At 55.2% G+C, this 47,470-nt stretch carries 40 protein-coding genes and 4 pseudogenes; 29 read left to right on the top strand and 15 right to left on the bottom strand.

Features of this window, described 5'->3' with window-relative positions; genetic code table 11:
- The 12 genes and pseudogenes from OS190_RS19720 to OS190_RS20625 form a co-directional block, all read left to right on the top strand.
- Nucleotides 1-256 (top strand): annotated as a pseudogene (locus OS190_RS19720) (transketolase); the annotation flags it as partial.
- A gap of 298 nt (nucleotides 257-554) precedes the next feature.
- Entirely contained in the window at nucleotides 555-2,210 is a 1,656-nt protein-coding gene (locus tag OS190_RS19715; protein WP_267160420.1) for a helix-turn-helix transcriptional regulator, read from the top strand.
- Between the two features lie 110 nt (nucleotides 2,211-2,320).
- The gene (locus OS190_RS19710; RefSeq protein ID WP_267160419.1) at nucleotides 2,321-2,671 is read left to right on the top strand and encodes an OsmC family protein; all 351 of its coding nucleotides are present in this window, start codon (nucleotides 2,321-2,323) and stop codon (nucleotides 2,669-2,671) included.
- Entirely contained in the window at nucleotides 2,668-4,737 is a 2,070-nt protein-coding gene (locus OS190_RS19705) for a hydantoinase/oxoprolinase family protein (protein WP_267160418.1), read from the top strand. Before OS190_RS19710 ends, OS190_RS19705 begins: the two co-directional genes overlap by 4 nt.
- Nucleotides 4,734-6,119: a hydantoinase B/oxoprolinase family protein gene (locus OS190_RS19700; protein ID WP_267160417.1), complete on the top strand. Its 1,386-nt coding sequence runs from the start codon at nucleotides 4,734-4,736 to the stop codon at nucleotides 6,117-6,119. Before OS190_RS19705 ends, OS190_RS19700 begins: the two co-directional genes overlap by 4 nt.
- Nucleotides 6,119-7,861 carry a hydantoinase B/oxoprolinase family protein gene (locus OS190_RS19695; RefSeq protein ID WP_267160416.1) on the top strand — a complete coding sequence of 581 codons (1,743 nt, stop codon included), beginning with the start codon at nucleotides 6,119-6,121 and terminating at the stop codon, nucleotides 7,859-7,861. Before OS190_RS19700 ends, OS190_RS19695 begins: the two co-directional genes overlap by 1 nt.
- Nucleotides 7,862-7,896: 35 nt before the next feature.
- On the top strand, nucleotides 7,897-9,435 hold the full coding sequence (locus tag OS190_RS19690; protein ID WP_267160415.1) for an ABC transporter substrate-binding protein: 1,539 nt from the start codon (nucleotides 7,897-7,899) through the stop codon (nucleotides 9,433-9,435).
- Between the two features lie 68 nt (nucleotides 9,436-9,503).
- Nucleotides 9,504-10,304, top strand: coding sequence for an ABC transporter permease (locus OS190_RS19685; protein WP_267160414.1), 801 nt, complete (start codon nucleotides 9,504-9,506; stop codon nucleotides 10,302-10,304).
- A complete protein-coding gene (locus OS190_RS19680) occupies nucleotides 10,301-11,317 on the top strand; it encodes an ABC transporter permease (RefSeq protein WP_267160413.1) in 1,017 nt (338 codons plus the stop codon). Before OS190_RS19685 ends, OS190_RS19680 begins: the two co-directional genes overlap by 4 nt.
- Nucleotides 11,317-12,150, top strand: coding sequence for an ABC transporter ATP-binding protein (locus tag OS190_RS19675; protein ID WP_267160412.1), 834 nt, complete (start codon nucleotides 11,317-11,319; stop codon nucleotides 12,148-12,150). The genes OS190_RS19680 and OS190_RS19675 overlap by 1 nt, the downstream gene beginning before the upstream one ends.
- The gene (locus OS190_RS19670) at nucleotides 12,143-12,919 is read left to right on the top strand and encodes an ATP-binding cassette domain-containing protein (RefSeq protein WP_267160411.1); all 777 of its coding nucleotides are present in this window, start codon (nucleotides 12,143-12,145) and stop codon (nucleotides 12,917-12,919) included. The genes OS190_RS19675 and OS190_RS19670 overlap by 8 nt, the downstream gene beginning before the upstream one ends.
- 48 nt (nucleotides 12,920-12,967) lie before the next feature.
- The gene (locus tag OS190_RS20625) at nucleotides 12,968-13,237 is read left to right on the top strand and encodes a RidA family protein (protein ID WP_416237429.1); all 270 of its coding nucleotides are present in this window, start codon (nucleotides 12,968-12,970) and stop codon (nucleotides 13,235-13,237) included.
- Between the two features lie 721 nt (nucleotides 13,238-13,958).
- On the opposite strand, the gene OS190_RS20620 is transcribed toward OS190_RS20625, so the two are convergent.
- The gene (locus tag OS190_RS20620) at nucleotides 13,959-14,420 is read right to left on the bottom strand and encodes a DUF2231 domain-containing protein (RefSeq protein WP_416237428.1); all 462 of its coding nucleotides are present in this window, start codon (nucleotides 14,418-14,420) and stop codon (nucleotides 13,959-13,961) included.
- 11 nt (nucleotides 14,421-14,431) lie between these two features.
- Nucleotides 14,432-14,776: a hypothetical protein gene (locus tag OS190_RS19665; protein WP_267160410.1), complete on the bottom strand. Its 345-nt coding sequence runs from the start codon at nucleotides 14,774-14,776 to the stop codon at nucleotides 14,432-14,434.
- A gap of 234 nt (nucleotides 14,777-15,010) precedes the next feature.
- Here OS190_RS19665 and OS190_RS19660 point away from each other — a divergent pair, with 234 nt between their 5' ends.
- The 4 genes from OS190_RS19660 to OS190_RS19645 are packed head-to-tail and all read left to right on the top strand — an operon-like array spanning nucleotide 15,011 to nucleotide 19,243.
- Nucleotides 15,011-15,541 (top strand): ATP-binding cassette domain-containing protein, encoded by a 531-nt coding sequence (locus OS190_RS19660; RefSeq protein ID WP_267160409.1) that lies wholly within the window; start codon nucleotides 15,011-15,013, stop codon nucleotides 15,539-15,541.
- Nucleotides 15,538-16,689, top strand: coding sequence for an ABC transporter permease (locus tag OS190_RS19655; protein ID WP_267160408.1), 1,152 nt, complete (start codon nucleotides 15,538-15,540; stop codon nucleotides 16,687-16,689). The genes OS190_RS19660 and OS190_RS19655 overlap by 4 nt, the downstream gene beginning before the upstream one ends.
- A gap of 21 nt (nucleotides 16,690-16,710) precedes the next feature.
- Nucleotides 16,711-17,379 carry a DUF4198 domain-containing protein gene (locus OS190_RS19650; protein ID WP_267160407.1) on the top strand — a complete coding sequence of 223 codons (669 nt, stop codon included), beginning with the start codon at nucleotides 16,711-16,713 and terminating at the stop codon, nucleotides 17,377-17,379.
- Entirely contained in the window at nucleotides 17,369-19,243 is a 1,875-nt protein-coding gene (locus OS190_RS19645; RefSeq protein WP_267160406.1) for a type I restriction endonuclease subunit R, read from the top strand. Before OS190_RS19650 ends, OS190_RS19645 begins: the two co-directional genes overlap by 11 nt.
- A gap of 208 nt (nucleotides 19,244-19,451) precedes the next feature.
- Here OS190_RS19645 and OS190_RS19640 read toward each other — a convergent pair.
- The 8 genes and pseudogenes from OS190_RS19640 to OS190_RS19605 all read right to left on the bottom strand — a co-directional run.
- A pseudogene (locus tag OS190_RS19640) lies at nucleotides 19,452-20,009 on the bottom strand (ParB/RepB/Spo0J family partition protein); the annotation flags it as partial.
- A gap of 158 nt (nucleotides 20,010-20,167) precedes the next feature.
- Nucleotides 20,168-20,557, bottom strand: coding sequence for a DUF3768 domain-containing protein (locus OS190_RS19635; protein ID WP_267160405.1), 390 nt, complete (start codon nucleotides 20,555-20,557; stop codon nucleotides 20,168-20,170).
- A 99-nt stretch (nucleotides 20,558-20,656) separates the two neighbouring features.
- The gene (locus OS190_RS19630; RefSeq protein ID WP_267160404.1) at nucleotides 20,657-21,697 is read right to left on the bottom strand and encodes an alpha/beta hydrolase; all 1,041 of its coding nucleotides are present in this window, start codon (nucleotides 21,695-21,697) and stop codon (nucleotides 20,657-20,659) included.
- Between the two features lie 190 nt (nucleotides 21,698-21,887).
- A complete protein-coding gene (locus tag OS190_RS19625) occupies nucleotides 21,888-22,358 on the bottom strand; it encodes a hypothetical protein (protein ID WP_267160403.1) in 471 nt (156 codons plus the stop codon).
- A gap of 421 nt (nucleotides 22,359-22,779) precedes the next feature.
- On the bottom strand, nucleotides 22,780-23,751 hold the full coding sequence (gene repB, locus OS190_RS19620) for a plasmid partitioning protein RepB (protein ID WP_267160402.1): 972 nt from the start codon (nucleotides 23,749-23,751) through the stop codon (nucleotides 22,780-22,782).
- Nucleotides 23,751-24,935: a plasmid partitioning protein RepA gene (gene repA, locus OS190_RS19615; RefSeq protein ID WP_203199954.1), complete on the bottom strand. Its 1,185-nt coding sequence runs from the start codon at nucleotides 24,933-24,935 to the stop codon at nucleotides 23,751-23,753. The genes repB and repA overlap by 1 nt, the downstream gene beginning before the upstream one ends.
- 648 nt (nucleotides 24,936-25,583) lie before the next feature.
- Nucleotides 25,584-25,973 carry a DUF4143 domain-containing protein gene (locus tag OS190_RS19610; RefSeq protein WP_267160401.1) on the bottom strand — a complete coding sequence of 130 codons (390 nt, stop codon included), beginning with the start codon at nucleotides 25,971-25,973 and terminating at the stop codon, nucleotides 25,584-25,586.
- Nucleotides 25,974-26,003: 30 nt separating this feature from the next.
- Nucleotides 26,004-26,888: a recombinase family protein gene (locus OS190_RS19605; RefSeq protein ID WP_267160400.1), complete on the bottom strand. Its 885-nt coding sequence runs from the start codon at nucleotides 26,886-26,888 to the stop codon at nucleotides 26,004-26,006.
- 227 nt (nucleotides 26,889-27,115) lie between these two features.
- Between OS190_RS19605 and OS190_RS19600 the strand changes: the two genes are divergently transcribed.
- Together OS190_RS19600 and OS190_RS19595 are read left to right on the top strand one after the other, a co-directional pair.
- On the top strand, nucleotides 27,116-28,195 hold the full coding sequence (locus tag OS190_RS19600) for a hypothetical protein (RefSeq protein WP_267160399.1): 1,080 nt from the start codon (nucleotides 27,116-27,118) through the stop codon (nucleotides 28,193-28,195).
- Nucleotides 28,196-28,637: 442 nt separating this feature from the next.
- Nucleotides 28,638-28,934, top strand: a pseudogene (locus OS190_RS19595) (transposase); the annotation flags it as partial.
- Between the two features lie 453 nt (nucleotides 28,935-29,387).
- Here the strand turns inward: OS190_RS19595 and OS190_RS19590 are convergent.
- Nucleotides 29,388-30,575, bottom strand: coding sequence for a replication initiation protein (locus tag OS190_RS19590; protein ID WP_267160398.1), 1,188 nt, complete (start codon nucleotides 30,573-30,575; stop codon nucleotides 29,388-29,390).
- 513 nt (nucleotides 30,576-31,088) lie between these two features.
- Between OS190_RS19590 and OS190_RS19585 the strand changes: the two genes are divergently transcribed.
- From OS190_RS19585 to ggt, 4 genes are all read left to right on the top strand, one after another.
- Nucleotides 31,089-32,489, top strand: a complete 1,401-nt coding sequence (locus tag OS190_RS19585) for an AAA family ATPase (RefSeq protein WP_267160397.1) — start codon at nucleotides 31,089-31,091, stop codon at nucleotides 32,487-32,489.
- Nucleotides 32,473-33,567, top strand: a complete 1,095-nt coding sequence (locus OS190_RS19580) for a ParB/RepB/Spo0J family partition protein (protein WP_267160396.1) — start codon at nucleotides 32,473-32,475, stop codon at nucleotides 33,565-33,567. Before OS190_RS19585 ends, OS190_RS19580 begins: the two co-directional genes overlap by 17 nt.
- A 125-nt stretch (nucleotides 33,568-33,692) precedes the next feature.
- On the top strand, nucleotides 33,693-34,367 hold the full coding sequence (locus tag OS190_RS19575; protein ID WP_267160395.1) for a nitroreductase: 675 nt from the start codon (nucleotides 33,693-33,695) through the stop codon (nucleotides 34,365-34,367).
- A 106-nt stretch (nucleotides 34,368-34,473) separates the two neighbouring features.
- On the top strand, nucleotides 34,474-36,063 hold the full coding sequence (gene ggt / locus OS190_RS19570) for a gamma-glutamyltransferase (RefSeq protein ID WP_267160394.1): 1,590 nt from the start codon (nucleotides 34,474-34,476) through the stop codon (nucleotides 36,061-36,063).
- Between the two features lie 349 nt (nucleotides 36,064-36,412).
- Here the strand turns inward: ggt and OS190_RS19565 are convergent, their stop codons facing one another.
- The 4 genes from OS190_RS19565 to OS190_RS19550 all read right to left on the bottom strand — a co-directional run bounded on the left by OS190_RS19565 (nucleotide 36,413) and on the right by OS190_RS19550 (nucleotide 40,774).
- Complete coding sequence (locus OS190_RS19565; RefSeq protein WP_267160393.1) at nucleotides 36,413-37,153, bottom strand: CDP-alcohol phosphatidyltransferase family protein; 741 nt, start codon at nucleotides 37,151-37,153, stop codon at nucleotides 36,413-36,415.
- Nucleotides 37,150-37,842, bottom strand: a complete 693-nt coding sequence (locus OS190_RS19560) for a phosphatidylserine decarboxylase (protein ID WP_267160392.1) — start codon at nucleotides 37,840-37,842, stop codon at nucleotides 37,150-37,152. Before OS190_RS19560 ends, OS190_RS19565 begins: the two co-directional genes overlap by 4 nt.
- A gap of 245 nt (nucleotides 37,843-38,087) precedes the next feature.
- A complete protein-coding gene (locus OS190_RS19555; protein WP_267160391.1) occupies nucleotides 38,088-38,795 on the bottom strand; it encodes a winged helix-turn-helix domain-containing protein in 708 nt (235 codons plus the stop codon).
- Complete coding sequence (locus OS190_RS19550) at nucleotides 38,792-40,774, bottom strand: PAS-domain containing protein (RefSeq protein WP_267160390.1); 1,983 nt, start codon at nucleotides 40,772-40,774, stop codon at nucleotides 38,792-38,794. The genes OS190_RS19555 and OS190_RS19550 overlap by 4 nt, the downstream gene beginning before the upstream one ends.
- 186 nt (nucleotides 40,775-40,960) lie before the next feature.
- On the opposite strand from OS190_RS19550, the gene OS190_RS19545 reads away from it, so the two are divergent.
- The 7 genes and pseudogenes from OS190_RS19545 to OS190_RS19515 form a co-directional block, all read left to right on the top strand.
- Nucleotides 40,961-42,640, top strand: a complete 1,680-nt coding sequence (locus OS190_RS19545; protein ID WP_267160389.1) for an acyl-CoA synthetase — start codon at nucleotides 40,961-40,963, stop codon at nucleotides 42,638-42,640.
- A gap of 63 nt (nucleotides 42,641-42,703) precedes the next feature.
- The gene (locus tag OS190_RS19540; protein ID WP_267160388.1) at nucleotides 42,704-43,462 is read left to right on the top strand and encodes an ABC transporter ATP-binding protein; all 759 of its coding nucleotides are present in this window, start codon (nucleotides 42,704-42,706) and stop codon (nucleotides 43,460-43,462) included.
- A gap of 50 nt (nucleotides 43,463-43,512) precedes the next feature.
- Nucleotides 43,513-44,211, top strand: coding sequence for an ABC transporter ATP-binding protein (locus OS190_RS19535; protein WP_502212322.1), 699 nt, complete (start codon nucleotides 43,513-43,515; stop codon nucleotides 44,209-44,211).
- A gap of 24 nt (nucleotides 44,212-44,235) precedes the next feature.
- A complete protein-coding gene (locus OS190_RS19530; RefSeq protein WP_267160386.1) occupies nucleotides 44,236-45,441 on the top strand; it encodes an ABC transporter substrate-binding protein in 1,206 nt (401 codons plus the stop codon).
- A 76-nt stretch (nucleotides 45,442-45,517) separates the two neighbouring features.
- Nucleotides 45,518-46,405: a branched-chain amino acid ABC transporter permease gene (locus OS190_RS19525; RefSeq protein ID WP_502212320.1), complete on the top strand. Its 888-nt coding sequence runs from the start codon at nucleotides 45,518-45,520 to the stop codon at nucleotides 46,403-46,405.
- A gap of 12 nt (nucleotides 46,406-46,417) precedes the next feature.
- Nucleotides 46,418-47,341, top strand: a complete 924-nt coding sequence (locus OS190_RS19520; RefSeq protein WP_267160384.1) for a branched-chain amino acid ABC transporter permease — start codon at nucleotides 46,418-46,420, stop codon at nucleotides 47,339-47,341.
- Nucleotides 47,342-47,376: 35 nt separating this feature from the next.
- Nucleotides 47,377-47,470: pseudogene (locus tag OS190_RS19515) on the top strand (electron transfer flavoprotein subunit beta/FixA family protein); the annotation flags it as partial.

Here is a 47,470-nt window from a genome sequence, read left to right as displayed (position 1 = left end):
AAGCCATATCGAAAAACTATTGGCGGACGTGCCGCGCAATGCGGTGATGGTGACCGTTATCGATGGCCATCCCGTCACGCTGGCCTGGCTGGGTGGGGTACATGGCCACCGCACAGTGCCTCTGGGAGTCGAACATTTTGGTCAAACCGGCACGATTGGCGAATTGTACAGGCATTTCGGAATCGACAGCGCCGGGATAGTGGAGAAAGTAGACCAACTCATGACCGGCCGCCCGCTGCCGCTGGCGAAAGTCTAGCGCCGAGCGGTGCTGATTTTGATATGTTTGGTCAGCGTGCCTGCGCGAGAGCGCAGTCCGCTGGCTATATTCGGTATCACCGACTGCTTCAGCTGTGTATAATTCGCATTCACAACACCAGAAGTGCAAAGACTGCGTGCCACCATCGGCCGCAGAAAATATGAGTGACACATTGCCAGCACCTGTCGACAAGCTACCACCTTTAGACACTTCTTTTGCGCAAGCGTTTGTCCGGGGTCTTAATTCGCAACAACTCCAACTGCTAAACGAGGCGATTCTGCATGGTGACAATGATGCCATGAAGCGCGCAGCCGTCTTTCCGGCCTTCAGATCATTGATTGAGTCCGAACCTTACGGTCAGATGCGATTTAAGCCCGACGTTCTGGCAGTGCTGAAAGCCGTGCTTGCCGAAGGTGAAGTGGCAGGTACGGATAAATACAGTGACAGCGAAGATCTGGAAGAATGGCTTTCGATGAAAGGCGGACCATTTGTCGCAATTTCAAAGGGGTTGGATCTGGCCATCGCCATTGAACAGCAACTGCCTAACGACCTGTTGCTCAATCATTTGATCATCGGTCTTTTTCAGGTTGTGAACGCTTTAAAGTCTGGTGATCTTGCCAAAGCCGATAGTTTGGTTGCGGTTTTGGCTGATAACCACACCATACCAACCCTTGAAGAGTGCAACTCGGATACGCTGCCTGAATTGGTCTGCGTTCTGTTCATGAAGGCAATCTACGCCGACGAGGAAATCAGCTCTAAAGCCATCGAGAACCTGTTTTCATCTCTGTCCACGATCCCGAAAGATGCGTTTTGGATGCGGGCAATTTTTTATAATGCAGGGCTGGACGTTTTCATGCGACAAGGTCGTGTTGCAGAGGCAGAACAAGCCGCGCAACGGGCATTGTTTCACTATCGGGCAACTGGCGAGCCGGGAATAGAATTCTATGTCCTGCTTTATGTGGTTATCATAAAGCTTTGGCGTGGCGACGTGCGCGCCGCCGAAGACACCACCCAAGATGCACAATGTGCTCTGAATAACTTCGCAGGGGCGACTGAGAATGACGCGCTTTTGTTGCACAGTTTTCAGCTAATTGTTCAATATGAAGCTGGTGACGAAAAACCATTTATCGAACACCTAATGGCAGCAGAAGACAGCATTCCCTTTGGCGAACTTTGGCCTTCAGTGGCTGAGCCAATCATCAGCTATGGGCGCCGCGCATTGGCAAGCCACGTAACGCCTGCTGCGGCCTATTCTTGGGTTAAAAGATGGAGGGTACGCCAGTGGCGCTCTGACCGTTTTGATGAGTTGATTTCATTCCACGAAGTCCGTGCCCTTCAGGCGCTTGGCCGATGGCAAGAGGCCGACGAGATTCTGTCCTCCTTTAGGTCAGGTTTTGACCAAGAAGCAGAGCTGGCCCGCTTGAGAAGCGCACTCGACCGAGCCCCAAAATCCGAAACATTGGCAACAAAGCTTCGGGCTTGCCTTAAGTTGCCGAACTCATCGGTTCGGCGATCCGCCACGTTGAATCTTCTCGCCGCAAAAAATGCGATCAACCGCAGGTCCGAGAAAGAAGCCGCTGCTTTTGTTACACGTGCGATAACAGTTGCGAACCCAGAAAACCTTCCAAACTTCTGGCATGAACTACGCCACGAAATGGCAGATGTCGTAAATCGCCGTGATTTTCGATCCGAGATGCGCAAGCAGCCCCAGTTGTGGCGACAGCTTCGCCATGTACTTCGTGACCAAAGTTCACAAAAACCAGAAGATCTGACCCGTCAAGAATACCGGATCCTGCTTTTGCTGGCCGAAGGGCAATCAAATAAGGCCATAGGGTTAAGGCTTGGCATCTCACTTCCCACAGTCAAGTTCCATGTGGCCAACCTTTGTCGAAAAACGGATGCCTCGAATCGGAAAAGCGTCGTGAAGCACGCGCTTCAGGTTGGTTGGCTGTGACAGCGCACTAGGCTTGCAAAAAACTATACTTTTTTATCATTTTCCCATCCCTCAGGTCGATTGAGCCAGTCCCCTTGTGCCGCGATAGTCGCTTCAAAGGGAGAATAGGCATGATGCAATGGCACGTCCGAGCCGAACTTTCGGCAGATGGCGATTTGAAATTCGACGGCGCGATGCTGAATGGAACACCGGTTGATCTGCTGGTTGCCGCGGTGGCGGGATGTTTCAGTAAATCTTGCCAGATGGTGCAAGAAGCACGTGGCGAACCAAAAACAACGGTAATCGCTGAAGTGACCGGCACAAAGGGCGAAGGGTCCCCGAACCGTGTTGGTCACGTTCGTATCGCCTGGTCGCTTCCCGATTTAGATTCTGACAAAGCAGCGCGCATCGCCAAAGACGGCAAGCGTATCTGCACAGTCACAAATGCAATGTCCTGTGAATTTGAGGTTACTGAACTATGAACAAGTGGAGTCTTGGCATCGATGTGGGTGGAACGTTCACGGATATCGTGCTGACAGATGGGGCGGGGGCGTTGCATACGACCAAGACTCCTTCGACGAAAGACCAGTCAGACGGTGTTCTGAATGGCATCGGCAAAATTGCTGAACAAGTTGGCGAAACAGCAGAAAGCCTGCTGTCTGATTGCGGTATTGTTGTGCACGGCACGACTGTTGCGACCAACGCCCTTCTGGAATATCGCGGTGCCAAAGTCGGCCTGCTGACCACAGACGGTTTCCGCGACGAACTGGAATTCCGGCGCTCTTACAAAGAAAGCACATTCAACCCGCGCCTTGAAGCGCCTGAGGCAATCTGCCCGCGCCGCATGCGTGTTGGTATCCCTGAACGCGTCAGCAAAGCCGCCGAGGTTCTGATCCCGTTGGATGAAGATGCGGTTCGCAAGGCCGTGAGCTTCCTGAAGGAAGAAGGCGTACAGGCGATCGCGGTTTGTTACCTGTTCAGCTTCATTTCGCCAGAACACGAGCGCCGCACAGCGGAAATCATCAACGAGATGGCACCAGAGATTTATGTGACGCTGTCATGTGATGTGCTGCCCGAAATTCGCGAATACGAGCGTGTTTCGACAACCGTTGTGAACGCCTATGTTGGCCCACTGATCCAAAGCTACGTCAGCCATTTGGAAAAGAAATTGCGCGCCAAGGACTTTGTGGGTGAATTGTTCATCATGCAATCCAACGGCGGTATGTTGACGGCTGAAGAAACCGGTAAACAGGCGGTTGGCACCTTGCTGTCCGGTCCTGCTGGCGGTGTGACGGCAACCGGCTGGGTTGGCGAGATGGCGGGATACAACGATCTGATGATTGTCGATATGGGCGGCACGTCTTACGACATTTCGGTGATCCAGAACCTGACCCCTGTGATGACAACTGAAAGCTGGCTGGCGCGGTATCGCATTGCTCTTCCGATGTTGGACATCCACACGGTTGGCGCCGGTGGTGGATCAATCGCATGGATCGACGATGGTGGCGCATTGCGTGTCGGCCCTGAAAGTGCCGGTTCCTATCCTGGTCCTGCCTGTTATGGCCGTGGCGGCACCCGCCCGACGACAACGGATGTTAACCTGATCCTTGGTTTGTTGAACCCTGATTTCTTCCTAGGTGGTGAAATGACCCTTGATCTGGAAGCATCCCGCGAAGCGGTGCGGGTGCATGTGGCCGATCCGCTTGGTCTAAGCGTGGATGAAGCCGCGCAAGCGATCAGCGAGATTGTGAACAACAACATGGCAAACGCGTCGCATCTGGTGACAACGCGCCGTGGTCTTGATCCACGTGATTTTGCCCTTGTGGCTGCTGGCGGCGCGGGTGCATTGCATGCAGGTCGTCAGGCGGAATTGCTAGGCATATCCAGCGTGATTGTTCCGGCCACCGGCCCTGTGTTCTGTGCCCTTGGAGATACGGTTGCCCACCTTAAGGTTTCGGATGCTCGAACCTATTTCGCCTCGATGGAGGGGATTGATCTTGCCGATCTGAACGCCCGATTCGACGAAATGGAAAAGGCCGCACGGGCACGTTTGGCATCGCAAAACGTCACGCAAAACTTCGAACTGCGCCGCAGTCTTGATCTGCGCTATGAAGGCGAAGTTCACGAAGTTACCGTGCCGTTGAAAACGCGGACACGTCGTGTGACATCGCTTAATATTGACGCGACGTTGCGTGCCTTCCACGATCAACACGAAAAACTGTTTGCGCACAAAGACACGGCCCATCCGGTTGAACTGTTGACCATCCGTGTTGATGTTCTGGGTCTGCGCGAACCACCCCGTGTAAACGGTGCTGACTTTGGCGACGAAGATGCCAGCGGCGCGGTCAAGGGCACCCGTCCGATCACATTCGCAGACGGCCCACATGAATCGACCGTTTATGACGGCGCGAAACTGCAGGCGGGTCATTTCTTGTCCGGTCCAGCCGCGATTGAAAGCTGGGGCACGACCATAATCGTGTGTCCGGGCCAAGAGGCGCTGATCGATGCCTATGGCAACTGTATCATTGAAAATGGTGGCCACGGATGACCTTAGCAGCACAAATTCTGGGCAACCGCTTTGCTGCGTTGGCACATGAAGGTGCCGCTGGCTTTGCCGCGATGTCCCGATCGCCACAGGTTATCGAAGAGGGCCAATATGCCTGCGCCATTCTGGATGGCGACGGTCAGCTTATTGCACAAGATCAGGGTGAACCTTCGCATCTGGCCGCCATTCAGGCCACGGCGGAATACACGCTGGACGCCTTTGCGTTTGACCTGACCGAGGGCGACGTCATTTTGACGGGTGACCCCTATTGCGGAGGGACCTGGTCGGGGGTTCTGACGATTATTGTTCCGGTTTTCTGGGATGGCGATCTGAAGTTCCTGTCTGCCGTGCGCTTTGCGGTTGCGGATCTGGCGGGCAATGTGCCCGGCCCGTTCCAGCCTGATGCGCATGAAATCTGGCAGGAATCCCTACGTCTGACCCCGGTGAAGCTGGTCAAGGCCGGTGCCCCGCAAAAGGATGTGCGCAACTATATCACGCGTAACACCCGTGCGACCGCGCTGCTTGACAGTGACCTGACCACAGCGATGGTCACTGCCACGCGGATTGGCGAACAGATTATTGGCCTGATTGAAAACAAAGGTCTGGACCTGATCAACGCCGCAGCAACGCAACGCATCGAATATGGCGCGGCGCGGGCAAAGACGGCATTGGCAGGTTTGACATCCGGCAAGGCGTCCGTTGAAGACGCTAGTGTTTCCATCACGACAGGTGATCAGGTTCACGTCGACCTTTCCAGAATGCCGGTATCCGAAGAGAACGCCAACAACATGACGCTTGCAACGACGCGGGCGGTGGTTCTGGTGCAGCTTTTGTCTGAGGTTATCGGAGACGCGGGGATGTCACAGGGGATTCTTGATGCGGTTAAAATCACCGCCCCCGAAGGCAGCACGGTTAATGCAGCATTCCCAGCCGCTCTGTCTTGTGGCTGGCGGGTTGTGGCGCCTGCTTTGTCAGCGGCATTGGCACAGGCAACCGGCACGATTGCTGCGTTTAACCCTGCACCACCGATGGTCATATTGTTTGACGAAATTGGGTCTGGCCCAGTCACGCAACCCATCGCGCTTTCGCCCGGCTTTTCGACATTCGAAGGGTGTGCGGGTTCTGACGCGGCATCGGGTCGCCGTCGCATTATTAGCGCGGAAGAAACCGAAGCTGCAGGCCGTGTGAACCTATGGCATCGCCAAATCGGTGATAACGGGGTGACTGCCGAACTTACGGTTACAGCCGACAACCAGGAAGCTATCGTGGTTCCCGGCGGACTGGCCCCTGAAATTACCGGCGCAACAGTGCGCGAACGATCCAACGTTCTGACATTGCCTGCCGGTGCAAAAATCACATTCACTTACCCAAAGGGAGATGCGTGATGGACAGCTCTGATATGATCCGCGCGCGCATCGTTGGTGGTGCGTTTGATACCGCCGCCGAAGAAATGTCGGCCACCGTGACACGTACGGCGCGCAGCCCGATTTTCAACGAAGCGCATGATTTCACCACTGGTATCTTTGATTTCCAAGACGGCAAAGCGCGGCTTATTGCGCAGGCTCCGGGTTGCACATTGCACCTTTATGCCATCTGTTCGGCGGTTCAGGCCGCGTTGGAAGTGTTCCGCAACGACCTGCATCCCGGTGATGTGATCCTTGCCTCTGATCCGTTTCATGGCGGCACGCATATTCCCGACCACGTGGTGATTTTGCCCGTGTTCGCGGACCGGAAGCCTGTGTTTTTCCCGGTTGTTCGGGCGCATTTTGCCGACAGCGGCGGCCCTGTTGCGGGTGGTTATAACCCCGCCAGCCGCGATATTTGGCAGGATGGTGTGATTGTTCCGCCCGTCAAGCTTTATGAAAAAGGCGAACGTCGTCAGGATGTGTTTGATCTGGTTCTGGCCAACAACCGCGTTCAGGATTGGCTGGTCGGGGATCTGGACGCCATGCACGGCGCCTGTTTGACGGCCAAAAAAAACATCGACCGGATGGTTGATCGTTTTGGTCTGACCGAAACGCGTGACGCGATCGAAGACAACATTTCATACGCTGAAAAACGTGTGCGTGCTGAAATCGAAAGCTGGCCTGATGGCGATTATTACGCCGAGACCTTTATCGACCACGATTATCAGGGTGCGCATGACATCAAGGTCGCATGCACCGCGAAAGTGCGCGGATCAGATGTGACGTTTGATTTCACTGGGTCGGCACCGCAAGTGGACGGGTTCGTGAACTCGACTTTGGCGAACACAGAAAGCTTCGTGTTTGTCGCCATTGCGTCCTGTATCGACGAAGATGTTCCGGTGAACGAAGGCTATATAAACCCTGTCAGCGTGATTGCGCCTGAAGGCACTGTGGTTAATCCGCATAACCCCAAACCTGTGGGAAACTGTACCTGCATATGCGGGGCTGAAATTGCCGAAGTTGCTTTGCTGGCTTTGTCGCAATGTGCGCCCAAACGGGTTGGTGTGAACTGTCACAAACTTCCGTTGGCTTATACGTCGGGCAAGTATGAAGACGGTAAGCCTTGGATTTCGTTGAATTTCCACGGATATACTGGTGGCGCTGGTGCGGCCTATGGCACCGATGGTTGGGGGCTTTACCCGCCATTGATGACCGGGGTTATTTTGCCCAGCATCGAAATGAACGAAATGCAGTATCCAATGCGCATCGAGCAGCATGAATATGTCTGTGACAGCGCGGGTGCAGGCCGTTGGCGCGGTGCGCCGGGCGTGGCGACACGCATTCGATTCCTATCGGACAACATCACCAATGCCATGTTGGCTGGAGTACGCCACCCGACACGCGGGTTCTGTGGTGCCGATAACGGCCCACCAAATGCGCTGACACTTTCAGACGAAGATGGCAGCACAGCCGTTACCGAAGTGGTTTATAACCACCGCCTGAAGGCAGGTGCCGCAATTGAGTTTTTGCGCGGCGGCGGCGGCGGCTGGGGGGTGCCAACGGATCGCCCTGTCGATGAGGTGCTATCAGACATCCACAACAACTATATTACTGCCGAAGCAGCGGCCAAGAAGTACGGCGTTGTCGCCGACAAGAATGGTCATGCCGCCAACCAAGAGGCGACAGATCAGATGCGTGCTGAAATGCGGAAAGAGGCCTGATACCGCATTTAGCACACCAACCTAGGGAGGAAGAAATGAAATACACATTAACCTTGGCAATGTCCTTAATGGGTAGTGTTGCGATGGCTGATCCGTTTGTCGTGAATGCCAGCCAACCACCCAGCACGATGGATCCCGCCTTCGCGTGTGATATCGTGGGCAACGGTTATGTCGCGCCACTTTACTCACCGCTGGTAACCTATGCCCGCAAAACCTATGAAGGCCCTGAAGGCGTAACCGTCACAGCCGAGGATGACAGCAAGATCGTCGCGGCGCTGGCGGAAAGCTGGAGCGTCAGCGAAGATGGTCTGATCTATACTTTCAACATCCGTGAAGGCGCGAAATTTGCCAGTGGCAACGCGCTTAACGGTGCCGCTGTTGCCGCGTCACTGAACCGTGCGTTGTCCTCGGGTGCCTGTGGCACCTACTACATGGAGGCAGGCAGCTTCGGAAACACACAGTCCATTACAGCTGAAGGCAATGTTGTAACCATCACTTTGGCTGCGCCGCAGCCCTTGTTGATCCACTCATTGACGCAGCCAAACCTGTCTATTGTTGATGTTGCTGTTGCGGACACCAATGGCGGTAATGACTGGATGGCAAACCACGCCGCCCCTTCGGGCGCCTATGTGCTGGCAGAATATCAGCCGGGTGTGAAAGCTGTTTATCACGCGAACCCTAACTATTGGGGTGATGCGCCGTTGGAAAGTGAAGTGGTTGTGAACTTTATCTCTGATCCGTCAGCATTGCTGTTGCAGGCCCGTAACGGTGCAGCTGATGTCACGCTTGGCCTGCCCAAGCAGATGGTAAACCAACTGAGCAATGAACTGAACGTGGTCGAGGTTCCAAGCCCGCGTTTCATGATTGTTGGCCTGCCTAACAATGTTGCGCCGTTTGATAACGCAACATTCCGTCAGGCGCTAAGCTATGCCGTGCCTTATGAGGCGATCCAGCAATCTGTTGCCTTTGGTTATGCGGACAGCTTCTTTGGTCCGTTCCCGCCGGAATTTTCGGCTTATACCGAAGAAAACGGTGCGGCGCGTGCGTTTGATATGGACAAAGCCCAAGCACTGCTTGCCGCGTCCGGTGTGACCGGCCCTGTTGCGCTTGAGTTGACGATCATGGAAGGCAATGCCGAACAGGAACAGATCGCGACAATCCTGCAAGGTGCGTGGAAACCTTTGGGTGTGGATGCCAAGATCAGCAAGCTAAGTGCATCGGCCTATGTCGAAGTGACAACGACACCGGAAAAAACCACAGCAATTGTGCGTTTTGACGGCCCGTCGATTGCGGATCCGGCTTGGTTGCTGAGCTATGACATGTTCTGTCAGTCACCATATAACCAGTCGAACTATTGTAACGCGGATGCCGAAGCATTGTTCGGTGAAGCGGTTGCGATACCAAACATGGCGGATCGACAGGACAAGTGGAACGCGATTGCAACGATGTGGATCGAAGATGCACCGCGGATCCCTGTCTATGCAGATGTATTCACAGCTGTTTTGGACAAGGATGTGACCAGATGGGACTTTGCCCAGGACGGCCCGTTTGATCTGCAAAACTGGGGTCGTTGATCCCATGTTTCGTCGGGGCGTGTTCTGCGTCCTGACACCTTTTCATCCCCGAACTAAAGGATTACCCCTTGCGCCATCTATTCTTGCCTTTCGCTATCTTGGGCGTGCTGGCGCTGGCCGTCTTTCTGGGTCCCTTGCTGTGGCGGATTGATCCGCTTGAAATGGACTTTACCGCCTTTCTTGCGGCCCCGTCCCTGGATCACCCGATGGGAACCGATGCAACGGGTCGGGATGTGCTGGCGCGGTTTCTGGCTGGCGGACGCTTATCATTGCTTGTCGGTGCCGTCGTAATGATCGCGGGGTTGGTCCCCGGTGCGCTGATCGGTCTGATTTCTGCCCGTGTCGGGGGACTTGTTGATACCGTTTTAATGCGGGTGATGGACAGTATCGCCGCATTCCCGCCGATTTTGTTGGCGATGGCGGTCGCCATCGGGCTGGGCGGCGGGCTTTGGGCGGCAGTTTTGGGGGTTGTTGTTTCTACCGTTCCCTTCTTTGCCCGCCTGATGCGGTCCGAAGTCATGCGTATCCGGTCCTTTCCGTTTATCGAAGCCTCTGAAGCAATGGGTGGGACCCCTTGGTTCACCTTGCGCTGGCACATAGTGCCACATGCCGCGACAACAATGCTTGTGCAATGTGCGTCAGTGTTCGGCTATGCGATTATCACGCTGGCGGGTCTAGGTTTTGTCGGCCTTGGCGCCGAGGTTCCAACACCTGAATGGGGTGTGATGATTACCGAGGGGATGCAATATGCCCTGACGGGTCAGTGGTGGCTGACGATCTTTCCGGGTCTTGGCATTCTTATTGCGGTGGTTGGCACCAATCTTTTGGCGGATCGCCTTAGCAAAGTTTTGGGAGGCGGAAATTCATGACCAGCCTAATCTTATCGCGTCTTGTTTCGTCTTTCATTGCCCTTTTGGGTGCGGCTTTGGTGGCTTTTGTCGCCCTGCGACTGGCGCCTGGTGACGCCGCGCGTCTAACACTGGGGGCTTTTGCAACAGATGAGGCGGTTGCCGCTTTGCGCAGCGAAATGGGGCTGGACCAATCCATTTTGACGCAGTTCTATGTTTATATTCGTGACTTTTTCACAGGGGATTGGGGGCGCAGCTATGCGCTGGGTGAACCGGTTCGAAGCCTGCTTGGGCAGCGGTTTCCCGCGACGCTTGAACTGGGTCTGTATGCGTTCTGCATGGCTTTTGTCAGCGCGTTGGTGTTGGCCCTTTGGGGTGCACACCGAAAGGGGCCAATCAGTGATGGTGTCCCCAAAGCCCTTGGTGTGCTTGCGCTTGGTGTGCCGCAGTTCTGGTTCGGTCTGGTGTTGTTAATTGTTGGCTTTGAGATGACAGGCCTGTTCCCCGGCCCGGCCGGGCGTTTGCCGGCAACAGTCACACCTCCTGCCGGACCGACGGGTATGTATACCGTTGATGCGCTGTTGCATGGCGATCTGAAGACCTTTGCAACGGCATTGCATCATCTGTTCCTTCCTGCACTTGCGCTTGGGCTTTTGCCATTCGGTTTTTTGTACCGTCTGCTGCGTGCAAACCTTGAGGATGTTTCAGGCGCTCCATTTGCGCTTGTGGCCCGCGCGCATGGACAAAGCCGTTTGCGGGTTATGGTCGCAACACTGTTGCCGAATGCAATTATTCCGATGCTGACTGCCTCGGGGTTGATTTTCGGACAGTTGCTTGCGGGGTCGGTTCTGGTTGAACGCGTTTACAACTGGCCGGGTGCGGGCATGTTGGTGACACAAGGTGTGTTGCAACAGGATTATGCGGTTGTGCAGGTGTTCATCCTGCTGTCGGCGGTGATTTACATCGTCACCAATTTGATCGTGGATATTGTCGCCGCTTCGATTGATCCGCGACTGGCGAAAGGGGGGGCGTGATGTCAGGCTTACTGGATATCAAAAACCTCGAGGTTGGCTTTGGGGCCGTTACAGCGATTAAAGGTATTTCGCTTTCACTATACCGGGGCACTCGTATGGGGATCGTAGGCGAAAGCGGGTCTGGTAAATCCACGCTTGGGCTTGCAACTTTGGGCCTGCTGCCTGATTTTGCTCGGTGTTCGGGCGAGGTGTTGTTTGATGGCACTGCGCTTCATTGGGATAATGATATGGCGATGGCCGGTGTTCGCGGCAGCCGGATCGGCTTCGTTCACCAAGACCCGATGGGCGCATTTTCACCTGTTCACACGATCGGCACCCATCTGACTCGGGCCTATCTGTCCGCCCATCCCGGCGCGTCGAAGGCGGATGCGACCAAAGCGGCAGTGGACCGGCTGGATGAAGTTGAAATCACCGATGCAAAATCGCGTTTGCGGCATTATCCGCATGAATACAGCGGCGGCATGCGCCAACGTGTGATGATCGCGGCGGCACTGATTGGTAACCCCGAGTTATTGATCGCGGATGAACCGACCACGGCGCTGGATGTCACCACTCAAGCCGCGGTTTTGCGGGTGATGAATGATGTGATCGAAGCCCGCGGCATGGGCTTGATCCTGATCACCCATGATTTGGGCGTGGTTGCGGAAATTTGTTCAGAAGTCGCCGTCATGTATCATGGAGAGTTGATCCAGCATGTGCCCGTTGACCAGATCCATGAGAAGGCCCACCCCTATACCGAAGCGCTGCTAAAAGCGCGGCCTCGTCCGGGAATGCGTGGGGAACGCTTGCCCACCATTGCGGAGTTGTTACCCGAAGGATGGTCTGATGTTTGAGCTGCGCAATGTTTCCAAAACCTTTCACAAACGCGGAGTTTTCGGGCAGACGCTGTCGGAAACCCATGCCGTTCAGGATATTTCGCTGAACCTGGAAAAGGGTAAAACGATTGGTGTTATCGGAGAAAGCGGGTCTGGGAAATCCACGCTTGCCCGCATTGCATTGCGGATGATCGACGCCGACGCAGGGCAAGTTCTCTTTGACGGGCAGGACATTTCGGCGCTACGCGGCAAGGCGCTGAAACCGTTCCGCCAGCAAGTTCAACCGGTATTTCAAGACAGCGCTGGTGCGCTTGACCCAAGGTTGACAATCGAACAAACCCTGATCGAACCTTTGGTCCTGCGCGGGTCTATTGATGCCAGCGAATTTAGGGACCGGATCACGGCGTCGATGACATCCGTTGACTTGCCGCATGATTATCTTGAGCGTCGGCCAATGGAGCTGTCAGGTGGACAACGTCAGCGTATTGGCATCGCGCGCGCATTGTTGATGGAACCGCGTGTGCTGGTTTTGGATGAACCGGTATCGGCACTGGATGTAAGCGTCCAGGCCCAGATTCTAAACTTGCTTCTGGATCTGCAAGAACAGAAAGGGTTGAGCTTTATCTTTGTAGGTCACGATCTGTCTGTAGCAGAGTTTTTCTGCGATGATATCTTGGTTATGTATCTGGGCGAGGCCAAGGAGTTTGAGGATTCCCGGATTCTATTCCAAGACCCTAAGAGCGACTACGCAAAACAGTTGATTGCTTCGATGCCGCGTGTGCTTTGAAACGACCGTTGCTTTAGATAGGCTTAGGAGAACAGGATATTAGCTAGAATGTCACATATCATTGAGCTTTTTGAACAACCCGAACCTGGCAGCTCACGTCCTTTCAGCCGGGTCTGCAGGGCAGGGGGCATGGTTTATGTGTCTGGCCACAGCGCTCCACATGATCCGGATGCTGGCATCTTTCGCGGTGATACACCCCAGGACGAAGTGCGCAATGCATTAGGGCATATCAAATCGCTCTTAGCACTGGCAGGCAGCAGTATTGATCTTGTAGTGCAAGTGACGATGTCTACAACGGCCGCGGTGCAAAGATCCTGAAAATGCGAGAGGAGATCAAGAAAAAGACAATCAAAAAACGCCGGTTGCAGCACCAATCCGCTGCCGCCTAAACTCAAACAGAAACTGAACCAGAGCCTCCGTTACGAAATCCCCTCAGCATTCCGAAATACTCTGACGACGGACACGGGCTCCGGCTTCTTGCCGGGCTTGTTCCAAGCAGACATTGGCGAGCCTGCGGCGAATGGCTATTTTGTCCCGCAACTAATCTGTTCGTGCGCAACGCATCCATCTCGCAGTAGGCAAACGGATCATCCATTTGTGCGGGCTGATAGCGACCCCGGGCCACAACCCGTCCGTCCGGCGCCAAGACCGACCCTAATCGTTAACCACCCTCATCAAACCCGGCTGTGGCTCATCATGAGAAATGCACAAAACAGTTTGTCATCCGCATTCATGGTCTCGTATCCCTGCCGCAGAAAGTTGTTCCAAGGTAGCAAGGTATCAACTTGACATCTGAGTTAATATGTCGTGGTTGGACAAGTCGACGTTGATTAAGCATTCAAAGTCCACAAGATGAGTAGCGGGAAATCGAAGGGCCGCATCGCGAGCACAGTATTGTGCCGATCGTATTACGAAGGTCGCTCAAACCAATGTCACAATCGCCAACGCGATGAGCTGATCCCACCAGGAAAGGCAGCTTAGCCCGCCTAAAACTATAGTTGCTCATTCGACGTTTTATCTGATTGGTTTTGCGATGGGATCAAGTATTATCTGGTCGATCGGGGTTCGGTTGTATGCAGTTTGGTTTCAGGGTAACACCATGTTTGTGGACTAATTCTCCACCCTTTACGCCGCCTGCAACCAAGGTAAAGGTTCCAGCCAAGTTCAAAGTTAGAATCCAGATCGTTAACTCATTTCGGTTGGCGATATCTTGAAATCGTATAAAAAAACTAGCCAAAAATAGGAGCCAAGCGGAACACATGAGAGCGGCGTGCAGGTTTGCGATTTTCACGAACCGCTCTTCAAGCTTTAGCATGTCCACAAATCCGAGAACAACGGCAAGTGCTCCAGAGGCTGAACCTAATCCTAGGCACCATATTGCGAGCTTTGAATTAGCCACCCAATTCAACCAGAACAGAATGTCCAAAACTGATCCACTCAGCCAAAACACGATTGGGAAGTGAACCAGCATTGGGTGAATTGGGTGGCCTAGGAATCGCATTGATTTACCGTTTACAAAAGGCCAAGAGCTGACAGTAGCAGGAGTGCGACCCCGCCAACCGCTGCACTCGCGTGAACAACAACAGCAGGTGCCGGTGCCACTATTTTTCGGAGATGGAGATTGGCGAGATAAAAACCGCCGAGAGCTGCAATAGCGAGTAATGCAAAAGCTACTAAGGGTGGCCAACTGGTCTCGCCATTTAAAATGCTTCCTGCGAGAAGAATCAACCCGAGAGCGCCAAGCGCTGCATGGATCAACGATAGAGCCCAAGGGGCGAGCTGGCCTCGAAGCACGGAGGCTGCCAGAACGAGACCGCCAATAGCGGCAACGAGAAAGGTTGCGAGTGCGTATGTCATATAGATATTCCTGTTGGACCATTTTGTGAGTGGCTTAGGGTAGAGGTACCAGCCGTTGTTTGACTTAAGGGCGGGTGATGACAGGTACTATGCCAAAACGGTCAAAGTCCCCTTCATATGTGGGTGATAAACGCAGATGTAGTCATAGGTCGCGGCCTCTTTGAACTCCATCTGCGCCTGTTCCGATTTCCCCAGATTGCCGGAGTCCCAAACCTTGTTGTCTTCGGTAGCGGTGTGAGGCGCACTATCATTACCCCGCAGAAAGGCCAGATCGACGTAGCCGGCACCAAAGTGTCGGACATATCGGATCGGGCACGTCGGAGGTTCCGGGCCACCCGGATCGGCTTTGTGTTTCAGGACTTTGCGCTGCTCAATCAACTGTCCGCGCGCCAGAACATCCTCTACCCCTATCGCATCACCTCTGAGTTGAAACTGGATACCGATGTGCGTGATCGGGCCGAGGCGTTAGCACGGGCTTGTGGGATTGAAGACAAGCTGGATCGGCATCCTTCCGCGCTTAGTCAGGGCGAACAGCAGCGGGTTGCCATTTGCCTCGCACTCGTCACACAGCCGAAATTGATCCTGTCTGACGAGGCCACAGGCAATCTAGACCCGGACAGCAAACTACGCATTCTTGATCTGTTATTTGAGCAAGCCGCCAACGCCGGAGCCGCCGTGCTGGCGGTGACCCATGATCACGAGCTGCTGCCGAGATTCGAGCGGATCTTAGATTTCTCTCAGTTCCGTGAGGGAGGCAAACCATGAACATGCTTTATCTTGCTGGTGCCTATCTTCGCTATTACTGGGCCCGCAGTCTAATCCTGGTATTTGTGGTTGCGTTGATCCTGTTTGTGCCGTTCGCAACACAAACCCTGTTGGCAACTAGCGAACGCATACTGGTGTCTCGTGGTGCTTCAACGCCCCTCGTGCTAGGAAGCCGCGGCTCGCAAATCGACCTGACCATGTCTGCGCTCTATTTCTCGAAAGAGCGCCCCAAACCCCTGCCAATGGGTGAAGTTGAAGCTATCTGGGACAGCGGTCTGGCCACCCCAATCCCCATGCATAACATGTTTTCAACTGGCGGCTTTCAGATTGTCGGCACGACGCTGGACTATTTCGACTTTCGCGATCTGACTCTGACGGAAGGGAACGGGCTGTCTTTCCTGGGCGATGCCGTAATTGGCCACAACGTCGCCAATGCTCTTGGTAAACGTTTGGGCGACACGCTGGTATCCGCTCCAGAAAATCTGTTCGATCTTGATGGCGTCTACCCGCTGGAAATGCCCATCGTTGGCATCCTCGCGCCCACAAATTCGCCGGATGATGACGCCATTTTTGTGGATATCAAAACCGCCTGGGTCATTCAGGGCATAGGTCATGGACACGAGAATGTTGTAACCGCTGCTGATCTTGATGCCGAAGCTGCTGTTCTGCATTATCAGCGTATCACGCCGGAGAATATCGACAGCTTTCACTTTCACGGGGCCCAAGATGTGTACCCAGCGACTGCGGCCATTGTGGTGCCCCATGACACGCGGTCAGCCATAATCCTTCGGGGGCGCTACCTCGATAGTACGCATGGGGCACAGTTGATCGTACCGGCGAGTGTAATCCAGCGGCTTGTGGACCGTATCTTCCGGGTTCAAACCCTTCTGAACTTGGTTATCGCCATCACCACGCTGGCCGCGTTTGCCGCCATCGGGCTTGCCATTTTCCTAAGCAACCGTCTGAGGGCACAGGAAATCGCTACCGCAATAAAGCTGGGCGCACATAGTGGTATGGTTCTGCGGATTCTGGCCTCCGAAACCGTCATACTCTTGGTTCTCTCCAGCAGTATCGCTGCGGCGAGCGCCATGATTGTATCCCGAAATGCCGAAAACTGGTCGAGCTGGTTGCTCGCCGTGGGCACTTAGCCCCCTTCAAAGGAGTATTCCATGAAACATCATCTTCTCTCCTCTTCGCTTGCCAGCCTTCTGTTTGCGGCGCCTGCCTTGGCCCATTACGCTATGATCATCCCCCACGACCCGATGATCAGCCAAGAAGATGGGCGCAGCACCGAGCTGACTATGTCATTTTCGCATCCCTTCGAGATGCTGGGGATGGTGTTGGATACGCCTGTCACCTTCTCGGTCACTCACGAAGGCACCACGACTGATGTTGTGTCGGAACTGCAGGATGTCGCCGTAATGGGTCACAAAGGCTTTACGCTCGACTATCCGTTGGACCGGCCTGGTACCTATGTTTTTGCGATGGAACCGCAGCCTTATTGGGAACCTGCCGAAGATGCTTTTATCATCCACTACACCAAGACTTATGTGACCGCCTATGGCGATGACGATGGCTGGGACACTGAGCTTGGGCTCAAAACCGAAATCGTGCCGCTAACCAAGCCTTTTGGTCTGTGGGAACACAACGTTTTTCAGGGCATCGTTAAGCTTGACGGTAAACCCGTGCCCTATGCCGAGGTCGAGGTCGAGTTTTTGAACAATGACGCAGGTGCCACTGTGCCGGATGAACTGATGATCACCCAGACCATCAAGGCGGATGCCAACGGGATATTCACCTATGCGCCCCCATCGCATGCGGAACGTAGTGCTGGATGACGTACTCGCCGACCAGCTGATGCGCATCAACCGCTTCACGCATCGGGGGAGAGAATACAGCTTTGACCTTGAGGACGCGCACGAGGCGATGCGGCGGATCAAACCTACGCCCGACCGGATGAAGGGGCTCCGGGGAACGAACCAGGACATCTACGACTCGCTCGTCTTAGGAACAACGATTACGAAGTCCATCGATGGCGATTCAAAGAGCTACTCATTCCAATACATCGACTGGGAAAAACCTGAGAACAACGTCTTTCACGTGACTGCCGAATATGCGGTGGAAAGGACCGCATCCAGCCAGACCAAGCGTTGCGACATTGTCGCTTTCGTGAATGGCATTCCGATTCTGGTGATCGAGAACAAGCGACCGACTGAAAGCCTCAAGAAAGCGGACAGCCAGCTGATTGGCTACCAGAACGAAGACAACATCCCACAACTCTTCCACTTCGCCCAGCTGCTAGTCTCTATGAACCGCAACAGCGCGCGCTACGCGACGGTCGGGACCAAGTATAAATTCTGGGCCGAGTGGCATGATGAAGAAGACACCGACGAGGCCATCGCGCCTTTCGCCAACCGTGTCCTTGCGGCGGCGGAAAAAGACTCGATCTTTTCTGGCGACTTCGTCGGCGCGCGCGTCTACTTCGACTCAATGGAGGCAGAGGGAGACCGCGCGGTCACGGTTCAAGACCGGACGGTGTACGCGCTGTGCCGACCCGCGCGGCTGCTTGATCTCATCCGCCGCTTCACCGTATTCGATGGCGGCATTCGCAAGGTCGCGCGCCACCAGCAGTACTTCGGAATCCGCCGCGCGGTCGAGACGGTCAAGCAGCACGATATAAATGGCGCGCGCAAGGGCGGCGTGATCTGGCACACCCAAGGTTCAGGCAAGTCGCTGACAATGGTGATGCTGGGGAGGTCGCTCGCCCTAGAACGCAGCATCGAGAACCCGCGGATCATCATCGTCACGGACCGCGACGATCTCGACAAGCAGATCAAGGACACCTTCAAGTCCTGCGATCTGGAACCAGTCCGTGCGACGAGCGGGGCGCACCTTCTGGAGCTCGTCCAGAACAAGGCTCCTTTGGTCACCACGATCATCAACAAGTTCGACACGGCGCTGAAGAACAGCAAACTGGCGGACGACGATCCGAACATCTTCGTGCTGGTCGACGAGAGCCACAGGACGCAGACAGGGCGCTACGGCGGCCACAGCCAGTTCGCCGCCAAGATGCGACGACTCCTGCCAAAGGCTTGCTATCTCGGATTCACCGGAACGCCCCTCCTCAAGAAGGAGAAAAACACGCTCTCTACCTTTGGGCGGCTGATCCACCGATACGCCATCGACGAGGCTGTAGCTGACGGCGCAGTCGTGCCGTTGCTTTACGAAGGGCGGCTTGTCGAACAGCAGGTTTCGGGAGCCGTGATCGACCGCTGGTTCGACAAGATTAGCGAGGGGCTGACCGAAAATCAGAAGCGCGATCTGAAGCGAAAGTTCTCTCGGATGGACGCTCTGGCCAAGACCGACCAGGCCATTCGGGCCAAGGCCTTCGACATCTCCGAGCACTATCGCCAGCACTGGCAGGGAACCGGGTTCAAGGCTCAACTCGTTGCGCCATCGAAGGCGGCGGCGGTTCGCTTCAAGGAGGTCCTCGACGAGATCGGCCACGTCTCAAGTGCCATTGTCGTCTCCCCGCCGGACGAGAACGAGGGCAACGAGGAGGTCGATCAGGAATCGAAGGATCTCGTGCGGAAATTCTGGTCGAAAATGATGGCGCAGTACAAGACCGAGGACGAGTACAACCGCCAGATTATCGACGCCTTCAGGCGCGGTCTTTTTTGGAGCGACGTCGGTTTGCATTGACGTTTGGCTGCCAGCATCTTGGTGTGCGGTCTCCACAACGGCGTCAGACCCACCTGGTCCGTTCGAAGGCGGAGTCATCGGCATGGCGCGCACGCTCAACGGGAGATTGCCCTGCGATCCCCCTCCCCCCGGCTTCGGAAACGGCAACTCCCCCGTCTGTGCCGCGTGGATCGCCTTGAACAGCCGATCATCAAAATATTGGATCCGCTTGGCTCGGATGCTCCGCAAAGGCCTTCATCGTATCGAGCGTGATCACCTTGGCCCGGGCCGCCGCGCGGATGTCGGGGTGGATCAGGCCATAGCGCAACCGCCCTTTCACGGCGGCGACGGTGGTGCCGAAGGTCCTTGCGATCGTCTCGGGCGTCTGGCCGTCGACTTCCATCATCCGTGCGAAAGCCTCGAACTCGTCGATGGCATTCATCGGCGCTTGCGTGATGTTCTCGGCGAGCGACAGAGCCGTGGTGACATCGCAATCCTCGGGCACGAGGCGGCAGTCTACCTTGGTCTTAGCGGTGAACCCCTTGGCGGCCTTGTCAGCGACCAGCTCCTTCAGCGCGGCATGGCGACGCCCGCCGGCGAGCACGGCGTATTTGCTGTCGGTCTTCTGGACAAGGAGAGGCTGGAGCAGGCCCAACACCGCGATGCTGGCTTTCAGATGAGCGATGTTCTCGGGGTCATAGGTTTCCGGGGAGTTGCTGCGCACATTTGCGGGATGGGCGGCAAGGTCGCCGATGGCGACAGAAGCGGGTTTGAAACTTGCGGTCATTGGATGTCCTTTTCGGTGGATGAGGTGGGGCCCACGCGTTCACGCGCGTGACCAATCCCCGGCTTCGGGGATCACCACGACAAAAGGCCCGCTTTGCCTTTTTGGGGGCAGCGGGCCTTCATCGTCTGAGATGTCAGGGGGAGGTGTCCCCTGCCCCTCTACCAGTCGCGCGCCAACATAATGTTCAGCACGCGCATGGTGGTGGCGGGGTTGTCCGGGGTCTCGGCCCCGTAGCGGAAATCGGAATCCGCTTCATACAGATCGATTTTCCAGAACACGGTCTCGCCCCGGATCTCGACCGCCCCGAAATCATGCCATCCTTCGGGATCGTTCTCGGGCTCGAAGGTCTCGAACATGCCCGTGGCCTTCACTGCCTCGGCCATGAAGCCGTCACCGGCCTCAATAAGCGAGCGGGTCACATGCATGCGGCCCTGGATGGGCTGCGCGGGCGGCACCCCAAGGCACGCGAGCTTGCGAAACGCGTCGTTTTGCGCCGCGATCACGGTCGGATCCGGACGGTCCGGCAGGGGTTGAACGGTCATGGACATGGGGATCTCCTTTGAGAAGTTGAAACACCCTTCCCAAAGCCTGCTTTTTCTTTTCCGTGCGGCGGAAAGCCCGGTCCAAACTTGCCAGAACCAAACAGTTTACACGATAGTAATATCCTGCAGACCAGCAAGCGATCCGCCCGCCGCGATATGAGTATCGATCGCGTGTCTGATCCTGGCCAGCGCGGCTGTAGATGACGTCGTCATGCTGTCGTAGGCCTGAAAATCATGCGGCATGTCCGGCCAAAGATCGAGCGACACGTCGGCACCGTTTTCTTTCTGAACCTGCGCGAACTCAATGATCATATCCCGCAAGACCTCGCGCCCTCCGGCTTGCAGATATAGCGGAGCAAGACCGCTATAGTCATGGGAGATCGGAGACAAAGCTTCGCGCCCAAACGCCTGATCGGGATCAAGCCATTTGCCGAATTGTAGCGCCATCCAGCCTTGAACCAGATCAGTGGGATTGTTGCCCTGCAGGCTTGCGCCGCGATCCCCAATATCAGTCCATGGGCAAAGCCCGATACAAAGCGCAGGCTGCGGTTTGTCCTGAGCCTTGAGCGATTGTAGCAGCATCAATGCCATATGCCCCCCTGCGCTGTCGCCAATCACGACGATCTTTTTTGCAGTCACCTGCGCCGCCAGAAAGTTCCACGCGGCGATAGCGTCTTCGGCCTGTGCAGGTTGAGGGTGTTCCGGTGTCAAGCGGTAGTCAGGCGCAAACAATCTGGCGCCGGTATGGTGAGAAAGCATCTGCGCGAAACGGCCACTCATCCCGCCATGGAACGTATACCCGCCGCCGTGGAAATAGAGCAGAACCGCCTCGCTCTCAAGGTGCTTTGGTTCATACCAGCGCCCGTTGATCCCCTGTGCCGCCGAAGAGGTCACCTCGTAGATATCATCTGTCTGCGGCTGGACACTGTCGAACAGTTCGCGCCCCTGCGCGATATCGCGATGGCGCATTGCCGCGGTGAATTGATGACGGACAAACCGGATTCCGGTTTCCATATTGGCATCCCAATCATCGGCCATACGCCTCCCGAGCGCATGCCGTATCGACGTTGCGATTGCGATCTGACTGAGTTTTGTAAGGCTGCGCAGCCGAAGCGCGAGCGGGCCTGAATAGACGATTTTAACCACGTTGATTTCCTCGTTGCCAGTTTTGGCCTTCGTTGCCTCAGGAGGCGCGGCGAAATATAGAATGTTTGCGTCACAAGGAGTTTTTCATGTCGCCGGTCTCAAAACTGTTCCTGCCGCCGCCTGCTTTGGGGGGCTGCCTCATCGGGCCATGGCTGGCGTCCTTTCGAGTTTTGGTGAAGGGGAATGGGGATCAGATTGACCGACGGGGCCGCGGAGCGTTGGTGATGCTGGCACCGAGCTTTACGACCATGTCGATGTAGGTGGTCAGCGAGACGGACCTGCCAGGACCGCAAGGGTCAGGGTCGACAGATCCGTCCTGCGCCACCCGCGGCAGGTTCGCAAAGGCGAAGACATCGGTGACGGGTCGGAGATCGATGAAGGGCGTCCCTCGTGCGACCGCAAGAGCGGCCAAGGGAAAGCACTCGATCGGCGCGAGAGTCGAAACGGTGGTCCAGCCGAGATGCAGGAAAGTGCCACCCTCCCCGCAGATCACATGCGCGTCCGGCATTGTCGCCGCCTGCCTGAGATAGCCAAGGTCACGCTGGACGGTCTCGCTTTCGAGCCGCTTCGCCAGCCCCAGCTGACCGGTTCTGCGAAGCTCTCGATGCCGCCACTCAGAGGCAGCAGTTGCGCGCAGTACGCGCAAGACACTTGTTTCCATGGGGAAACCTTCATCCAGAACGGCAGACCGAAACCCGGCCCGGACCCGTCCGAGGCACCCCAAAGGCCCTCATCCGTCAGTCACAAAACCAGAAGTCCACTTTCACTTTCCACCAGCCAACTGGTCTGAGGTAACTGTCAATGGCTCGACACCACCGCGGACCCCAGTGGCTATTGAACATACCTCCGCCGTTCTGAGGCATGACTGTCCCAGTCGCTCCATGCGGAGCATCACTTAATTTTGTCATTTTATGTAAGCGGCAAAGAAATCCCGTTCGCTCAGAAGCGTTTTCTCTTGTGTGGTGATTCGTTGGCTGCTAGATTCTAGGTGTCCAATCTAAGAATTGCGCTCTGCGCAGCAGCCCTCGAAGCTCCGGTTTCGGGGGTTTTCTTTGTTTGCCGTTCCTCCTTTCTGCTCGTCCTCAGTTGTCATCCACTGAATTTACATCCGTAAATTCAGCATAGGATTGCTTGATTATTTCCGCGAGATTACTCTCAAGCCAGGTTGCAAACTCAGCGTTTGCGCCAGACTTCTTCACCGAAAGTGACAGTGTTGCGCGACCAGCTTTGATCGTCACTCCCTCTAAGGGTGTGATCTCCCGAGTTTCGCGCGAGTTCTTCGCGCCGCGCTTAGTCGCTTCCTTAATGAGCAATTCAAGGCGCTCGTCTGAATTCGATGTTGCCCTGATCTTAGCCAAGATATCGAGAGCCGTACGTTCAGTGAGCTTCCTAGAGAGAAAGAGCTCGGCCAACTCCGTCCACCTCGGGCGGCCGGATTTTGGCGCCGCGCCAATGAGGTCACCGATCTTGACTGGGACATTCTGCGTCACCTTCGTAAGGTGTGACTGACCTGACGCCGACAGGTTTAGAACCTGCCGAACAGTTGCTCCATCGTGGCCGGCATTTTGGATGGCCTCGGCGAACCTTGCCTTCTCGTAGAAAGACAGGTTGCGGCGCGCTGCATTCTCCAATCCTTTCGCCAGCAAGGCCGTAGCATCATCAATATCTTGGACGTTTGCACGTACCTTCATGCCGAGTTCGCGACAGGCCTTTAAGCGGCGCCTCCCGTAGATTGCTTCAAAGCGCCCGTCAGCGACTTTTGACCGCCGAACGAGTATAGGCACTTGCTGCCCCCCTTCGCGAATGCTGCTCTTTAATCGTTCGAAGCTCTCGTCGTCGTCTTCGACGTTTACAGCTGTAAACTCCTCAAGCCGGTCTACTGGCCCCCAATCGTCGATCAGATTGGGATCAATCTCACGGATAGATGCCAGAGAGCCTTGAAGAGCCCCCAAAGCCGGAGCGCTGGTCTTTGGCGGTCTCTCTGGCTGTGATCCGCCGGAACGGGCGATTGTGTTGGCAATTCCCGACATATCGCGAAGAGATTTCCTAGCCATTACTTACGCCCCCACGAATGATGGATCATCGTTTCCACTTCGAGCCCGACCGCATCCATCGAGCCCTTGGCCCGATCATATGTGGCGCGTGTCATCTCCGAACGCACCACTTCGTAAATCGACTGCTTAAGCATGGTGGCATCACTGATTGCTGTGCTCTTCAAAGCAGTTGCCGACATGACCCGGTCTTGAAACAGAGCCCGCATGAAAGAGGTCAACTGCTGAGAAGGTACGTCGGTTGGTTCGTCGCGGGTGATGAGAAACTTAAAGAAATCATACTGCAGAGATGCGCCAGCATCTTCGATCACGCCCATGTAAGCCCCAGCCAGCTCGAGAAACTGAGCTGTTGAAGAAACGTCCAACATCGATGGAGTTAGAGGAACGATAAGGGAGCTGGCGGCAGCCATCCCTGCGATGGTCAAGAAACCCAGTTGTGGCGGGCTATCCATGAGTACAATGTCAAAATCATCCTCGACCTGCGCCAAGGCATTCCGGATGCGGGTAAAGAATGGTTGGTCCGGGTTCGAATGAACGGCCGACTCCGTCTCAAATTCCGACAACATCAAGCGTGAAGGCGCAATCGAGAGCCCGGGAAAGTATGTCTGAACAACAACGTCCGCCATGCTGACCGGATCGTCGTAGCGGATCGCATCATAAACGGTCAGCCCATCAAACTCGATCTCGGGGCTAATCCCACACATTGATGTGAGCGACCCCTGTGGATCCAGGTCCAACGCCAAGACCCGGTAGCCCCGAAGAGCAAGGTAGTGAGCGAGGTGGACGCTCGTTGTGCTTTTACTTGAACCGCCTTTGAAATTCATCAACTGCCAAATCTGCAGCTTTTCCTCGCCGGAGCGGCGAGGCATATACCGCCCCTTCTTCCGAGAGGTTTTTTCCAGGATTTCGCGGGCATTCCATATCTCTTGGGCTGTGTAGTAGCGCCTGCCACCCCGGATGTCTTCGGGCTCCGGAAGTGTCCCTTCGGCGTGGACCTTTCGCATGAATTGCCCGGACACACCCAAGAGTTCAGCAGTTTCTGGGGCTGAAAAAGAACGTAGCGTTTTTGAATTGTCTGGGGCAAAAGCAGATAGTAGGTGCTCTCTGATCGCAGCGTTAAGCCGTTCGGATATCTCGGTCGCAAGTGCCGATGGGCGCTCATTTGCCAATGGTGTCACGGGAATCATCTGGTTGCCTCAATTTCCAAAATGTGGCCTTTTTCACGCCACTTGAGGATAAAAGCAGCGATTCACGCGGCTAAGTCAAGATTTTTCCTCTATTTAGTGTCTAAACATACGGCAGGGAACTATATCCACGAACGCAATCTAGGCCGAGTTTACAGCTGTAAACGTGGTGACAACGAGCATTCGTACCTTATCCTATGCTCCCTTCCTCGAGATCAGCATCGAGATGCAGACGCCAAACGTGGTGAAAACGATCTCTCCACCTTCTGTCATCGACCTGGTCGCACATCGGTTCCAGGTCGACGTTGAGCAGCCAGGTAGCTGAGTAAACATGAGCCACACCGGACACGAAGCGCCGCGGGGCAGGGGAGGGGATTCGACGACAATTGACTAGGAAGTGTCGACTGCTGCCACATGCAAATGATGCGCCCTAGCTACATCGGAAGACACACCGAAGACCAGGCTACCGTCCACGAGCGACTGCCATTCATTCGGCCATCTTGCTGAGTAGCGGAAACTCATTCAAGTGCTGAGGCTGGTACACCATAGACAAGCACCCAATGGGGAGAACCTGCGCTGCCATAAAGTCTTCTCAGCACCTCGATTCCGTGTTCGCGAGACATTGCCCGAATGCCTTCGGTTACAAGGACGTCATGCCCGCCAGCGTAGATCAGTAGCTGCGGTACGCGTTGATATCTTCCGCACCCATATGGAAGTCGCGAGTGACCTTCTGTGTCGTCGTACGTTTGATTTCGATGGCCCAGATGTCGCCATCCGGCGGGCGAAGGACCGAATCAAGTTGAGCCCGGCAGAGGAGCGATAGAAGAATTGTTCTGGATCAGAAGGCACTGTGGCAAGATGAACTTCGATGCAAAAGCCTTCCCTATTGCTGCCAAGGACCGGGTGCCCAAGTACGCCCGCCGAAGTTCCGATATTCAATCGGGCGTGCACGATCCCGCTGTCCCGGACATAGACCTCTGGGAATTTCACAAGGAGCTTCCCGACATTTTCATGCCAAGGTTTTAGTTGCCGCACTAGCATAAGGTCGACGAGCAGGCTTTGCGCCGAAATTCACCCCAACAGCCCCAGCCTTTCCGCTCGTTCAAGCAACATTTTAACCGAGGATGGCTGCCAACTGGTTCGCCCACGAGGGGTGCGCTCGCGCATTGCCTCCAATCGGTCGCAGATCGCCTGCAACGTGATGTCTGGGTCCGCTCCTTTGATGCCGGCGACGATCGCGGGGAGGCGGTCGTCCGTTTTGCGGCGTCCTGCACGGCCCAGCACATCAGCGGACAGAAAGCCGTCGCGGACGTAGGCCTTAACGGCACGCAGCAAGCGGCTTTGGGTCCAATGGCGATCTGGGGGCAGGGAGCCATTGATAATCCGCAGGACGTCTTCCCAAGCCATATCGGGGCGTAAGCGGCGCACATGGGGCACCCAGTCCTGCGCGGTCTCGTTCAGGCGCTCCATGTAGCCGTCCTGTCGCGCAAGCCGCACCTTGCGCAACGCGGACGGGTCTTTGGCCCGAAGCCCAGGGTTGCCGCCAACGCGCCCTTTGGCGCGTGCCGAGGCAAGCCCGGCCTTGGTACGCTCGCGGATCAGGGCACGTTCGAACTCGGCCGCGGCGCCCAGAACCTGCAATGTGAATTTTCCTTGAGGGGAGGCGGTGTCGATGGGGTCCTGCAGCGAGCGGAAGAAAGCCCCCTTCGCCTCCAGGCGCTCGATCACCTCCAGCAAGTGCGACAGAGATCGCGCAAGCCGATCGATCCGAACGACAACCAGCGTGTCGCCCTTGGCAACTCGCTCTAGCACGCGGGCAAGCACAGGCCGCGCACGATTTCCACCTGAGGCGTGTTCTTCGAAAATCTCGGAACATCCCACAGATTGAAGGGCCTCTGACTGGGGCAGGGGGGTCTGATCCTCTGTGGATACGCGCGCATAGCCTATCAGGGGCATGAAAACGGGGCCGTTTACAATTTGAGGTATCGCTAATAAACAACCGTTTGTAAACAAATGCAAGGACGCTCTCTGTGCTGCTGCTCATCAAAAAGCCCTTGGTTTTCATACGCTGAGCGCGATCAGAGTGATCTCGCAGACCAACGCGCGCGCGTGCTATATAAGGTGTGCAGGCGCACCCTGACAAAACCCTTGGGTAAAAGGCAAAAGTACCGTATTTTGCACGTATGAAGCCTCAAGTATCTACGAAGTATGATAGTTCTAAAGATCCTCTAGTGGATGCGGAGACGCTTGAAGAGAGGTCTGAGGACGACCTGTGGTTCCTGCCCGGTCCGATGGAAGTGGAGCCAGATTATCTGCCGCCCGGACCGAGGGCAGAGCTGCGTGAAACCGCAGTCCTCGACGATTGGCGCAAGGCAGAGGCAGGCCATGCCGCGCGTCTTGCCGGCGTGGCTGGCCGGATTGGCGCGCTGGATGACCGTCTGCGCCGTGGCCGGGAGGGCTGGCGGCACAGGCTCGCGCTGATGGAGGCGGCAGACCTCAGCTGGTTTGTGGGTGACCGAATTGCCCCGGATCGGCTGGCGCTTTGGATATCCATGCGTTTGTCCGGAGTGCAGGACGACACCGCAGCGCTCGCGCGTATCGGGTGGGCGGTGCGGCGTCTGACAGGCGGTCCCGGCCCAGAGGCGGACCTATCCGCTTTCCTCGATCGTCGTGATCCTGAAAACATGGCTAATGAAGCCGAGCCCTTTGCGGATCGTGCGGTCGGCTGGCTTGACCTGATGGCACAAGCCGGTGACCTGTACCCGATCACACGCGCCTGCATGGGGTTTCATCTCTGGAACCTTGCGGGCCTCGGGCCACAGGGCGACCGGATGGAGGCGGCGGTTACCGCGGCACGCATAGCCGCGTGTGAGGGCCCGAATTCGAATGGGGGGGCCATCTTTACGCCTCTGGCTATGCGCGGGGCAAGGGGGTTGCGCGCCAGTGGCCCACCGCTTGAGCGCTTGAAGCGTTGGCTTGAGGGAATGGAAACTGCTTGCCTGACCGCGATGCGACACCTTGACGATATCCAGGCATGGTCATCGCGGGCGGAAGCCATGATGGCCCCACTTTCCGGAAAGACACCGCCAACCCTGCGAGCCGTGCTAACCGAATGGCCTCTCGTTTCCGCCCCAATGGCCGAGACCCTGACCGGTGCCAGCCGCGCCGCCGTCCAGCGCAACCTCGCCTGGATGGAAACGCGAGGCCTGATCCGCGAGGTGACGGGCCAAGGGCGGTATCGGATGTGGTGCGCGACCAACTGAAGGCCTCAGAGAACCCCGCGGTGGCTGAAGCGTAAGAGCGCGGAGGGGTGTTGTCACATTAACGGGCCTGAGGTTGCTGGTTCATTGATCTGGGCGGTTCTGTTGCATCACTTTCTGGTAGAGCTGAAGCTGCGGTTGGATAATACAGCGCGGTTTTCGATGTCACGGCGCAGTCCTTTCAAACACCATCGTTTCCCTAATGAGATGTCGCGTAGCCCTTAATTGTGAGATAGGCAATCCAACGAAATCAACGGCTGTCCTTTGCCTCTAAATATGAGATTTTGCCTTTAATTCCGATATTATTGCCCTAAACCCTGAGACAGGGTTCACAGACTTGTGCGGCAATATCGATGGAAAATGATAGCGAAGACTTGGTTGCCGTTGGTGCTGAAGAGGCGCGTAGGGCTGCGCCCGTTTGTTCAGGCAAATCTCAAAGGCACTGGCAGTCTGTCTAGGACTGGTGCCGCGCCAACATTCGACTGGCTGAAAGCAGCGGCTCGGAGTCACGACGAAAATGGGGGAGCGCTCCCTGAGACGGCTGCTGGTTATTGGTGCGAACAGCGTCATTATTAAACGACGTACCCATCCAGATGCTCAACCGGGAACATGGCTGGGTAATCTGCTGTCCCGCAAGCCACCCATGTTGGCGCGGGTAGCGCTGGCCAACAAGATGGCGCGGATCGTCTGGGCCTTGATGGCTCGGGGCGGCGTCTACCAGTCTCCGGCCGCAGCGGCATAGGCCCACTGCCGGTCGCGAGAACGCTGGAGCGTGAGAGGGCAAGGAGCAGTTTGGCGCAAAAGTTGTGAGACAGGATCAGACATCCAGTATGCAACTTGTGCCAACGCGCACGCGGGACTGATTTGGATCTGATCTTCGAACACCATACGGGCCCGCAGCATGTAGATAGCTACATCAGAGACCGGATACATGTCAGCACCTGATGACGCGCCCAAATCAGCTCAGAAACTACCTCTTGCGCATGGGGCGATTATACATGTTGCATCAATCAGGGGGCGTGGTCCAGGGAGCCACCTGTCAAGGCTTGGATCAAGCGTCCACGGCTACATGCGATGAATCACCTGATGGCAGGTTTCGATTCCCGCGATGAGGCCAAACTGGAATTACTGGCTAAATTCGGCCCCGCGACAAAGGCTGCTATTGAAAACATCTCTAAACTTTTGCGCTAGAATTTTAGGGTCCCTCAAAGGCTTCTGGTGCCATCTCCTGCCAAAATGCCTTGATAGAGACTGCATTCAACGCGGACATCCAACCGTGACGTTCAAAATCATCGCGTGCATCTGCCCTTTCGATCATGGACATGAACAACCGCTTGTCTGCGTCCCGTTGGGTCGGAGATCTGGCCGCGGCGAGATCGCGCACCTGCCGCAAGACGCGCGCCCGTTCCGACGAAAGCGCGGGCCCATCGCTCTCTGTGGCAAAGTTGTCCTTGAGCGCCGCGGACAGATAGCCAACCGGGTTTTTGACGTCGCGCTGCTGGCGAACATAGGAGATCTTGGTTGCGACATGGTCTTCCCCATGCTCCGCAATCCACTGTCGGGCCAACCGGTCACTGACACCCAGCGCTTTGAGATGGCCATAAACATCCGATTTTCGCACCCCCTTGCCATCATCCAGATCCAGAATCGCCAGTTGCGGATTCTCGGAAATCTTGAACCGGATATCCGTGACCGCCCTGCCCCGCTTTCTGATTTCAGGTTCAAGAACAATGTTCGATGACTTGTTCACCTCAGCAACCGCTGGTTTGATGATCTTGGCATTCAAGTGTTTATAAACAGCGTAATAATCGCTGTCCTCGACCCCCATCAAGCGTCGGAACAGATCAAGCGACCACCACCCGCTGCTGCCGGTCCGCACAAACCGATAACAGTTTTCGTAAAGAGCAAGCGCGTGGCCGGAAGTAAATCGCCGCTGGATATTGAGATTGATCAAGGCAAATACCTTGGGATCATTCAGTTTCGCCGCAAGCGCCGGTGAATAGGCATATTCACATACCCCCGCTTTGAGACGTGCATAACTCAGCAGACTCGACACACCCCATTCCTGCCTGCCCTGGTCATCCAGCATGTCCCATTCCGCCACAGTCTCGGCAAGGCCGCGCAGGGACCCTTTGAGGGTTTCCATATCATTGGAGTTATAACCGATCATCAAACACAATGTGCGTGCGTCAATCATATGCACCTGATTAGTCGTCAGCGTGTCATAGGCATTCAACAACAACACATTGCTGAGCTTGCGTTGCAAAAGCGTCAGCTTGCCCGAAACATGGATCGCCGCGACGTGTTTCTTGACCGATCCTCTCCGCAACGCGCCGGTCAGGCGGTCTTGGGGAATATCACTTGTTTTCTGGTTTCTGATCATCGCTCTGCCCTGTCCGCCAAGGTTATCCTTGGTCTCTTGCATAAGATGCGGCAAAAGGCACCTGCTGACAAGAAAAACATGGGCACCTTTTGTCTCGGCCTCTGGTGATCCGTTTCGCGGTTAAAAGGTACCAATTTACGGGATCGGCATATGTCAAAGGGATACGGTTAGGGCCTACCATGGACAATTCAGACTCTAATTCGCGCTCTCCTGCTTATTGGCACACTTGGTCCTGCGAATCGGGGCTTTTGATACCGTAAGCGGGTCCCTTTGCACCTGTTACCAGGCACCCCTGACCCTGTAGACAGGCACCTAAACAGGCATAATCTATTGTTATTAAGTCTATATTTATCACCAAACATCCTAAAGAACTGAAAGAATCTACAATTTGTGTGTCTTATCCTATGTAGTCTCTTTCTATTGTTCTCGGATGTCTTCGTGATTCACAATCACACATGGATGTGCGATAAATCTACGAATACACGCAAAAAAGCCGTACATGCCCGAGGATATATGACTTCTACACCCAAAGCCCCTCCTCCGCCCTATTTCAATATTGATCCTGAAAAAGCCGCGGCGGGATTGTCAGAGCCTATAGATACTGCGCGATTCGCGAAAGCCGCAGCCTTTGCCGCAAAAGGGCGTGATGATCTGGCCAAGCGTGGATACGCGCCCGATGGCAAAAAACGCCTGCGCCGGTTCTCTACCTGGGAAATCTGTCGCTATCTCATTGATGTCGCCCCAGCCCATCTGCGTAGGGTTTTGAAATCCCACCCCGCATTACCCCAAGGTACGGGCGAAGCCGGAAGCAAATGGTTCACCCTTGAAGAGGTGCTTACCCTGCGCGAACATTTTGCAACGGAAGGCGCGTCGAACAAGCAATATAAATCCTGGCGTCCCGATGGGTTGCCAGCAAAGGTTATCTCCGTCGCCAATTTCAAGGGTGGTGTCGGTAAGACCTCTACATGCGCACATCTGGCAATGTCCGCGGCGCTGGATGGTTACCGGGTGCTGGTCATTGATCTGGATTCCCAAGGTTCCCTCACCTCCATCATGGGTGGAAGCGTCCCCGATGAATGGTCGACTGCCTTTCCCTTGATCGCCAAGGATTTCGCGCGGCATCTCCAGGCTGAGAATACCGTGCGCGCGGCGCGGGGCCTTGCCGAACTGCCCTTTGACGAAACCTTAACTGAAAGCCTGGAGGTTTCGCCGCGAAACCTGATTCAGGAAACCCATTGGCCCAATATTGATCTGATCGGTGCCCAGTTGAATTTGTATTGGGCAGAGTTTCAGGTGCCGGTCTGGCGGATGCAGGTTCGTAGTTGGCCATTGTGGGACGCGCTGACAAATGCGTTGGAGAGCGAGGGGATATTGGATGACTATGACATTATTTTGCTCGATACGCCTCCTGCTCTCGGATACCTCACCATCAATGCGTTGGCGGCTGCTGACATCTTATTGGTGCCGCTGGGCGCGTCATTTCTTGAGTTTGATTCGACAGGACGGTTCTTTGACATGTTGTATTCGACTTTCGCCAGCATCGAGGAAGGTGAGAACCGTATCAGGCGGCAAGACGGATTGCCCGAGATGAAGTTTGAATGGGACGCGGTGCGTGCGTTGATAACCCGATTTGATGCCAGCCAGCAGACTGATCTGGCCAATGTGATTCAGGCCTACTTTGGTGATTTTATGACGACCTACCGTCAGGAAGTTACCGCTATGGTGGGCCAGGCGGGTGAGCAGGTAAATGGGATTTACGAAGCGGATTACCGCGAATTCAATCGTGATACCTATGTACGCGGACGCGAAGCATTTGACCGGACATGGGCGGAAGTCAAAGAGGTGCTTTTGGGCACCTGGTGGCGAGACCAACAAGCTTTGAATGAGGAGAGCGGTGATGGCAAAGAGACGTAAATTAGAAGCACCTTCGGTTGAGGACATGGGCCGGATCGAAGAGGAGTTTCGCCGCGAAACCCCACCGCGTGCAATATCCGCACCCATAGCTCAGGTCGCCGCAGAAGCCGCCGAGCAGTTTCAGGCCGGCACGCCGGAAATGCGACGAGATGCGGCACAAGCGGCGGCTTATCGAATGGCGGCAGGGCAGGGCCGGTTGATCAAGCAGATCGCGCTCAGCGAAATCGATGCGGCCTCAATGCAGCGGGATCGAACGGTAATAGATCCAGAGGCACTGCAGGAGTTGGAGTTTTCCATTGCTGAACACGGCTTGCGCCTCCCGATCGAACTTTATGAGTTGAGTGGTTCGGTGCCGGGCAAACGCTTTGGCTTGTTGTCGGGATACCGGCGTCTGATCGCGCAGCAAAACCTGTACAAGCGCGACAATGACAAGGCTTTTGCCCTTATCAAAGCCATTGTGCGTGATCCCGCCGAAATGGGGGGTGCCTTAGTCGCGATGGTAGAGGAAAACGAAATCCGGCAAGATCTGAGCCATTTTGAACGTGGGCGCATAGCGGCTATCGCCGCACAGCAGGGCGCTTTTGCCAGTACCGAAGCCGCCGTGGCCGAAATGTTTGCCGCTGCTTCCAAAGCCAAGCGGAGCAAGATCAGATCCTTCGCATTGATTTTTGAGGAATTAGGCGATGTGTTGCATTTTGCAGAAGGTCTGCGGGAAAAGGATGGGTTGCGATTGGCGCAAGCCTTGCGGAACGGCAATGCGGCGCGGTTACGGGATGCCTTGGCCACAGGGCAGGGGGACGATGCGAGGTCAGAGTGGGCGTTGATCGATAAAGCCCTGACAATGCCGGGCGTGATTGAAACAGACCCGAAACGCGGTGGTCGACCGCCCAAAAAAACGCCTGCGCCCGGCTGGGACGGGGGCGATACATTGACTACAACAACGGGCGTGACGTTGCGCAAGGCCACTGATGATAAGGGGTTTGTCATTCGGTTAAGCGGCAAGAGCCTGTCGGATGAAATGGTCAGATCTGTCATGAAGTCTATTCAGGGCATCTTGGAAAACCCTGAAGCCGGTTAGTGGAACCAGAGGTCGCGGCCGTGCATAGGGCGGGAAGTCGTGACGGAGCGTCATTTGTTCTGTGGCGACTGGCCCTTGCTTCCTGCCGTCGTTAGCCTGACGCGCAAGAGCGAGAAGGGCAGAACATGAAACTAGACCAAGCAATGCAGGAACGCCGTTCCATTCGCGGTTTCACAGACAAACCCGTAGACCGTGCGCTGCTGGAAGAGATCATTGCATTGGCAAATCGTGCACCCTCCTCCATGAACACGCAGCCATGGCATCTGCATGTATTGACCGGAGAGCCACTTGACAGAGTGCGCGAAGGCAATTCGACCCGCATGATGCAGGGGGTGCCCCCGGTGCGCGAAATTTCGGACCATGCCGCCTATGCCGGTCCGCACCGCGACCGGCAGGTTGGCATCGCCAAACAGTTGTTTGCCGCAATGGGTATCGCCCGCGAGGACAAGGACAGGCGACAGGATTGGGTCATGCGGGGTTTTCGACAATTCGACGCGCCCGTTTCTGTTGTGGTGACGTTCGACCGCGCATTGGCGGATGACACGATCGCGCATTTTGATTTGGGTGCGGTGACTTATGGTTTGGTGCTGGCCGCTTGGGCGCAGGGATTGGGCGCAGTGATAAACGGACAGGGGATCATGCAGTCGCCCGTTGTGCGCGAACACGCGCAGATCCCCGAAGACGAAGTCATCATGACCTGCGTCGCCCTTGGTTGGCCAAATGAGACATTCGCCGCCAATGATGTTGTTTCAACACGGCGCGAAATTGGTGAAGTTGCGCGCTTTGTAGGTTTCAAGTAATCTAACTTATTGAAATTATTATGATAATGACATTATTCTATCTTGGTGGTGCCATTCCTCTTCTGACGCGATAGCTTGGCGGAAGGACAACAAAGGACCAGATGCCATGCGCGATTTTCATGACCCCAAACGCTCTCCGATCTATGCGGCGAATGGTGCCCTGGCAACCTCGCATCCCCTTGCCACGCAGGCCGGTTTCGAAGTTCTGAGGCGCGGCGGCAATGCCGTCGATGCCGCGGTGACATCGGCGGCGGTTCTCGCGGTTGTTGAGCCTGCTATGACCGCGATAGGCGGCGATGGTTTCGCATTGATTTCCAAACCCGGTCAGCCACTCTACGGATTGAACTCCTCTGGTCGCGCTGCGGCAGCTCTCTCCACAGAAATGTTGATAGGGCAGGGGTGGTCTGAGATGGATGACACCTCAGCGCATTGTGTCACCGTACCCGGTGTTGTGAAGTCCTGGGAAAGCCTGCTGGAGAGCCATGGCAGCTTCGGATTGGATCAAGCCTTGCAACCTGCCATTCAAGCGGCGGAGGATGGTTTTGTAGTCTATCCAAGGGTCTGGTCCGACTGGGTTGGCTGTGAGGCGAAACTGAAGGCGCAGGGGGCAGGGGGCCAGCATTATCTTGTGGACGGGCATGCGCCCAGAATGGGTTATGTACATCGGTTGCCCGCATTGGCCGAAACGCTCAGGATCATTGCGCGTGAAGGCGCCAAAGGGTTCTACGAAGGTGCTGTGGCAGCCGATATCGTGGCTGAGTTGCAGGCGCGGGGCGGCGTCATGACCGAAGAGGATCTCGCCGGGGTTTCAGCAGATCCCTGTACCCCCGTGACCTCGGCCTATCGAGACATTGACCTGAATGAACTGCCTCCGAATGGGACCGGCATCACAGCGCAGATTATTCTCAACCTGCTGGAACGGTTCGACCTTGCCGCCTTTGATCCTCACGGAGTTGACCGTTTGCATCTAGAGATGGAAGCGTCACGCATCGGCTATGCCATCCGGGATGCGCATATCGGCGATCCCGATACCATGGGCGTTTCCGTTGAGGCCTTGATCGAAAAGGCATGGGCCAAGGGGCTGTCCGCGAGGATTTCCCTTGCCGAACGCAATAGAGAATTGCCATCGCTTGATCCGAATTTTCAAAGCGACACGATCTATCTCAGTTGTGTTGATCGTGATGGCATGGCGGTGTCGCTGATCAATTCAGTGTTCAAAGGTTTTGGATCGGGTATCGTAACCGAAAAAACGGGCATAACCTTGCAGAATCGTGGCGCGGGGTTCCGTGTCTTGCCGGGGCATCCAAACACCATCGAAGGCGGCAAACGTCCCTTGCACACGATCATTCCCGCAATGGTCACACAGGGGGATAAACCGCGCTATTGCTTTGGTGTGATGGGGGGGCACTACCAGCCCAGCGGCCATGCGCATGTGATCACCAATATGATCGACTATGGTATGGACCCACAGGAAGCGCTGGAGAGCCCGCGGGTGTTCTGGCGCACGGATGGAGTGCTGGAGGTAGAACCCACGTTGGGGCAGGGGGTTCTGGGCGGCTTAAAGGCCAAAGGCCACGATGCGGTCTTTTCATCATCGCCGATTGGCGGAGGGCAGATAATCGAGATTGATCATGCTGCGGGTGTATTGATTGCAGGGTCGGATCCACGCAAAGATGGCTGCGCGTTGGGTTATTGACCGAAGTCGCGGTCAAGATACCTTCAACGGTGTTTGCGCCGGTCCCTTGAGGCTTTGTTCCATAGCGGTTTTCGATTGCCGCAGTTTCTGCAAACCATATCGGGCGAATTTTTGTCTTCAAATCTGATGTGAAACCCAAAAAGGCAGAGCAAACGTAACATAATGAAAATTCTTCTTAAAAATGGTTGGAAATAGAAATATTTACTATGAGGCGCAGTAATAATCGGCGCGCCTCGTCACTCACCAATACATTCATAGAACACCACTATTGGTAGACTACCAGCGCATTCAATCTGTGATTGTGGGATTATATTAGAAACTTGCGCAGATCTGGTCTGTGCAAGTCTATCTATTGTGACTTTGTGTGCCGCAGCTGTGCCATATAAGAAAACGGCAGAGAGGCCAGATAAAGGCAATTGCCGATGATCAGTGTCGGCCAAGGGTAGACCATCAAGCAGACAACAAGAACCATCGCGGCAATTACGGCAATGGGCAGATGCGCCCGCCGAATGCTGGCATGTTTGATCGAGTAGGTCGGCACCGTACTGACTGCCAACAGTCCAACACCAATGATATAGGCGGCCCGCACCAGCGGCAGATCCGTATCCTGCCAGCCGTGCAGATGCATGAAGATTGGCATCAATGCCAAACAGGCAAGTGCGGGCGCGGGAATGCCGACAAAGTACTCGTCCTTCTTAAGCGTGATTCCTGGGCTGTTCATCGACAGATTGAACCGTGCCAACCGCAAGGCGCAACAGACCGCAAGCACCAGCGCGGCAAGCCAGCCGAGATTGGCATATTCCGTTCCCAGATACAGTGTGTTGTAAAGCAAAACACCGGGCACGATGCCGAAATTGAAGAAATCTGCCAGAGTATCAAGTTCTGCACCAAAGGGGCTGGCGGTATCCAGAAACCGCGCCAGTTTACCGTCGGCAGCATCCAGAAAAACAGCCAGCAAGATCAGATAGAGCGCCAGATCAATGCGCCCTTCCAGGCTCATCCTCAGAGAGGTCATGCCAGCACAAATGGCAAAGACAGTTACCACGCTTGGAACGATGTGGCGCAGTTTGATTTTTGACGGGGTGCTCATTCGGGAATGCCAATACGCTTACGCTCGGGATCATTCAGATCCGCAAGGATTGTTTCACCTGCAACTGCGGTTTGACCAACGGCGACCAGCGGGGAAACTCCCTTGGGAAGGTAAACATCCAAACGGCTGCCAAAGCGGATCAAGCCAAAGCGGTGGCCCACCTCCAGCCGGTCGCTTTCGTGAACGAAACACAGGATGCGGCGGGCCACAAGACCCGCGATTTGTACAACCCCTATGCGCTGGCCCTGAGCGGTTTCGATGGTTATGCTGTTGCGTTCATTATGTTCACTTGCCTTGTCGAGCGAAGCGTTCAGGAACTTGCCATGTCGATACACGACATGGGTGACGGTGCCGGCAATGGGTGCGCGGTTGATGTGGCAATTAAAGACGTTCATGAACACCGACACCCGTGTCAGGGGTTCCGTGCCCAAACCCAGATCCACGGGTGGATCAACATCTTCGATCAAGGATATGATGCCGTCAGCAGGTGACAACACCAAACCAGGTTGTTGCGGTACAATGCGCACCGGATCGCGGAAAAAGTAGTAACACCAGATCGTTGCGCCAACACCGAGCCAGAACAACGGCATCCAGATAAAGGACAGCACAACAGAGATTGCGGCAAAGATCGCAACAAATTTCCGGCCTTCCCTGTGCATTGGAACGGCAACGATCTTGAGCATATTCATCAGTTATCTTTCAGGTCAAAACAAGAGGGCGCAACACAACCGCGCCTGGAAAAGGTCCGTTTGCGCCAAAAGCCATCTGGTGGCAAGTGGTCCAGAGTCTTGGTGTTGCGGATGAACTTTTCTTTTCTGGGTTCAGCATGGTTAACGATTCATTGGAACGCCGTATACAACGCACAACCGCCATGAGGCAAAGAAACAATGCAGCCGGATGGCGTATTGATCGATGATTCAGGCGGGCGCAGGGGCTAAAGCCACTCAACCGTTGTCCCGAAAACATATCCTACGCCATATACGGTTCGAATGATGTCAGGCGACTTGGGGTCATCCCCCAGTTTCTTGCGCAAGCGGCTGATCCTGGCGTCCATGCTGCGATCAAAAGGCTCCGTTGAGCGGCCCGAAGTGGCGTCAAGAAGTTGGCTGCGTGTCAGGACGCGCCCTGCCGAGTTGACAAAAGCCAGCAAGAGACTGGCCTCGGCAGAGCTTAAATCAATGCTGTGACCGTCTTTGTTACTCAAGGTGCAGGCGCTGAAATTGGCGGTCCAATTGCCAAATCGGGCGATATTTGTGTCACCTTGGGCGTTCTTTGAAGCGCTGCTGCGCCGCAAGACAGCGCGAACGCGCGCGACGAGCTCCCTGGGTTCAAACGGTTTGACGATGTAGTCATCCGCACCAATCTCCAGCCCGACGATCCGGTCGGTCAGATTGCCGCGTCCGGTGACAATAATCTTTGGCATCGTTGCCGGAAGGATCGGGCTTTTGATCAGGGAAAGACCATCGCCATCTGGCAAGCTGAGGTCGATCAGGCAGATATCCGGCAGCTGGCGGGTTACCTCGCGTTCAAAGTCCGATTGACGGGTAAAGGAAAGCACGCTGAACCCATGTTGGGAAAGGGCCCGAACGATCAACTTTGAAATGTCGAGGTCGTCTTCAAGAAGATATGCAACTGGCATCATTTCCGCTTTTCCCCCATGTCCGCGCTTTTGGTTCTTACCGTGTTCAACGCCTGTTCCAGATCCTCTATTTCAAAAGGTTTTCTGAGGAACGGTATGCTTTGATCTTCTGCACTGCTGAAGTTAGTTTGGCCGCTCATCAAGACAATCCCGATTGCGGGGAACCTTGTCTTTACATGAGAGGCAAGCGCGTTCCCATCCATGCCGCCGGGCATCCCGATATCCGAAAGGAGAATCCCGATTTCGTGAATGTGATCCAACAATCTCAGGGCCTCGGCAGCGCTTTCGGCTTCTACAAGAGGGTATCCAATCCCGGCCAGTTTGCGTCTGACAATGTGCCTTACCTGCCTGTCGTCTTCGACAAGCAATACCATAGGCATCTCCGCCTCGGAAGTGTTGATCGGCTCTGGCGGGTCGTCGGTCTTTGCGGGTTCCTCGTCACCCCCATTGGAAACAACCAATTGGACGCTGGGTAAAAGTACCGAAAATGTAGTCCCTTTTTCTGGCGTGCTATCGACGCGGATGGAACCGTTGGATTGCCTAACAAATCCGTAAACCATCGACAGACCGAGACCGGATCCGGTGCCGGCGGCCTTGGATGTATAGAATGGTTCGAATATCTGATCTACTTGATGCGTTGGCATGCCACAGCCATCATCAGAAAAGGTCAGCTTCACATATTCGCCGGCAGCGAGATGCAGGAACTCCGCCTCCTGCGGTGCCAGTTGGTAGTCGGTCGCAGTGATCGTGATGTCACCTGAACCGCCGGTGGCGTCCTGAGAATTCATCGCGAGGTTCAACAGGGCCATTTCCAACTGCGCACGGTCGACATAGGCATTGGAGACACCCTCGTTGCAAATGTGCGTGATCTTGAGCGTTTTGGGCAAGGTCGATTTGAGCAGATCCGAGATTTCGGCAATGGCCTGATTGATGTCGGTTGATTGTGGATCAAAATGCTCGCGCCGGGCCAGTTTCAACAACCGTTGGGTCAGCGCAGAGCCTCGTCGGGCGGCCGAGATGGCCGGAGCGAGGTATTCTTCAACAAGCGGACTGCCAGGAAGGCTTTCTGATAGCGGTACCAGATTGCCCAGAATGATGGTCAGCAAATTGTTGAAATCATGGGAAATACCACTGGCCATGCGGCCAAGCGCATCCATTTTCTGCGATCTCATCAACGCCGACATGGTTGCTTTGTGACGGGTGACATCCACTGACACGAAATAGAAACCGATCACTTCGCCGGACGATGGGGTTTCGGGACGTAACAAGGTGCGGATGTCTTTGGTTCGGTTCCCCGGCAGGTCAATGCGCATGTCAAAGTCCACAAGTGCCCCGCGACGGGATTGTTCGAAGAAATGCGAGGATTCCCGCAAAGTTTTGCGCGAAAGGACCTGATTAATATGCAGGCCCAAAATCTCCTCGGGGGTTTTGAGATAAGATCGGGCAAAACGCTTGTTGGCATAGAGGATGGTCATGTCCTTGTCCAAATGGACAATGCCTGCGGGCACCTCATCAGCAACGAAATTGAGGCGGTGTTCGCTAATGGTAAGTTCCCTGGTGCGGGTGCTGACCAGATCTTGCAGTTTCTTTTGCAGATGTCTGGTTTCGGTGACATCGGTATAGGTTGTCACAAACCCGCCAGAGGGTAGCGGAGTGCCCGAAATCTCGATTACCGTGCCATTCGGGCGCCTTCGTTCAAAAAGATGTTCTGCAAAGGTGAGTGCCCTGTCCACTCTCACCGAAACAAGGTGATCGACCTGGCCTTCGCCATATTCGCCATTCTCCGCGTTGTGCCGGATGAATGAGCTGAAATCTGCACCGGCAAATGCCAGATGTTTGGGGTATCCGTAGATGTCCAGGAATTTGTCGTTCCAGGCGACAAGTTTCAGGTTATGGTCAAATATCGTCACACCCTGATCCACGTGTGCCAGCCCCTCCAGAATGAGGTGGATGGCGTCTGTTTCGCTGGTTCCGAGGGGCATGGTTTGGCTCCGGTTGAGTGGGCCTGTGCGGCCTAGAATGCGTCATGCAGGCGGTTTCCCAAAGGTTAATCTTTGCTCCGTCACAATTGGGTACAATTCTCGCAAACTTGTGCAACATCAGCATGTGTTCAATCCGCTGACCAGCTTGAGGACCGGAGAGTCCCGTTGTTGGTCAGGGGAGGATGCATGACCAAAGAGACATCGATATACGAAAGCGGCTTGGCAGCGAACTCCGCCAACTATGTGGCGCTGTCACCACTAAGTTTTGCGCAGAGAACAGCAGAAATCTACCCGGACCTGACTGCCGTCGTGCACGGCGACATTCGCCGCACCTGGCGCGAGACCTACGAGCGTATGTTGCGTCTGGGAAGTGCCTTGCAAAAGCGGGGCATCGGAAAGGGCGATACCGTATCCGTAATCGCGGCCAACATCCCCGAAATGTTTGAAGCACATTTCGGTATTCCGATGGCGGGCGCGGTTCTGAATGCCGTGAATACTCGGCTGGATGCCGAAGCCATCGCATTTATCCTGACCCACGCTGAAACAAAGGTGGTGCTGGTTGACCCGGAATTCAGTGATGTTGTGGACAGGGCTATCAAGTTGAGCGGCCGCAAGAGCATGCTTGTCGTGGATATTGAGGATTCATCCTTTGAGGGCGGGCACCTTGTTGGTGATATGACCTACGCTGATTTGCTGTCAGAAGGGGATCCCGATTTCCAATTCGCTCTGCCCGAGAATGAATGGGATGCGATCAGCCTGAATTATACTTCCGGTACGACGGGTGACCCCAAAGGTGTGGTGTATCACCATCGCGGGGCGGCCCTGAATGCAATGTCAAATATTGTAACCTGGGGTATGGCGCATCATTCGCGGTATCTTTGGACTTTGCCGATGTTCCACTGTAACGGCTGGTGTTTCCCTTGGACCATTGCCGCCAATGCAGGAGTGTGCATCTGTCTTCGTGCGGTCCGGGCCGAACCGATTTACCAATTGATCCGCGATGAGAAGGTCACGCATTTCTGCGGTGCGCCGATCGTTTTGAACATGTTGGCCAATGCACCTGATGCGTTAAAGGATTTCAGTCATGAAGTGAAAGTCATGACGGCGGGGGCTTCTCCACCTGCCGCCGTGATTGCCAATATGGAATCGATGGGCATCGAAGTGACCCATGTTTATGGGCTGACCGAAACCTATGGGCCGTCGGTCGTATGCGCCTGGAAAACCGAATGGGACGACTTGGACAGCGAAAAGAAGTCAAAACTCAAGGCGCGCCAAGGGGTAAAGAACGTTGCTTTGGACGGGCTGATGGTTGCCGATCCCGACACATTGGAACCCAAACCCCATGACGGCACGTCGATCGGTGAGATCTTCATGCGCGGCAATAATGTCATGAAGGGGTACCTGAAAAATCCGACTACAACGGAAAAATCGTTCAAAGGGGGGTGGTTTGCCTCTGGTGATCTCGGGGTCATGCATCCTGATGGCTATGTCGAACTCAAGGACCGTTCCAAGGATATTATCATTTCCGGCGGGGAGAATATCAGCTCTGTCGAGGTCGAGGATGTGATTTACACCCATCCTGCGGTGATGGTGGCGGCCGTCGTGGCGCGTCCTGATGAAAAGTGGGGTGAAACACCCTGTGCCTTTGTCGAACTGAAGCCTGACAATGAAGTAAGCGAAGCCGAACTGATCGCATTTTGTCGTGAGAGGATGGCAAATTTCAAGGCACCGAAAAGGGTGGTCTTTGGAGAGTTGCCGAAAACATCCACGGGCAAGGTGCAGAAATTTGTTCTACGGGATCTCGCCCGCGCCCTTGCTGACGACAGCCTTCGGGATTTCGCGCGGGCCTTGTCCGATACCAAATAATACCTCCCTGAAACTAAGGGGAGAGTTGATAGACCACTCTCCCCGCTTTTTTGGAAATTTTTCATGAGCGACGCTGCACCATACATCCTTGAAACGCAGGGACTGACGAAAGAATTCAAGGGTTTCACGGCGGTTGATACTGTTGATCTCAAGGTGCGCAGGCACCAGATCCACGCGCTGATCGGTCCCAACGGTGCGGGCAAGACAACGGTTTTCAATCTGTTGACCAAATTCTTGATCCCGACACGCGGAAAGATTTCTTTCAACGGCCAGGACATCACCAAAACCAAATCTGCGGACATATCGCGCAAAGGTGTTGTCAGGTCCTTCCAGATTTCAGCCGTGTTTCCACAGATGACGGCGCGCGAGAATGTACGTGTCGCCTTGCAACGCAAACTGGGAACGTCGTTTCATTTTTGGCGCCCCCTCAGCAGTCTGAACCAGTTGAATGAACGTGCCGATGAATTGTTGGACATGGTTGGGTTGAACAAATTCGCGGATTCCGTTGTTGGCGACATGGCCTATGGGCGCAAACGCGCTTTGGAAATCGCGACTACGCTGGCCATGGAACCCGAACTGATGTTGCTGGATGAACCAACTCAGGGCATGGGCCGGGAAGATGTGGATCTGGTCACCCAGTTGATCAAGAAGGTCTCTGCTGACCGGACGATCCTCATGGTTGAACACAACCTCGGCGTAGTTTCCACCCTGTGTGACACGGTCACAGTTCTACAACGCGGTGCCGTTCTGACAGAAGGCGATTACGACACCGTTTCTGCCGATCCGCGGGTCAAGGAAGCCTATATGGGGAAAGCGGCATGAATACGAAGGTCAATGAAAAGGAACTGGGCGGATCGCATGTTTCGGAGCGTATTCGAGAGCTGCGTATTCAGGATCTGCACGCATTCTATGGTGAAGGCCATGCGCTGCATGGGATCGACATGACGGTTTATCGAGGGGAGTTGGTGACCTTGCTGGGCCGGAACGGGTCGGGACGAACGACGACTCTGCGGTCAATCGTCGGATTGATCGGCCGTCGCACAGGTTCAATCATGTTGAAAGGCGAAGAGATCATCAATGCCTCGCCGCATGTTATTGCCCATATGGGTGTCGGTTATTGCCCCGAAGAACGCGGTATTTTTTCCAGTCTCAATGTCGAGGAAAACTTGATGCTTCCGCCCAAGGTGGCGGATGGCGGCATGTCGGTCGAAGAGCTCTACGAAATGTTCCCCAACCTGGCCGAGCGGCGCAAAAGCCCAGGCATGCGGCTTTCTGGTGGTGAGCAGCAGATGCTGGCCATGGCACGGATTTTGCGCACCGGCGCGAATGTTCTGTTGCTGGACGAGATTACCGAAGGTTTGGCACCGGTGATTGTCGACAAGCTGGCGGAGGTACTGATCGAACTCAAGAACCGTGGTTACACGGTTGTTCTGGTCGAACAAAATTTTCGTTTCGCGGCACCGCTGGCCGACCGCCATTTCATCATGGATCACGGCGACGTGGCCGAAATCATTCACAAGGACGAGCTGGATACCAAGAAGCACGTCTTTGATGAGTATCTAAGTGTTTAACATAAAACTCACGGAGTATAACCAATGAGTATTCTAAAGAAGCTGTCCCTCAGCGTCTCTGCAGTGGCCATGATGGCCTCGGCTGCCGCTGCCGAAATCAGCGATGGCATAGTCAAGATCGGCGTGTTGACGGATATGTCCGCAACCTATTCGGACGTGGCTGGTCAGGGCACTGTTGTTGCTGCGCAGATGGCGATTGATGAATTCAATGGCACCGTCGCTGGTGCCCCGATTGAGCTGGTGACAGCGGATCACCAGAACAAGGCGGATATTGCCGCCAACAAGGCGCGGGAATGGGGCGATACGCAACAGGTTGACGCCTTTGCTGAACTGGTCACAACCTCTGTGGCGCTAGCGGTTTTCGAAGTGGCCAAACAGCAAAACAAGATCGCGCTGGTTTCAGGTGCTGCATCCTCACCCTTGACCAGCGATGCCTGCATCCCGACCGGTTTGCACTGGACCTACAACACACGCGCACTGGCGGTCGGTACAGGCTCTGCCGTTGTGAAAGAGGGTGGCGACACCTGGTTTTTCCTGACTGCCGACTATGCCTTTGGCGAGGCTCTTCAGGCTGATGTGACACGGGTTGTCGAAGCTGAAGGCGGCAAGGTGTTGGGCGCGGCGAAACATCCGTTCCCGGCCTCTGATTTCTCTTCATTTGTCCTGCAGGCACAGGCTTCGGGTGCCAAGGTTGTCGGACTGGCCAATGCCGGTGGCGACACCATCAACGCCATCAAGGCCGCCAATGAATTCGGGCTTGTTGCAGCGGGACAAAAGATTGCCGGACTGCTTGTATTCCTGTCGGATGTGCATGCGCTCGGTCTTGAAACCGCGCAGGGTCTGCAGATGACTGTCAGTTTCTATTGGGACATGAACGACGAAACCCGTGCCTGGTCGCAAAAGTTCTTTGACCAGACGGGGAAAATGCCCACTGGAGTTCAGGCAGGCACCTATTCGTCAGTTTTGCAGTATCTGAAAGCTATCGATGCAACGGGTTCGGATGATACCGATACTGTTCTCGCCAAAATGCGCGAAATGCCGGTGAATGATATGTTCGCAACAAATGGGATCCTACGCAGTGATGGCCGCATGGTTCATGACATGTTCCTAGCCGAGGTAAAGTCGCCTGCGGAATCAACCGGGCCTTGGGATTATCTCAAGATCGTGCGCACCATCCCCGGTGAAGAGGCCTATGGCCCGCTTTCCGAAAGCAACTGCCCAACCAAATAAGCCCGAACGGCCTGCCAGACGCCCTGTGTGTCTGGCGGGTTCCGTGCGCACAACCACTTAGGACATTGTTGACATGCTGACAGATCTACTGGGTATCCCACCCCAAGTCCTTTTCGGCCAGCTTATGCTGGGCCTGATCAACGGGGCTTTTTACGCTGTTCTTTCCCTCGGCCTGGCCGTCATTTTCGGGCTGTTGAACATTGTGAACTTTGCGCATGGGGCCTTCTACATGCTCGGAGCATTTGCAACTATCTTTATCACTCAGTATCTGGGGATAGGATATTGGGGTGCCTTGATCGTTGCGCCTTTGGTGGTTGGCGCATTCGGTGCGGTGATCGAGTATTTCCTGCTGCGCCGGTTGACCGGTGTAGATCACCTCTATGGTCTTCTTCTCACATTCGGTCTGGCGCTGGTGATCGAAGGCACTTTTGTCAAAATGTTCGGGGCCTCGGGAGTGCCCTATCCTGTGCCCGAGCAATTGGCGGGCGGCGTGAATCTGGGGTTCATGTTTCTGCCTTGGTATCGTGCCTGGGTTGTTGTCGCGTCGGTTGCGATCTGCATTGCCACATGGTTGCTCTTTGAACGCACAAAGATCGGTGCCTATCTGAGGGCCGGCACGGAGAATCCCAAACTTCTGCAGGCCTTTGGTGTCAATGTTCCGCTGCTGACAACACTGGCCTACGGGTATGGTGTTGCTCTGGCTGCTTTCGCCGGTGTGCTGGTAGCACCGATCACCCAGGTCAGCCCCCTGATGGGGTCCAACCTGATTATCGTGGTCTTTGCGGTGGTTGTAATCGGCGGGATGGGATCGATCATGGGCGCGGTTGTCACCGGTCTGGCTATGGGCGTGATCGAAGGCCTGACCCGCGTGTTCTGGCCCGAAGCCTCTGCGACCGTCATCTTCATGGTCATGGCGATTGTTCTGGTCCTTCGGCCAGCCGGCCTTTTTGGCAAGACAGCGTAAGGAATTAGGAAAATGAACTCCAAAATTGGATATCTTGTTGCGATTGCGCTGCTGTTGGTCCTGCCATTTGTGGTCTATCCTGTCTTTTTGATGAAATTGCTCTGTTTCGCGCTCTTTGCCAGTGCGTTCAACCTGATCCTTGGCTTCGGCGGCTTGCTCAGCTTTGGCCACGCTGCCTTTTTCGGTGGCGCGGGTTATATTACGGGGCACGCTTTGAAGGTCTGGGGCCTTCCGACCGAGCTGGGAATATTGTTCGGTGCCTTGACGGCGGGTCTTCTGGGGGTTCTGATCGGTATGTTGGCAATCCGGCGGCAGGGTATCTATTTCGCCATGATCACCCTGGCGATGGCGCAAATGGTTTACTTCATCTTTGTCAGCTCTGATTTCACTGGCGGTGAAAATGGCCTGCAAGGCGTGCCACGGGGCTATGCCCTTGGGTTCATCGACCTGCAAAATGACCTTTCGATGTATTATTTTGTGCTGACGATCTTTATCGTCGCCTTTGCCATCATCGCGCGCACGGTGCATTCACCCTTTGGCCAGGTCCTGAGTGCGATCCGCGATAATGAGGACCGGGCGACATCGCTGGGATATGACGTAGACCGCTACAAACTCCTGGCTTTTGTTCTGTCAGCGACTTTTGCTGGCCTGGCAGGGGGCACCAAAACGGTTGTTTTCCAGCTTGCCTCTCTCACGGATTCACATTGGCATATGTCTGGTGAAGTGGTCCTGATGACATTGCTCGGTGGGCTGGGTACAATTGTCGGCCCCTCGGTGGGTGCCGCCATCATCATCACGCTGCAAAATTACCTTGCCTCCGGCCCACTTGGTGCCTGGGTACCTGTCGTGCTGGGCCTGATCTTTGTTGTTTGTGTGCTGGCATTCCGTCGCGGCGTCATCGGCGAGCTTCAGGCTTTCATCAGGAAATCATTCTGAAGCCGGGACGCGACAAATAAGAGGAGTTTGAAAGTATGAAGGTTTTGGTACCTGTCAAACGCGTGATTGATTACAATGTGAAAGTGCGTGTTAAAGCGGACGGCACGGGTGTTGATCTTGCGAATGTGA

This window comes from Sulfitobacter sp. F26204 (genome assembly GCF_026410305.1).
Lineage (GTDB): Bacteria > Pseudomonadota > Alphaproteobacteria > Rhodobacterales > Rhodobacteraceae > Sulfitobacter.
The sequence above is the reverse complement of the archived record's forward strand: the minus strand, read 5'-3'. Positions and strand labels throughout refer to the sequence as shown.

Excerpts from the sequence above, each read along its gene's own strand:
- OS190_RS19715 (WP_267160420.1), top strand. The coding sequence starts at position 555 with ATGAAGCGCGCAGCCGTCTTTCCGGCCTTCAGATCATTGATTGAGTCC.
- OS190_RS19710 (WP_267160419.1), top strand. The coding sequence starts at position 2,321 with ATGATGCAATGGCACGTCCGAGCCGAACTTTCGGCAGATGGCGATTTG.
- OS190_RS19705 (WP_267160418.1), top strand. The coding sequence starts at position 2,668 with ATGAACAAGTGGAGTCTTGGCATCGATGTGGGTGGAACGTTCACGGAT.
- OS190_RS19700 (WP_267160417.1), top strand. The coding sequence starts at position 4,734 with ATGACCTTAGCAGCACAAATTCTGGGCAACCGCTTTGCTGCGTTGGCA.
- OS190_RS19695 (WP_267160416.1), top strand. The coding sequence starts at position 6,119 with ATGGACAGCTCTGATATGATCCGCGCGCGCATCGTTGGTGGTGCGTTT.
- OS190_RS19690 (WP_267160415.1), top strand. The coding sequence starts at position 7,897 with ATGAAATACACATTAACCTTGGCAATGTCCTTAATGGGTAGTGTTGCG.
- OS190_RS19680 (WP_267160413.1), top strand. The coding sequence starts at position 10,301 with ATGACCAGCCTAATCTTATCGCGTCTTGTTTCGTCTTTCATTGCCCTT.
- OS190_RS19675 (WP_267160412.1), top strand. The coding sequence starts at position 11,317 with ATGTCAGGCTTACTGGATATCAAAAACCTCGAGGTTGGCTTTGGGGCC.
- OS190_RS19670 (WP_267160411.1), top strand. The coding sequence starts at position 12,143 with ATGTTTGAGCTGCGCAATGTTTCCAAAACCTTTCACAAACGCGGAGTT.
- OS190_RS20625 (WP_416237429.1), top strand. The coding sequence starts at position 12,968 with ATGTCACATATCATTGAGCTTTTTGAACAACCCGAACCTGGCAGCTCA.
- OS190_RS20620 (WP_416237428.1), bottom strand. The coding sequence starts at position 14,420 with ATGCGATTCCTAGGCCACCCAATTCACCCAATGCTGGTTCACTTCCCA.
- OS190_RS19665 (WP_267160410.1), bottom strand. The coding sequence starts at position 14,776 with ATGACATACGCACTCGCAACCTTTCTCGTTGCCGCTATTGGCGGTCTC.
- OS190_RS19655 (WP_267160408.1), top strand. The coding sequence starts at position 15,538 with ATGAACATGCTTTATCTTGCTGGTGCCTATCTTCGCTATTACTGGGCC.
- OS190_RS19650 (WP_267160407.1), top strand. The coding sequence starts at position 16,711 with ATGAAACATCATCTTCTCTCCTCTTCGCTTGCCAGCCTTCTGTTTGCG.
- OS190_RS19635 (WP_267160405.1), bottom strand. The coding sequence starts at position 20,557 with ATGTCCATGACCGTTCAACCCCTGCCGGACCGTCCGGATCCGACCGTG.
- OS190_RS19625 (WP_267160403.1), bottom strand. The coding sequence starts at position 22,358 with ATGGAAACAAGTGTCTTGCGCGTACTGCGCGCAACTGCTGCCTCTGAG.
- repB (WP_267160402.1), bottom strand. The coding sequence starts at position 23,751 with ATGGCTAGGAAATCTCTTCGCGATATGTCGGGAATTGCCAACACAATC.
- repA (WP_203199954.1), bottom strand. The coding sequence starts at position 24,935 with ATGATTCCCGTGACACCATTGGCAAATGAGCGCCCATCGGCACTTGCG.
- OS190_RS19610 (WP_267160401.1), bottom strand. The coding sequence starts at position 25,973 with ATGCTAGTGCGGCAACTAAAACCTTGGCATGAAAATGTCGGGAAGCTC.
- OS190_RS19605 (WP_267160400.1), bottom strand. The coding sequence starts at position 26,888 with ATGCCCCTGATAGGCTATGCGCGCGTATCCACAGAGGATCAGACCCCC.
- OS190_RS19600 (WP_267160399.1), top strand. The coding sequence starts at position 27,116 with ATGAAGCCTCAAGTATCTACGAAGTATGATAGTTCTAAAGATCCTCTA.
- OS190_RS19590 (WP_267160398.1), bottom strand. The coding sequence starts at position 30,575 with ATGATCAGAAACCAGAAAACAAGTGATATTCCCCAAGACCGCCTGACC.
- OS190_RS19585 (WP_267160397.1), top strand. The coding sequence starts at position 31,089 with ATGACTTCTACACCCAAAGCCCCTCCTCCGCCCTATTTCAATATTGAT.
- OS190_RS19580 (WP_267160396.1), top strand. The coding sequence starts at position 32,473 with ATGGCAAAGAGACGTAAATTAGAAGCACCTTCGGTTGAGGACATGGGC.
- OS190_RS19575 (WP_267160395.1), top strand. The coding sequence starts at position 33,693 with ATGAAACTAGACCAAGCAATGCAGGAACGCCGTTCCATTCGCGGTTTC.
- ggt (WP_267160394.1), top strand. The coding sequence starts at position 34,474 with ATGCGCGATTTTCATGACCCCAAACGCTCTCCGATCTATGCGGCGAAT.
- OS190_RS19565 (WP_267160393.1), bottom strand. The coding sequence starts at position 37,153 with ATGAGCACCCCGTCAAAAATCAAACTGCGCCACATCGTTCCAAGCGTG.
- OS190_RS19560 (WP_267160392.1), bottom strand. The coding sequence starts at position 37,842 with ATGAATATGCTCAAGATCGTTGCCGTTCCAATGCACAGGGAAGGCCGG.
- OS190_RS19555 (WP_267160391.1), bottom strand. The coding sequence starts at position 38,795 with ATGATGCCAGTTGCATATCTTCTTGAAGACGACCTCGACATTTCAAAG.
- OS190_RS19550 (WP_267160390.1), bottom strand. The coding sequence starts at position 40,774 with ATGCCCCTCGGAACCAGCGAAACAGACGCCATCCACCTCATTCTGGAG.
- OS190_RS19545 (WP_267160389.1), top strand. The coding sequence starts at position 40,961 with ATGACCAAAGAGACATCGATATACGAAAGCGGCTTGGCAGCGAACTCC.
- OS190_RS19540 (WP_267160388.1), top strand. The coding sequence starts at position 42,704 with ATGAGCGACGCTGCACCATACATCCTTGAAACGCAGGGACTGACGAAA.
- OS190_RS19530 (WP_267160386.1), top strand. The coding sequence starts at position 44,236 with ATGAGTATTCTAAAGAAGCTGTCCCTCAGCGTCTCTGCAGTGGCCATG.
- OS190_RS19520 (WP_267160384.1), top strand. The coding sequence starts at position 46,418 with ATGAACTCCAAAATTGGATATCTTGTTGCGATTGCGCTGCTGTTGGTC.